We start from the raw sequence: 55,672 nt of genomic DNA, 5'->3' as shown, positions 1-55,672 counted from the left end.
CCAACAGGCTCGCCGACAAGCGTTTCGCCGAATTTACCAAGACCTTCAACTTCGCACGCTACGGCGAGACGACGACAGTCTTCTCCTCGACCCGCGAGGGCACTGTCGAGCGCTATGTCCGCCAGCAGCTCGAGGAGGAGGCGGGGGCACAGAACGAGGGCGTGCGCCTTGCGCTCTACTTCGCGCGCAAGGCGCCAGAGCTGAAATCCGTCTACGGCATCCTGGCCGACAGGGCTTTGCTAGCAGTGGTCCAGACCGCGCTCGGCATCCCCCAAGAGGCGGCGTCGGCCGACATCGAGGTTCAGGCCAAGATGATCGAGGCCAAGATCAACTTCGAGGACTTCAAGGATCCCGAGAAGCTTGACAAGTTCCTGCAGCGGTATGCGGCCGTCTACGACGCCGTCAACAGTCCGGTGACCGTTTCGGCGCCGGTGCTCACGCTGTTCGGTAACAGCGGGCAGACGGCGGGCATGGGCGTCGACCTTCTCATGAGCCTGCAGAAGATCAAGACGGGACTGTAACAATGCAAGCTGCGCTCTATGTCGGGCTTTCGGCGCAGGTCGCGCTGGAGCGTCGGCTCAATACCATCGCCCAGAACGTCGCCAACATGTCGACGGCGGGCTACCGTGCCGACGAGGTGAAGTTCGAGACCGTCCTGTCGCGCACGGCGCGGGACTCGGTCGCCTTTGCGACGAGCGGCGAGAACTTCATCTCGCGCCGCGCCGGCGGTATCACGAAGACTGACAATCCGCTCGACCTCGCCATTGACGGGGAGGCATGGTTCGCCATCACGACGCCGGTCGGCATCGTTCACAGCCGCGACGGCCGCCTGCAGATAGGCAACGACGGCCTGCTTCGGACCGTGACGGGCTATCCGGTCCTCGACGTCGCCGGAGCGCCGATCATGATCGACGCCGAAGCCGGTCCTCCGACCGTCGGCCGCGACGGCACGCTGAGCCAGAACGGTCAGCAGATCGGCGCCATCGGCCTCTTCACAATCGCGCCGGGGGCCGATCTCGAGCGCTTCGAGGCATCGGGCGTCATCGCGCGGACGGGTGTCGCACCTGTCCAGGATTTTGTCGCCAATGGCGTCGTGCAGGGCTATGTCGAGGAATCGAACGTCAATCCCATCATGGAGATGACGAAGCTCATCGCTGTCTCGCGCGCCTTCGACAACGCTTCGACAGCCGTGAACGATGGCGAATCCTCGCTGCGCGAGGCTATTCGCAGCCTCGGCCCGTCGAGCTGAGCCGCTTATGAACCCGCTCGAGCGGCTGGCCGCCGTCGTTTCGGCCGGTGCCCAGGAACTGCCGAGCGTGCGCGTCGGCGGTGTGGTGCGGGAGGTGACACCGACCTATTATCGTGTGGCTGGTCTCTCCCGTTTCCTCAAATTGGGCGATCGCGTCGCGCTGTGCGCCGGCGGGCGTGAGCACGCCGGCGAGGTCGTGCGCATCGACGACAGCGGTGCGACGGTCAAGCCTTTCGACGGCTATGTCGATATCGGCATCGGCGCGCGCGCCTATCGCCTCGGCACCATGGCCCTGCGCCCGCACGAGAGCTGGAAGGGACGCGTGATCAACGCCCTCGGCAAGGCGGTGGACGGGCTCGGGCCGCTGGGTGCCGGTGAGCGCGCCATGCCGGCCGACGCGCCGCCGCCCTCGGCCATGACCCGCGGGCGGGTGACGAAGCCGCTGCGCACGGGGGTGCGCGTCATTGATCTCTTCCTGCCCCTCTGCGAGGGTCAGCGCATCGGCATCTTCGCCGGTTCGGGTGTCGGCAAATCGACGCTCCTGTCCATGCTGGCCCGTGCCAGCGGCTTCGACACGGTGGTCGTCGCCCTTGTCGGCGAGCGCGGTCGCGAGGTGCGCGAGTTCCTGGAGGGGCCGCTCGCCGCGAGCCGCGAGCGCGCCATCACCGTCGTCTCTACCGGCGACGAGAGCCCGATGATGCGGCGCCTCGCGCCGCGCACGGCCCTCAGCATCGCCGAATATTTCCGGGACCGGGGCGAGTCCGTCCTGCTCATCGTCGATTCCGTCACGCGCTTCGCCCATGCGGCACGCGACGTTGCCCTTTCGGCCGGCGAGCCTGCCGTGGCGCGCGGCTATGCACCGAGCGTCTTCAGCGACCTGCCGAAGCTCCTGGAGCGGGCAGGACCGGGCGAAGAGGGCAGCGGTACCATCACGGGCGTCTTCTCCGTGCTCGTCGACGGCGACGACCACAATGACCCCGTCGCGGACAACATCCGCGGCACGCTCGACGGCCATATCGTGCTCGACCGGGCGATCGCCGATCAGGGCCGCTATCCGGCGGTCAACGTGCTCGCTTCCATCTCGCGCCTCGCCGACCAGATCTGGTCGGGCGACCAGAAAGAGCTGGCGCTGCGCCTCAAGGGCATGATCGCCCGCTTCGAGGACACCCGCGACCTGCGCCTGATGGGCGGTTACCAGACCGGCTCGGATGCGGCGCTCGACCAGGCGGTGACCCTGGTGCCGCGCATCTACGACGCCCTGCGGCAGGACCCCGGCATGCCGCCGAGCGTCGACGCATTCGGCGAGCTTGCGCAGGTTTTGCGCCAGTAGCGCCGGGCGGCTGCCGGCAAGCGGCAGCTTCACGCAAGCTTTTGCCCGTTTACTGGGGGCAACCACGGATAGCGAGGATAGGGTCCCATGAGCCTTTATGGTGTGCTGCGCACCGGCGTGTCCGGCATGAACGCCCAGTCGAACAAGCTTGGTACCGTTGCCGACAATATCGCCAACGCCAACACGGTCGGCTACAAGCGCGCCTCGGCGGAGTTCTCCTCGCTCGTGCTCTCCTCGGGCAAGGGCAGCTACAACTCGGGCAGCGTCGTCACCAACATCCGCTATTCCATCAGCCAACAGGGGCCGCTGGTCTTCACGACGTCCTCCGCCGACCTTGCGGTGCAGGGAAACGGCTTCTTCGTGGTGTCGGACGAAGGTGGCACACCCTATCTGACGCGTGCCGGCAGCTTCGTGCCCGACAGCGAGGGCAATCTCGTCAACACGGCCGGCTACTACCTGATGGGCTACCCGCTGACGAACGGCAACCCGAACGTCACGCTCAACAGCCTCGACGGTCTCGAGCGCGTCAACCTCGCCAACCTGGCGATGTCGGCGAACCCGACAACGCAGGGTTCGCTCGGCGGCAACCTGCCGATCGCCGCGGCAGCGGGGGACACGTTCCAGTCCTCGCTCATCGTCTATGACAACGTCGGCAACAAGGTGCAATTCAACGTCACTTTCGAGAAGACGACCAATTTCGACCCGCTCGCTCCCGCCAACCAGCAGTGGCAGGTCACCATCGACGGCGTCCAGCCTGCAGGCTGGACGGCCGGCCCGTTCACCCTCACGTTCGACACGTCCGGCCAGATCGTCGCCGGCGCCGCGCTAACGCCGATCAACATCCCCAACGGTCAGGCGATGACGCTCGACCTCTCGGGTATGCAGCAGCTCGCCTCCGACTATGCTCCGCTCGACCCGATCGTCAACGGCAATGCTCCGAGCCAGGTCGACAAGGTGGAGTTCGGCAAGGACGGCACGGTCTATGCCGTCTACGAGGACGGCACGCGCATCGCCACCTATCGCATCCCGCTCGCCAACGTACCGAGCCCCGACAAACTCACACCGGAGGCCGGCAACGTCTATTCGGCCAGTATCGAGTCCGGAAATGTGCAGGTTGGCTTTCCTGGTCAGGCAGGGCTCGGCTCCATCCTTTCAGGCGCGCTCGAGCAGTCCAACGTCGACATGGGCGAGGAGTTGACGGCCATGATCGAGGCGCAGCGCAACTACACGGCCAATTCCAAGGTGTTCCAGACGGGTTCCGAGCTGCTTGACGTTCTCATGAACCTCAAGCGCTGACGGGACCCAGCCAGTCTTGCCGGAGCCCTCGTCATGAGCCTTTCCGTCGCCCTCAACACGGCCCGCTCGTCATTGCTGACGACCTCGACGCAGATCGCCGTGTCGGGAGCCAATACCAGCGGGGCGCTCGATCCGAGCTACTCGCGCAAGATCGCGATGTCCGTCACGGCCGGCGACGGCAGCGTGCGCATCGTCTCCATCGGCCGAGCGGCCGACACTTCGCTCTACTACCGCATGCTCGATGCCACGTCGCGCACGGCCGCGAGCCAGGCGCGGCTCGAGGGGCTCGATAAGCTGCATCAGACGGTGGGCGACACGGAAGATGCGCGCTCGCCGGCGGCGCGCCTCGGCAAGCTGCTCGACGCGCTCAACCAATATGCCAACGCGCCGCAGGACAAGGTGCTGGCTGGCCAGATGCTGAGCCAGGCGAGTGCGCTCGTCACGACGCTCAACGAGGCCGCCAAGACCGTTACGACGACTCGCCAGGAGGCGGACGCCGAGATCGCCAAGTCGGTCACGCGCGTCAACGATCTGCTGGCGCAGTTCGAGGAGCTTAACCGCGCCGTCGTGAAAGGCACGGCGACGGGTGCCGACACAACTGACCTGCTCGACAAGCGCGATGCCGTGCTCGCCCAGATCTCGGAGGAGATCGGGGTTAACGTGGTCACCCGCGAGAACAACGACATGGTGCTCTATACGGACGGCGGCGTGACGCTGTTCGAGACGAGCGCCCGCAAAGTCGAGTTCACGCCGACGCTGGTCTATGGCGCGACGACTGTGGGCAACCAGGTCGTCATCGATGGCGTGCCCGTCACCGGCAACACCACGATGCCGCTACGCTCGGGCCGCATCGTCGGCCTGATGGAAGTGCGCGACGTGACGACGGTCGCCTACCAGAACCAGCTCGACGAGATTGCTCGCGCCGTCATCGAGATCTTCGACACCGGCACGGCAGCGGGCGGCCTCTTCACGCAGGTCGGCCTGCCCGCGGGCGGCGGACTGCGCCCGGGCCTTGCCGCCGACATTCGCATCAACGCGGCCTACGATCCCGACCAGGGCGGCTCGCTTGACGAATTGCGCGACGGCGACACCAACCCGACCGGCGATGCCAGCTATTCGGCCAGGCTTTTCGATCTTGTCGACCGGTTCAACGCGATCCGCGGTTTCGATCCTGCCGCGGGCATCCAGACAAGCGGCTCACTGGCCGATTTCTCAGCCTCCTCCGTCGGCTGGCTTGAGGCCCGGCGCTCGGGCGCAAAGACCGATGCCGCTTATCAGGAGACGGTGCTGGCCCGTGCCTCCGATGCACTGTCGACCGCAACCGGGGTCAATCTCGACGACGAACTCGCGCTGCAGCTCCAGCTCGAGCGCTCCTATTCGGCAGCCTCGCGCCTCATCGCGGTGATCGACGAGATGCTGCGCTCGCTCCTCGAGGCGGTGAGGTAAGCGCCATGAAGACGACGTTCATCTCCACGTATTCGCTGCTCAACTCGCCGCGCTCTTCGCTGGTGCGCATGCAGGCGGATGCGGCGCGCTACAACCAGGAGATCGCCACTGGCCGGCATGCGGACGTAGGTCTCACGCTCGGCGGCCGGACGAGCCAGGCCGTGTCGCTGCGGGCCGAATACGACAACCTGACGGCGATGATCGACGCCAACAGCCGCACCAAGACACGGCTCGACGTTACGGTCGAGGCGCTCGGCAACATCCGCGAGATGGCGGACGAGTTCCAGGCCGAGCTCCTATCGGTGCCGCATGCGCAGCGCGGCAGCGAGGTGATCCGCAATGCGGCCCGCGACAAGCTTGCGGCGCTGATCGGGAGTCTGAATTCCGCCGTCGACGGCCAGTTTCTTTTCGGCGGCACCAACAGCGGTGTCACTCCGATCAACGACTATGCCGCGGGCTCCGCCAGCAAGGTCGCAGTCGATGCGGCTTTCTTCGCCGAATTCGGCTTCGCGCAGGATGACCCGGCTGTCGCCAACATCTCGGCGGCCGCCATGGCGACTTTCCTCGACAACGCCTTCTCTGATCGCTTCTTCGTCGATGCGAACTGGCAGGCGGACTGGTCCAACGCCGCCGACAGCGTCCAGCGCAGTCGCATCTCGCAAAGCGAGACGCTCACCTCCTCCGTGTCGGCCAACGAGGCGGCCTTGCGCCAGCTGGCCGCCGCCTACACGATGGTCTTCGATCTCGGCAGTGACAAGCTCAACACGGATGCGCTGCAGGTGGTGATCGACAAGGCAACGGAACTGATGGGCGGTGCCATCGCCCAGATCATCGACATCGAGGCGCAGATGGGCGTGGCCCAGAACCGGATCGAGACGGCCAATACCAACATGGAGGCGCAGAAAAAGATCCTCGCCACCCGTGTCGGGAAGCTGGAGGATGTCGATCCTGCCGAGGCGAAGGTGCGGCTCGACGCTCTCCTGACGCAGATCGAGATGTCCTATTCCCTGACGGTTCGCCTGCAGAGCCTCAGCCTGCTCAGATATCTGTAAACCTGCTAGTGAGGCGGACGGATGTATCGGCATTCCTATGCGGAAATCCTCGATGACGCGGCTTCGGAGGGGCGGGCGCGCGAGCGCATGGCCTTCGATCACGCCATCGAGCTCATGCAGGCGGCCGAGGCGAAAGGCGTCGATTCGCGCGAGGCCGTGGAGGCGATCTTCTTCCTCAACCGCTTGTGGAGCCTGCTGATCGAGGACCTGGCGAGCGACGAGAACGGCTTGCCTAAAGAACTGCGCGCGAGCCTCATCTCGATCGGCCTTTGGGTTTTGCGCGAAGCGCAGCGCCTCAGGCAGGAGATGGCCGGCAGCTTCGCCGCTCTCATCGAAGTCAACTCCGCCATTCGGAACGGTCTTGCATGAAGCGTTCGATGCAACTGTCGCTGCGCGCCGGCGAGCGCCTCTACATCAACGGCGCGGTGCTGCGGGTTGATCGCAAGGTTTCGATCGAGCTGCTCAACGACGCGACCTTCCTCATGGAAAACCATGTCCTGCAGATCGAGGACGCGACGACGCCGCTGAAGCGCCTCTACTTCGTCCTGCAGACGATGTTGATGGACCCGGCGACGGCGCAGGAGACGTTGAAGCTGTTCCGTCAGCTCTTCGATCTCGTCCCCTGCAGCTACAGTCAGACGCCCGAAGCCTCCTTCCTCGCGACGCTCGAGAAGGTGCGAAGCCTTGCCGAGGAGGGCCGGCCCTTCGAGGCCATGCGCGTCCTGCGCGGTCTCTATGCCGACGAACTGCCGCTTCTCGACGAGCACGAGCGGGAGGCCGAGGAGCCGCGCTTGCGCAAGCGGGCTGGCTAGGCCCTCGGCCAGATACCGGGAGAAAACCCATGACCGTATCCTCCGTATACAACGTGACGAACACGACGCAGACCAGTCAGTCGGCGGGTACGTCGAAGACGTCGGTAGACTACGACACCTTCCTGAAGCTCCTCGTCGCCCAGCTGAAGAACCAGGATCCGACGGAGCCGATGGATTCGACCCAGTACATGGCGCAGCTCGCCACCTTCTCGCAGGTGGAGCAGAGCGTGATGATGAACAAGAAGCTCGATTCCCTGCTCGTCGCCAGCTCTCTGCAGCAGATCGACGGGATCATCGGACGTACGCTGACGACGGCCGACGAGAGCATCTCCGGCAAGGTCAAGTCGGTCTGGATCTACGACGAGGGCGCCGTCGCGGAGCTCGAGGACGGCACGCGCGTTCTGCTGGGCCCTGGCGTCAATATCAGTTGAAGCCATGAACGAGGCTGATGCACTCGATATCGTCCAGGCGGCCATCTGGACGATCATCATCGGGGCGGGGCCGGCCGTCGCCGCGGCGATGCTGGTCGGCATCGGCATTGCGCTCCTGCAGGCACTCACACAGGTGCAGGAGATGACGCTGACCTTCATTCCGAAGATCCTCGCCATCTTCGTGGTCATTGCGCTCACCGGCTCGTTCACCGGGGCGCAGATCTTCGCCTTCACCGAACAGGTCTACGGCCGCATCACCACCGGCTTCTGAGGCGGCGGGCCGGCGCGGCGAACGAGGGAACAGGCGATGTCGGACGTGACGGCGGGGCAGGCGACGGCTGGCGGGCGCAGGGGGCTCGATGTCGGTTTCGCCATCGGCATCATCGCCATCCTCACCATTCTCTTCCTGCCGGTTCCCACGATCCTCATCGACATGGGCCTTGCCCTGTCGATCGCCTTTTCCGTGCTCATCCTCATGGTGGCCTTGTGGATCCACAAGCCGCTCGAATTCTCCGCCTTTCCACAGGTGCTGCTCATCGCCACGATGCTGCGCCTGGCGCTGTCCATCGCCACCACCCGCCTCATCCTTGCCCATGGCGACCAGGGCGTGACGGCTGCCGGCCACATCATCAACGGCTTCTCGCAGTTCGTGATGAGCGGCGACTTCGTCATCGGCATCGTCGTCTTCCTCATCCTCATCACCGTCAATTTCCTCGTCATCACCAAGGGTGCGACGCGCATCGCGGAGGTGGGCGCCCGCTTCACCCTCGATGCCATCCCCGGCAAGCAGATGGCGATCGACGCCGACCTGTCGGCGGGCACCATCGACGAGAAGGAGGCGCAGCGCCGCCGGCGCGAGCTCGAGGAGGAGAGCGCCTTCTTCGGCTCCATGGACGGTGCCTCGAAGTTCGTGCGCGGCGAGGCGGTGGCCGGCCTGATCATCACCGCCGTCAACATCTTTGGCGGGATCATCATCGGCGTCACGCGGCACAACATGTCGCTGGCTCAGGCCGCCGACGTCTTCACCAAGCTCTCGGTCGGGGACGGCCTTGTCTCGCAGATTCCGGCCCTCATCGTCTCGCTGGCGGCCGGGCTCCTCGTCTCCAAGGGCGGCACGCGCGGCTCGGCAGAGCAGGCGGTGCTCGGCCAGCTCGGCACCTATCCCAAGGCGCTGTTCGTGGCAGCCGGCCTCATGTTCACGATGGCCCTCGTGCCGGGCCTGCCGTTCCTGCCGTTCGTCGCGCTCGGCGGCCTCATGGCCTTCGTGGGCTACGCCATCCCCCGCCGCATTGCCGAGCGGGAGGCCCAGGCCGCCGCCAAGGTGAAGGAGAAGGAGGAGCAGGCGAAGCGCGAAGCCCAGGATTCGGTCAAGGAATCGCTCAAGACGGCCGAGATCGAGCTGTGCCTCGGCAAGCAGCTGTCGATGAAGCTGCTCAACGCCCACGGCGAGCTTGCACACCGGGTCGGCAAGATGCGGCGCAAGTTCGCGCAGCAGTACGGCTTCGTCGTGCCCGACATCAAGTTGACCGACACGCTGTCGCTGCCCGGCAAGACCTATCAGGTCAAGATCCACGGCACGGTCGTCGCGACCCAGGAAATGCGCATCGGCGAGATGCTCGTCGTCACTGGCGACGGCCCGCAGCCGGACGTGCCGGGGGAAATGACGCGCGAGCCGGCCTTCGGCATCAAGGCCATGTGGGTGGCGGAGACCTATTCGAACGAAGTGCGCCGACAGGGCTTCACCACCGTCGACAATGTCTCGGTGCTCCTGACACACCTTAGCGAGATCATCCGCAACAACCTCTCGCAGCTCCTGTCCTATAAGGACATGCGCGGGCTGCTCGATCGCCTCGATCCGGAGTACAAGCGCCTGATCGACGATATCTGCCCGGCGCAGATTTCCTATTCCGGCCTGCAGGCGGTGCTGAAGCTGCTGCTGGCCGAAGGCGTCTCCATCCGCAACCTGCACCTCATCCTGGAGGCCGTCGCCGAGATCGTGCCGCATGCGCGCCGATCCGAGCAGGTGGCCGAGCACGTGCGCATGCGCATCGCGCCGCAGATCTGCGGTGATCTCGCGGAGAACGGCGTGCTCAGCGTGCTGCGCCTCGGCAACCGCTGGGACCTTGCCTTTCACCAGAGTCTCAAGCGCGACGCCCGCGGCGACGTCGTCGAGTTCGACATCGACCCGCGCCTCGTCGAGCAGTTCGGCAACGAGGCCTCGCAGGTCATCCGGCGGCACCTCAACGAGGGCGCCACCTTTGTCCTCGTCACGGCGCCCGATGCCCGGCCTTACGTGCGCATGATCGTCGAGCGGCTGTTCCCGACCCTGCCGGTGCTGTCGCACGTCGAGATCGCGCGGGGCATCGAGATCAAGTCGCTCGGAACCATCTCGTGAGCGCTCAGCTTTCGCAGTCGCTCCTTGCCGTCTTCCTGATCTTCTGCCGCATTGGCGGCTGCCTCATGGTGGCGCCCGGCTTTTCGAGCGCACGCGTGCCGACGCGCGTGCGCCTGTTCATCGCGCTCACCGTCTCGCTCGCGCTGACGCCGCTGCTGCTGGGGCCGGTCGGCGCGCGGGTGGGGGATGCGGCACCGGCCGACATGCTGCGCCTGATCGCTTTCGAGACCTTCACCGGCTTCGTCATCGGCTTCATGGCGCGCCTGTTCTTCATGGCGCTCGAGACGCTGGCCGTCGCCATCGCCATGGCCATCGGCATCGGCGGCATGCTCGGCACGCCGGTCGATGACGGCGAGAGCCTGCCGTCGCTCGCGACGCTGATCACCCTGACGGCGGTCGCGCTCGTCTTCTTCGCCGATCTGCACTGGGAGCTGCTGCGCGGCCTCGTCGCGTCCTACCAGCGGCTGCCGCCGGGCGAGACCTTCGGCACGCGCCTGGCGCTGACGGAGGTCGTCGACAAGCTGACGGACGCCTTTCTCATCGCCCTGCGCATCAGCAGCCCCTTCATCATCTATTCGCTTGTCATCAACTTCGCCATCGGCGTCGCCAACAAGCTGACGCCGCAGTTGCCGATCTACTTCATCATGATGCCGCTCGTGATCGGGCTCGGCCTGTTGATCTTCTACCTTCTCTTCCGCGAATACATGACCCTCTTCATGCTCGGCTTCGCCGAGTGGCTCCGGAACGGATAACCCATGGACGCCCGCCGCAGACTGGACAAGATGCGCCGCCTCATGGACGTGCAGGAGCGGCTTTGCCGCATGGCCGAGGCTAAGCTCGTCGAAATCGAGCGCCAGCAGGCCGAGCTCTCCCGCGCGCAGACGGACATCCTGGCGAGCCTCAACGAAGGCGAGCCGCTGCACGGCCTGTTCGTGGAAACGATGGCCCGTCATCTCCACCGGCTCGCGGGCCACGCCGGGGAGCTGGAGGCGGCGCGGCAGACGCAGGCGCAGCAGGTACTGCAGGAGGCGATGAAGCTCAAGCGCGTTGAGCGGCACGCGGCCAAGGTGGCGCGCTCCTCCCGTGAGGAGGAGGACAAGCGCAGCCTCGCCGAGATCCTCGACGCCCTGCAGGCACGCGCGACGCAAGCCTGACATAAGCCAGCGCGGGCAAATTACCCCACGGCGCACAGACTCTATCCGCTCTGCGCCGTGAAAAGGGTAAGCCATGGCCATTCAGCCGCCGTCGGATATCGTGCTCGAGGTGACGCGCGCCGTCGAGCCGTCACGCTATCAGGCCGCGCTCCAGCGCCTCAAGAGCATGCCGGCGAGCGCCGCCGGCGTCGATTTCGCCGATACCTTCGACGCCGTCCGCCCGCCGGTGCTTGGCTCGACGCACGACGTGGAAGGAGCACTCACGGCGATGCGCAGTCGCGCCGCCTCGGTGCGCAGGAGCGACGGCGACCCTTATCGGAAATTCGAGGCGTTCGTTCTCCAGAATTTCATCGAGGCCATGCTGCCGGAGAACGGCGAGGTCGTCTTCGGCACCGGGACGGCCGGCAAGATCTGGAAGTCGATGCTTGCGGAGAAGATGGGCGAGCAGGTGGCGGTATCGGGCGGCATCGGCATAGCCGAAATGCTGCGTACGGCCACCGAGCGGTCGCAGCAGGCCAAGCAGCAGTTTGCACACAACGACGGAAAGGGTGTCGCCAGTCCCCTTCCAACTGCCGGAAAAGGTGAGGAGAACAGAGCATGACGTTCGATGATGGCAAGGGGTCCGATGCCGGAAGCACGGTCGGCGACGTCGGCGAACGCCGCGACGAGGCCGGTATCCTTCCGCCTGGCGGTCCGCGGATTTCCGCTACGGGCACGGCGCTGTTGCGGGCTATGGACCGGCTTGAGTTCGTCGTTGACGTCGAGACTCGCGCACTCGAGACGCACCACGATATCGACCTCGACGAGACCAACCGTCGCAAGAGCCAGATCCTGCTCGAACTGAGCCGACTCATGAAGGTGGTCGACCAGGAGCCGATGGAGCGGCAGGTCATCGACCGCATGAGCGGAGTGCGCCAGAAGCTCGCTCGCAACCACGCGGTGCTCGAGCTCAACCTGCGCGCCATGAACGAGGTCGCCGAGATCGTTGCCGCCTCGATCCGCGCCGAGGATTCCGACGGCACCTACAATCCGGCCGGCCACCTCAAGGGTTCCGCTCGATGATGCGTCTGCTGCTGACCGGGTTCTGGGTGGCCGCCATCGCCTTGATGTCCAGCTACGCCACCGCCTATTGGGTCGCGGGCGGCAACCCGCTCGGCGCGCAGCAGACCTATCTCGAGGGCCTCGAATACAAGAAACTGGCGCCGATGACAGTGCCCGTCATCCTCGATGGCGAACTCCAGGGCTACATCGTCACACAGCTCATATTCACGGCGGACGCGGGCACATTGCGCGAGATGTCCGTCCCGCCAGACCCCTTCCTGATCGACGAAGCCTTCCGCCGCATCTATGCGGAAGACCGCATCGATTTCCGGAATCTCTCGCGTCAGAACCTGGCCGAACTGCTGCAAGTGATCAAGGATCGGACCAACGAAAGGATCGGTAGTCCGATCGTTCGTGACCTTCTCATAGAAGAAATCAACTACATCAAGAAAGACGAAATGAGGTCCTAAAACGGGATTTCTCATCAGTGATGCAATGAGTACGTTCCTTCCGGCGGGAAAGCGGGGCACATGAAGATCTCCGGCAAGATATACGCAATTGTCGCAATCATGGGTGGTGTGACGATCATGGTCGCGGCGATGGCGGTCCATGCGCTCCGGCAATACGACGAGCAAAGCACCCTGCTCAACCAGACGGCGCAGCGCGCCTATTACGCCGAGCACCTGAACCGCCTCATCACGGCCGTCGTCATGGATTCGCGCGGCGTCTACATGTCGGAGACGAGCGATTCGGCGGTCCAGTTTGCCGAAGGCATCCGCAGACATCTCGAGGAGATGGACAAGACGCTGGCGAACTGGCGCCCGCTCGTTCCCCCGGACCGGCTCGGCAGTTTCGATGAGATGGCGGCGCGCGCCGCGGAGTTCCGCACGTTCCGCCTCGAGACGGCGCGGCTCGGTGTCGACGTCTCGCCGTCGGCGGCGAGCGAGCAGGGCAACAACGAGACAAACCGCCGCAATCGCAAGGAATTCCAGGCATTGCTCGACCAGCAGGTCGTTGCCATCCTCGGTCAGCTCGATCAGATCCGCGGCGGCATGCGCGACTTCCAGTCGCGCATGATGGGCCTCGTCATTGGCACCGCAGCGATTGGCCTCCTGCTCGGTGCGGGCCTCGCCGCCTGGCTCGGTACATTTCTCCTCAGCCGACCGCTGCGCCGGGTCACGGGCGCGCTGCAGCAGATGGCCGGTGGCGACTACGATGTCGCCATCGAGACGCGCCGTTCGCGCGACGAGGTGGGGGCGATCTGGAGTGCCACGGAACATTTCCGCGCGGCGCTTCTCGAGGGCGAGCGGCTGAAGGCCGAGCAGGCGGAGGCCGATGCGCGTGCTGAGGAGCGCAAGCGCGCGATGCTGAACGGTCTTGCTGATGCCTTCGAGGCGCAGGTCATGGGCGTCGTACGGTCGGTCTCGGCGGCGGCGGCTCAGCTCGAGCAGAATGCGGCGGCGATGAACGCTGCGGCCGAGGAGACGAACCACAAGTCGCTCGCGGTCTCCTCGGCGTCGGACCAGGCGACCAACAACGTGCACACGGTTGCTTCGGCCGCCGAGCAGCTCTCCGCATCCATTCGCGAGATCGGCCACCAGGTCACGAATGCCGCTGCCATCGCCAGCGAGGGTGCGCAGCAGGCGGGCTCGACCGTATCGGTGGTGCGCGGCCTCGACGATAGTGCCCAGCGCATCGGCGAGGTCATCCGCCTCATCAACGACGTCGCGGCGCAGACGAACCTCCTTGCGCTCAACGCCACCATTGAGGCGGCTCGCGCGGGGGAGGCGGGGCGGGGTTTCGCGGTCGTCGCCATGGAGGTGAAGAACCTCGCGGCCCAGACGGCCAAGGCGACCGAGGAGATCTCGGCCCAGATCGGCGCGGTCCAGGGCGCGACCGGCGACGTCGTGCGGGCCATCGAGGGCATCTCCGAGACGATCGCGCGCATCGACGAGATTTCGGCAACGATCGCGTCCTCCGTCGAGGAACAGGGCGCGGCGACGGGTGAGATTGCCCGCAACGTCCAGCAGGCGGCGCATGGCACGCAGGAGGTCTCGGCGCATATCTCGGGTGTGACGCGTGCTGCGGCCGACACCGGGCGTGTTTCGTCGGAGATTGTCAGTGCAGCAAGCGAACTGACGGATCAGGCGGGGCGGTTGCGCGAGGAAGTGGAACGCTTCATCGCACGGGTACGGGCGGCCTGATCGGTATGGGTTGAGAGGCCGGAGCGATCGGGGCTCCGGTCGGGACGGAATGGAAAGGAGCGGATGCGCGGGCCGACCATGGCCGGCATTGCTCCGGCGCCGGGGCGGGCGGGCCGCACGGCGGGCTTTGGGGAGTTGGGCGCATGGACGATCTGCTTCGGGAGTTTCTGACCGAGACGAACGAGAACATCGATGTCGTTGATGTCGAGCTCGTGAAGTTCGAGCGGGACCCCAACAACGCTCAGGTTCTCGACAACATCTTTCGCCTCGTCCATACCATCAAAGGGACGTGCGGCTTCCTTGGCCTGCCACGTCTCGGCGCGCTGGCCCATGCCGCGGAAACGCTCATGGGCAAGTTCCGCGAGGGCGCGCCGGTGACGACGGAAGCGGTCGGGCTCATCCTGCGCACCATCGACCGCGTGAAGGAGCTGCTCGTCGAGCTTGAAAACAACGTCGGTCAGGAGCCGGCCGGCACCGACGACGACCTCATCGCCCCGCTCGAGGCACTGGCCTTCGGGCCGCCGGCTCCGCCGGAGCCTGCGCCAGCTCCCCAGCGCAAGGTCTCCGTCGGCACGCTGAGCGACCAGGTGCTGGAGCGCGAGCTGCTGCCTGGAGAGGATACGCTCGACGAGATCGAGCGCGCCTTCCGCGAGGCGGAGGCTGAAGTGCCGCGGCCAAAGCCCGTCACGAAGCCCGCAGCCCAGCCTGCCGCCAAGGCTCCGCCCGAGGCCGAGACGAAGGTCGAGGCGAAGCCCGCTCCCAAGGCCGAGGCCAAGGCGCCCGTCGCCGAGGGCGACGAGCAGGGCGGCTCCGGCAAGGGCTCGGTCTCCTCGCAGTCGCTGCGGGTCAATGTCGACACGCTCGAAAAGCTGATGACAATGGTCTCGGAGTTGGTGCTGACGCGCAACCAGCTCATGGAGATCGCCCGCCGCCAGGGCGACACCGAGTTCAAGGTGCCGCTGCAGCGCCTGTCCAACGTCACGGCCGAGCTGCAGGAAGGCGTCATGAAGACGCGCATGCAGCCCATCGGCAACGCCTGGCAGAAGCTGCCGCGCATCGTGCGCGACCTCGCCCAGGAACTCGGCAAGCAGATCGACCTCGAGATGGTCGGCGCCGAGACCGAGCTCGACCGGCAGATCCTCGACCTGATCAAGGATCCGCTGACGCACATGGTGCGCAATTCGGCGGACCACGGCCTCGAGACGTCGGAAGGCCGCCGCGCCGCCGGCAAGCCGGAGCGGGGCAAGATCCGCCTCTCCGCCTATCACGAGGGCGGACACATCATCATCGAGATCGCGGACGACGGGCGCGGGCTCGACGTGGCGCGCATCCGCGCCAAGGCGCTGGAGAACGGCCTCGCCACCGAGGCCGAGCTCGAGAAGATGAACGAGGCCCAGATCCACAAGTTCATCTTCCACGCCGGCTTCTCGACTGCCGCCAAGATCACGAGCGTGTCGGGCCGCGGCGTAGGCATGGACGTGGTGCGCAACAACATCGAGATCATCGGCGGCACCATCGACGTGCGCTCCGTGCTCGGCCGCGGCACCACCTTCGTGATCAAGATCCCGCTGACCCTCGCCATCGTCTCGGCGCTCATCGTCGAGGCCGCTGGGGACCGCTTCGCCATTCCGCAGTTGGCGGTGATGGAGCTGGTGCGGGTGCACCACAAGTCGGGCCACCGCATCGAGCGCATCAAGAACACACCGGTGCTCCGGCTGCGCAACAAGCTGCTGCCGGTCGTCCCGCTCGCCGAACTGCTCGGCACCGCCGAACCGGAGGGCGGTGCCCCCGGCGTGGAACAGGGCGAGCAGGGCTTCATTGTCGTCATGCAGGTCGGCAACCAGACCTTCGGCATCGTGGTGGACGCGGTCTTCCACACCGAGGAGATCGTGGTGAAGCCCATGTCGACGCTGCTCAGGCACCTGTCGATGTTCTCGGGCAACACGATCCTCGGTGACGGCAGCGTCATCATGATCATCGATCCGAACGGCATCGCGCAGGCGGTGGCGCATTCGGCGACGCTCGGCTCGGGCGAGGCGGCCGGCATCGACGCCGAGCGCGCCTCTGGCAAGGGCAATGCGGTGGCGCTGCTGCTCTTCCGTGCCGGTGGGGCCGAGCCGAAGGCGGTGCCGCTGTCGCTCGTGACGCGCCTCGAGGAGTTGCCGGTCGAGAAGATCGAGCGCGCGACGGGGCGGCAGGTCGTGCAGTACCGCGGCTCGCTCATGCCGCTCGTGCCCGTCAACGAGCGCATCGAGCAGCGCGAGGGCGGCACGCAACCGGTGCTCGTGTTCTCGGATTCCGGCCGCTCCGTCGGCCTCATGGTCGACGAGATCATCGATATCGTCGAAGAACAGTTCGAGGTCACGCTCGCCTCGGATGTGCCCGGCATCCTCGGCTCGGGCGTGGTGCGCGGCCAGACGACCGAGATCATCGACATCGCCCATTACCTGCCGATGGGGTTCAAGGACTGGTTCCATCGCCGCGGCGCGATGCAGGGCGCGCCGGAGCGGCGCAGCCTGCTGCTCGTCGACGACAGCGCCTTCTTCCGCAACATGCTCGGGCCGGCCCTCAAGGCCGCCGGCTATGACGTGACGCTGAGCGACTCGGCGATCGCCGCCCTGCAGCTCTTCGAGCGTGGCGCCATGTTCGACGTTGTCGTCACCGACATCGAGATGCCGCACATGGACGGCTTCGAGTTCGCGGGCCGTCTGCGCCGCGATCCGCGAATGGAGGGTCTGCCGATCATCGCGCTGTCCGGTCTGTGCACGCCGGAGGCAATCGAGCGCGGCCGCTCCGTGGGCTTCTCCGATTACATCGCCAAGTTCGACAAGCCTGGCCTCCTCGAGGCGCTCAAGGAGTTCGCCGGGATCCAGCAGGAGGTGGCCGCATGACCAAGCCGACCGAGGCGGCGGGCAAGCCCGCCGACACCATCCAGTATGTGACCGTGCGTATCGCCGGGCAGCTCTTCGGCCTGCCCATCCTGTCCGTGCACGACGTGTTCATGCCCGAGCGCACGACGCGCGTGCCGCGAGCGCCGCGGGCCGTGGAGGGTGTGCTGAACCTGCGCGGGCGCATCGTGACGACGATCAACATGCGCCGGCTGCTCGACTTTCCCGATGCGACCGACACCCTGCAGCCGATGGCCGTCGGTATCGACTACAAGGGCGAGTCCTACGGGCTCATCATCGACACGGTCGGCGAGGTGCTGGCGCTCGACAGCTCCACGCGCGAGCCCAACCCCATGAATCTCGATCCGCGCTGGGCGCAGGTGGCCGACGGCATCCACCGGCTGGAGAGCGAACTGATGGTCATTCTCGACGTCGAGCGCGTCCTGTCCCTGCGGCAGGGGGCGATGGCGGCCTGAGCCGCATTGGTCGAAGCCGATGAGTATAGAGGCGGCTGATGAAAACGTGTCTGGTGGTCGACGATTCCCCCTTCATCCGGAAGGTGGCGCGCAAGATCCTCGAGGAATTGTCCTTCGAGGTGAGCGAGGCGGGCAACGGGCAGGAGGCGCTCGACCATTGCGTCGTCACGATGCCGGACGCCATCCTGCTCGACTGGAACATGCCGGTGGTCGATGGGCCGCAGTTCCTGGAGGCGGTGCGCGCCCTTGAGGGTGGTACCAGGCCCAAGATCGTGTTCTGCACGACGGAGAACCATCCTGGCCATATCGCGCGGGCGCTCATCGCTGGGGCGGACGAGTACATCATGAAGCCCTTCGACCGGGAGATCCTGGCTTACAAGTTCCAAGAGGTCGGGCTCATCGATGCCGATGCCCTCGCTGACGCCGGAAAGCCGCTCGCATGACCAATGTCACGGGAGTTGCCGCGGCGGGTGATCAGATCCGGGTCATGATCGTCGACGATTCGGCCATCGTGCGCGGGCTCGTATCGCGTTGGCTGGAGGAAGAGCCGGATTTTGCGGTCGTCGCAACGCACCGGCACGGGCGCCTCGCGGCGCAGGACATGACGCAGTCGCAACCCGATGTGGTCATCCTCGACATCGAGATGCCTGAGATGGACGGGCTCACGGCCCTGCCGCTCCTCCTCAGGGCCAAGCCTGACACCGTCGTGCTCGTCGCCTCCACATTGTCGCAGCGGGGCGCGGAGACGAGCCTCAGGGCGCTCGCGCTCGGGGCCGCCGACTACGTGCCGAAGCCTGATCCGACGGGGCGGCTTGCTACCTCAGCAGACTTCCGCCGCGAACTCGTGGAGAAGGTGCGCCATCTCGGACAGCGGGTGCGCTCCGGCTCGGCGGCTGGCCTGCGCCTGCCGCTCGGGCCACCCGTCGCCAAGCCGGCTGCCCCGGCGCCGGCTCCTGCGACGTCGGCCTTCCAGCCTCGTCCGCAGCCGCTGCGGGCGACAGAGAAGCTCAGGCCTTATACCGGCATCCCCGCACGCGTCCTGTGCGTCGGCAGTTCCACCGGCGGGCCGCAAGCGCTCATGCAGTTCCTGCAGGGGGCAGGGCAGGCACTCGCGCGGTTGCCCGTCCTCATCGTCCAGCACATGCCGCCGACGTTCACGACCATCCTCGCCCAGCATCTCGGCCGCACCGCCAACCGTGAGGCGGCGGAAGGAGTCGACGGCGAGCCGCTGGCGGCGGGGCGCATCTATGTGGCGCCCGGCGGCCGGCACATGCTGGTCGAGAAAGTGGGCGAGAGGCCCGTCATCCGCCTGTCGGACGCGCCGCCCGTGCATTTCTGCCGGCCGGCTGTCGACCCGATGTTCGAGTCCGTCGCGCGGGTTTTTGGCTCGGCAGCGCTCGGGGTCATCCTGACCGGCATGGGCAGCGACGGTGCCCGGGGCGCGCTTGCCATCGCGGATGCGGGCGGCAATGTCATCGCGCAGAACGAGGCGACAAGCGTCGTGTGGGGCATGCCGGGCGCGGCGATTGCCGCCGGGGCTTGCGCAGGCGTGTTGCCAATTGAGGACATCGGCCCCAGGGTCAGCCAGCTGATCGTCGGAGGTAGAGCATGATTGCGGCCGGCGATTACGAATTCCTGCAGCAATTCCTCAAGCAGCGCTCGGGGCTCAACCTGTCGCAGGAGAAGCAGTATCTCATCGAGAGCCGGCTGGCGCCCGTGGCGCGCAAGGTGGGGCTCGCCGGCGTCGAGCAACTCGTGGCGCGTCTGCGCACCGCCCCATCGGGCGCGGTCGCCGATGCCGTCGTCGAGGCAATGACGACGAACGAATCATCCTTCTTCCGCGACAAGACACCGTTTGAGACCTTCGTGTCCTTTGTGGTGCCGAGCCTCATCGACCGGCGCGGCTCGCGGCGCATCCGCGTCTGGTGCGCGGCAGCATCGACGGGGCAGGAGCCCTATTCCCTAGCGATGACGCTGAAGGAAAATGCGCACCTCCTGCCGGGGGTCACGGTGGAGATCCTGGCGACGGACCTGGCCGGCCACGTGCTGGAGCGAGCCCGGGCGGGGCTCTATTCGGCCTTCGAAGTGCAACGCGGGCTGCCCATCCAGTACCTGCTCAAGTATTTCGAGCAGAAGGGCGACCAGTGGCAGATCCGGCCGGAGATCCGGGCGATGGTGCAGTTCCGGCAGTTCAATCTGCTGCAGTCCTTTGCTGGGCTCGGCACGTTCGACATCATCTTCTGCCGCAACGTGCTCATCTACTTCGACATTCCGACGAAAGCGGACGTGCTTTCGCGCATGGCGAAGGTGCTCGCACCCGACGGTTACCTGGTCCTCGGCGCCGCCGAGACGGTAATGGGCATCTCCGATGCCTTCCGGTCCGCTTCGGGGCGGCCCGGGCTTTATGTGGCCAACCGGCTGGCGGAGGCCACGGCATGATGGGTGCCGTCCGGCCGTCCCTCTCCCTTTTCCCGTTCCCGCCCACCGCCGCGAGGGGCAGCGCTGCGCGGGATGAGTTCGCATGGTAGGAATAATGTCCGAAACGGTTCTTTCCCTGAACGAGCGCTTGGCCTTCTACAAGATCGACGCTGCGGCGCGTGGCGAGCTTGAGACCGCGTGGAGCCTCATCGCGCCCCACATGCCGCGCATCATCAGCGACTTCTACCGGCATCTCGCCAAATTCCCGATGACGGCGCGGCTCGTCGACAAGCGGCAGGACCGGCTCGCCAAGCTGCAAGCCGAGCACTGGCGCCGGCTCTTCACCTCGGGCTTCGATGAAAGCTATCTCACGAGCGTGCGGGCCGTGGCCGTGGCCCATGTGCGCGTCGGCGTCGAGCCCGACTGGTACATCGGCGGCTACAGCGTCATCCTCGCCGAGCTGACGACCGTACTTGCGCAGGAGACGCGGCTGCGTTCGGGCCGGCTGGCGCGGCTCGCTAGCGCCGTCGGCAGCGCGGTGATGTTCGACATGGGCATCGCGGTCTCCGTCTATCACGAGACCTTGCTGACTGCGGGCGAGGAGCGCCGCACGCGGCTGACCGGCGAGATCGACATCTTCGATCGGACCTTTTCGCACAGCCTGTCGGCGCTCAATCAGGCCGCGCACGTCATGCGTGGCGCATCCGAGCAGCTTGGCGAGGCGACCGGCCGTACGAGCGAGCAGGCCGACAACATGACGATGACCGCCGAGGAGATGGCTGAGCGGGCGGCCCGCAGCGCGGCTGCGGCGGGCACGATGGCGAAGTCCATCGAGGCTGTCGAAAGCTACGCGCAGCGGGCTTACGAGATTGCCGGCAAGGCCGCGGAGCAGGCCAAGGCGGCCGATGCCGGCGTGCGGGGCCTTGCCGAGGTCACAGAGCGCATCGGCTCCATCGTCGAGCTCATCGGCGGCATCGCGCGGCAGACGAACCTGCTCGCCCTCAACGCCACCATCGAGGCGGCGCGCGCGGGCGAGGCAGGGCTCGGCTTTGCCGTCGTGGCGCGCGAGGTCAAGACGCTGTCGACGCAGACGGCGAAGGCCACCCAGGAGATTTCCGACCAGATCGCGGCGATCCAGCAGGCCACAAGGGCGACGGTCGGCGACCTCGACGGCATCGGCGCCGTCATTCGCGAGGTCGTGCAGTCGGCCGAGGCGATCGCCGCCGCGGTCGAAAACCAGGCTGCGGCGACCCATTCGATCCTGACCGCAGTCGAGGAAATGTCGCAGGATGCACAAGGCGTGGCGAGCGCCGTGGCGACCGTGCGGGCCGCCGCGCAGGACATCGGCGGTATCGTCAACACCGTGCAGACGCTCGCGTCCTCGCTCGACGAGCAGGCAGCGAACATGAACGGCGACGTGCGCCAGTTCTTCGACCGTGTGGCGGCGGCGTGAGCGGCGAAGACGAACAATCGGGAAAGAAGAAGGGAACGCAGCGCGTGCGGCCCGGTCTCGAGGCCCTGTTGCAGCCCGGTCTGGCGAAGGCGCCGGACCGGGTAAAGCCGTTTCAGCCGCCGCGCTTGCCCGGCCCCGTCAAGAAGCGGGCGCAGCCGCCGAAGGCCGCGCCCGTTCCGCCCTCCGCAAGCCCCGCCCGCGCCCCCGGGGCAGCGGAGGCCATGGGCGGGCGCGAACTGTTGCCGGCGGCGGTCCGATACGGCGCAGATTCGGTCGCCCGCGGCGACGGCCAAGGACATGTTGTGGAGGCGCGCAACCGCCGGGCGCGCGTGCAGTTCTCCTTCGGTGGGGTGCCGGCGGACCGGTGGTGCGAATTGTCTTTCGCGCTCACCTGGGCTGATAACGAGAAGACCGGCGGCATACCGGATGCCATCCGCCTTGGCTTCGACTTCCAGACGGGCGACGGCGTCAGCCTCGACCTGCCCGCCGTCGCCGGGTTGATGCGGGGGCGGATCGACCCCTTCTCGATCGACGTCGCCGGACCTGCCGCGCCTGGCGACAAGTTCGCGCAGGTGCGGGTGGCCTTCCGCCTGCCGGCCGATGCCGAGCGCGTGGAACTGACGGTGCGCAGCTGGCGCAACACGGCGCCGTTTGAAATCGCGACGCCCCGCCTGCGACCGCTGCCGCAGCCCCCCGCAGAGGCTGCGGTGCTGCCGGCAAGCCAGCTTCTCGACAGCGAGCCGCAATGGGAGACCTGGGGTGTCGTGCCGGGCGGCGGCCTCACGGTGCGCGGCCAGTTGTTCTGCGCGGCGCCAGCACCCGACATGGCCTTTGCGCGCATCGTCTATCGCGACGCACAGGGCCGGGCGTTGCCGCGTCCCTATGCGGGCACGCTCGAGGCGGAGGGCGTCGGCGCCTTCATCATGTTGCCGACAGACCGGCGCGTGCGCCGCTTCACACTGCGTCTCGATCCGCCCGCGGGAGCCAGCACGGTCGACATCGGCTTCCAGGCGCGGGGCCGCTCGGATATCCGCCGCATCCTGCCTTACGAAGTTTCGCTCGACGACGGGCTCCCGGCCGCAACCGAGGACGACGGGCTCGTGCTGCTCGGCCGGCTTGCCGAGCTGTCCGCGGCGTCCGCGAGCGACTCCCGCGGGCTTCTTGCGGCCTTTGTCGACGAAACGGCGCTGTCCGCGGCGCCGTTCGTCCAGACCGACCTCGCCGGTTGGCTCGCCGGCGGGCTGGGCACGGTCGCAGACGGGCGCCTTCGCCTGGCCGGGCATGAAGACTGGCCGCTGCCGGAGATGCTCGATTGGCAGGAGGATCCGTTCGGTTGCGGCCTGTGGCGCGCCCGCTATCACGCGCTCGGCTGGCTCCTCTCTCTGCCGGAGGATGGCGAGCGCAAGAGCCTTGCCCGGGCGGTTGCGCTCGCGCTGTCGTGGCAGGCGGCCACTCCACGGGCCGACGTCGACGACGAGGATCGCTACGGCGCGCGAACGACGGCCATCCGGCTCGAGGTGCTGCTGCAACTCCTCGCACGGGCGCTTAAGGCCGGTCTGCCGGCGGGCAAGAGCGCCGGGCTGCTTGCCGAAATCGTGCGGCACGCCCGGTTTGTCGCCGAGGCGCTCGGCGACAATCTCATCGGTGAGGCGCGAGAGCGGCTGCATGCGGCCGCCGCGCTCGCCGTCGTCGCCGCGGCGCTGCCGCGCCTGCCGCTCGCCGGACCGTGGCGCTGCATGGCGCTCAATCACATTGACTGGTCGATGATTCAGCTCTTTGCCGAGCCGGCGATGCCGAGCGAAGGCTCCTCGCACCTGCATTTCGAGGCGCTTGCGGTTGGCCTCGCGCTGCAGGGAGTGCTTGCTGCCCTGCCGGACACGGAGGGTTTGCGCCGGCGCATGGCCCTGCCGCTTGGTCGGGCTATCGCGACGGCCGTGGCGCTAACGGATCCTGACGGCTGCCTCGCGCCCTTCGGGGAAACTGCGGGCGGGGCGGAACATCTGCCTATCCTCAGGGACCTCATCGCCCGCTGCGGGCGGGACGTGATGGCCGAACCGGAGGTGGCAGAGATGCTGGCCGCCCGTGCCTCGGCGCCACGTGTGCTCGACCGGCAGGCGGGGCTCGTTACGGCGCGTCACAGGAACGGGCACGATTGGGCCTATTTCGCCGCCCGCTTCGGTGCGAGCGACGCCAAGGGTCACGAGGACTGCGGGTCCTTCGTTTATGCAGCCAAAGGCATCCGCTGGATCAGCGATCCGGGCGGCATTGACGTCAGGGGTGACGGCGCGCCGGGCAGCTACTTCCGCTCGGCGGCAGCCCACAACATCCTGCGGCCGCTCGGTGCGGCGGGCGTCTCCGGCTGTGGCTGGCTAGCGGCCGAGGTCGCCCTCGAGGGGGCGAGTGCCTTCCTCGTCGACAGCAACGTCCACGGGACGTTCCATTATCACCGGCGACTCTTCCTGCTGCTCGACGATCTGTCGGGAATTGCCGTGTTCGACCGACTGACGGGTATCGAGCCCGGAGTCGATATCGCCGCCGAGGGCTTCCTCCATCTCGGGCCGGGTGTTGCCGGGGTGCTCGTGGCGGCCAATGTCGGCCTTGCCCTTGCCGGCAATAGCCGGCTGCAGATCGTTCTGCAGGCCCGTAAGGGCGCGCTGAACGGGGTGTCCTTCATCTGCGGACAGGAGGCCGGGCCGGGCGGCGAGCAGGGCTTCCTGTCGGGCGCCTGCGGGGAAAAAGAGCCGGCAAATGTTCTTCGCTATTCGGTGTCGGGGAAGAGTGAAGTCACCGCCGGCGTGCTGATCGCCACGGGCGATGCCTTCCGCCGCCGGCTTGCCGAATGCCTCGGCGACCCCCGCCTGACGATGCAACTCGAGATGCCTTTTGGGGCCATGGCATGAAAGTGACGCGCGAACTCACGTCCTCGATCGGGGAAGACGGCCGGGATCATGCCCGGCCGCTCTTGCAGCTGCCGTGCCGCAGGACGTGGCCGCTCCTCAGCCTCATCGTCCTTGCGGGATGCAATGCGGGCGACTTCAACAGCTGCGAGCGGTATTACACCAGTCCTTGGAACCCTCCGATGCGGTGCTATCGGCCCCTGCCGCCCTCGCTCGAGGTGGAAGCGGTCGTCGTGGCGCCTGCCGCCGCTGCGCGTCCGCGTGGCGGGATCGCGCGCGAGGAGCCGATGCCGTCCGTTCCGGTACAGCCCCCGCCGGCGAAGCCGACGGTGTCCCCTGCGCCGACGGGCCAGACGGCTGCCGGCCCGCTGCCGGCGCCGAAGGTGGTCAAGGGCTACACCCCACCACAGGCAAGCCATGCAAAGCCCGTACCGCAGCGGTCCCAGGTCTCTGGCCGATGGCGCATGACGGAGGCGGGCGGGAAGGCTTGTGAACTGGTGCTCACCAATGCAGGCCTTCTCGACCAGTACCGCGCCTCGACGAACGGCTGCGCAAGCGAGGCACTGCGCAGCATCAACGGCTGGGATCTGAAGGGGGGCGAGGTGGTGCTCTATGCGCGCGGCGCGATGATCGCCCGCCTTGCCGAGGATCACGGCGGTTATCGCGGCGTCGTGCTCAGCTCAGGGGCGGGCCTTGCACTGGCGCGCTGAGGTTGTCCTCCAGCTTCGCGCAAGGCTGGCAGCCTAAGCTGACCATGGTGTTGGTGGGAGAATTGCGTTCTTCGGTCCTGCGCGGGTCTCCGCGGCCGGTCTGACCGGAGAAGCGCCGGCGGCTCATTCGCTCAGCGAACACCGCCGAGTTGCGTCTATTCCGAAATGCGATCGAGAAGGCTCTCCGGCCGACGGAGTGCCCCATCGGCGAGGCAACGCCGGCCACCGGCAAGGGTGGGCGGCACCAAACGAAGGGCGACCGGCTGGCAAGAGCCGGTCTGCGAATGCGGGGTGGCTGGCATGGAAACTGCCAAGGTTCGAAACGGATTGGGTCGCTTTCTGGGAAAGATCGGCCTCAGGACGATCGGCGCGCGGCTGGCGGCGGTCGTCGCACTCTTTGCGGTGAGCACGGCTGCGATCGTGGCCATCCTTGCATCCATGCAGGCCACCTCGATCCGCGATGCCCGCGTGGACATGCTGCAGTCAGTGACGGGTGTCGTCATCAAAGCCATCGACCAGCAGTTCCAGGAAACGGCGAAGGGCCTCATCGGCGAGGGCTGGGCGCAGCAGCGCGCTCGCGCTGTGGTCCGTGCCATGCGCTACAACGGCGAAGAATATTTCTTCATCATCGACGACGAGGGCAATTCCATCGTCAACGGCGGCCAGCCAGCGATGGAGGGCAAGAATATCCTGGACGCAAAGGACGCCAACGGCGTGGCTTACGTCAAGGAAATGATTGCCATCAGCAAGGACAAGGGATCCGGCTACGTCGCCTACGACTATCCGCGGGCAGGTGGGGACATGTCGCAGGCAGTGCCCAAGCTCGCCTATGTCGAGCGCTTCGGTCCCTGGGGCTGGACCGTCGGCACCGGCGTCTATACCGACGACGTGACGGCGCGCATCCAGCACGCCGCGCTCGTGGCGGCTGCGGTCGGCTTCGCCTTCTTTCTCGTCATCGGCGGCTTCGCCTTCATCTTCGCCCGTAACCTCACACGGCGCATGCGCAACCTGCGCGACGTTATGCTGCGCCTGGCCGATGGCGACAGCAACGTCGTGGTGCCACCGGTTGTCGGCCGCGACGAGATCGACGAGATGACGGGCGCGGTCGAGGTCTTCCGCGAGAATGCCATCGAGCGCGAGCGGCTCGCCGCCGAACAGGAGGCCGAACAACTCGCCAAGGAAGAGCGGGCGCGCAATATCGAGGCGCTGGTCAGCCAGTTCGAAGCCGAAGCGATGGGCGTTGCGCGCGCTGTCGCCGCCGCAGCTTCGCAACTGCAGCAGAATGCGGGCGCCATGAACTCCGCAGCCGAAGAGACCAGTCGCCAGTCGACGACGGTTGCCGCGGCCGCGGAACAGGCGACGAGCAATGTCAACACAGTCGCCTCGGCCGCCGAGCAGCTCACGGCCTCCATCCGCGAGATCGGCCAGCAGGTCACAACGGCCGCCCGTGTCGCAAGTGCCGCCAACGGCCAGACGAAGTCGGCAGCGGACGTGGTGCGCGGCCTCGCCTCCAGTGCCCAGCGCATCGGCGAGGTGGTGAGCCTGATCACCGATATCGCCTCGCAGACCAGCCTGCTCGCCCTCAACGCCACCATCGAGGCGGCGCGGGCGGGCGAAGCGGGCCGCGGCTTCGCCGTCGTTGCCACCGAGGTCAAGAATCTCGCCGAGCAGACGGCCAAGGCCACCGACGACATCTCGGCCCAGATCGCAGCGGTGCAGAACGCGACCAACGACGTGGTGGCGGCTATCGACAGCATTACCGAGACCATCCGTCAGATCGACGAGGTGTCGACGACGATCGCCTCGGCGGTGGACCAGCAGGGCGCGACGACCAACGAGATCGCCCGCAACGTCTCGCAGGCTGCCCAGGGGACGCAGGAAGTGTCGTCGAACATCACTGGCGTCAGCCGTGCGGCGGCCGAAACGGGTGTCGTCTCCAGTCAGATCGTCGAGGCGGCCAACGACCTCGTGCGTCAGTCCGACGCCCTGCGCCAGCAGGTCGACGGCTTCATCCGACAGGTGAAGGCAGCCTGACCAAGGCGACCTAAGCCATCCCTGCGAGGGTTCAACGAACATCCGCCGCGCGACGGGCGCGGCGGATTTTCTTGTTTGCAAGGGAGCGAGCGGGGCACGGAGCAGTGGCTGCCGGTCCAGCCTTAAGCCTCGCGCCGGAAGCCCTGGCTCGCCACCATCAGCTCGCGCGTATAGGCCGTTTCGATGCGCCGGGCGGCGAGGTCGGCGGAGGTGAGGAGCTCCACCGGCCGGCCGTGCTGCATGACCAGCAGGCGCTCGCACATGTGCGTGACGACGGCGAGATCGTGGCTGACGAGAACATAGGTGAGCCCGCGCTCGCGGCGGATGTCCTCAAGGAGGTTGAGCACCTCGGCCTGCACCGAGGCGTCGAGAGCCGAGGTCGGCTCATCGAGCAGCAGGATCGACGGCTCGAGGATCAGGGCGCGGGCGATGGCGACCCGCTGGCGCTGGCCGCCCGACAGCTGGTGCGGATAGCGGAAGCGGAAGCCCTTGCCAAGCCCCACCTCGTCGAGGGCCTTCAGGATGCGCCGCTCGGCATCGCCGATGCCGTGCACGGCAAGCGGCTCAGCGAGCGCCCGGTCGATGGTGTGGCGCGGATGCAGCGAGCCGTAGGGGTCCTGGAAGACCATCTGCACCCGGCGGTAGAAGCTCTTGCTGCGCGCGTGACTGATCGTCTCGCCGCCGATGGAGATGGTGCCATCGGCGATCGGTGCGAGGCCGGCAACGGCCCGGAGAACCGTGGATTTGCCCGAGCCCGATTCCCCGACGAGGCCGAAGGATTCGCCCTCCCGCACCGAGAAGCTGACGCCATCGACGGCGCGAAAATCGTCGAATACGACTGCAAGGCCCTTGATCGCGAGTGCGTCCGTCATGCCGCCCACTCCGGCTTGCGGTCGAGCACTGGCAGGGGATGGTGGCTCTGCCCGAGCTTCGGCAGGCAGTTCAGCAGCCCCTGGGTATAGGGATGCTGCGATTGGTGCAGCCTGTCAGCCGCGATTTCCTCCACCACGCGGCCGGCATACATGACGAGCACCCGGTCGCAGAAGGAGGAGACGAGCCTGAGATCGTGCGAGACGAAGATCAGGCCCATGCCGCGCTCGGCCACGAGCCTGTCGAGGATCGAGAGCACCTGCAGTTGCACGGTCACGTCGAGGGCCGAGGTCGGCTCGTCGGCGATGAGCATGTCCGGCTCAGCAACGAGCATCATGGCGATCATGGCGCGCTGGCCCATGCCGCCCGAGACCTCGTGCGGATAGAGGTTGAAGACGCGCTCAGGGTCCCGGATCTGCACCGCCTCCAGCATGGCGAGCGTGCGCCGGCGCGCCTCGGCGCCCGAGCCGCGGCCGTGGGCGGCGAGGGTTTCCATGATTTGCTCGCCGATGCGCATCACCGGGTTGAGCGAGAACTTGGGATCCTGCAGCACCATGGCGATGCGCTTGCCGCGCAGCGCCCGGCGTTCCTTCTCGCTTGCCGCGAGCAAGTCGATGCCGTCGAAGACGAGGCGGCCGGCGGTGACGTGTGCATGCGGCGGGGTGAGGCCAAGGATGGCGCGGCCGGTCTGCGATTTGCCCGAGCCCGATTCGCCGACGATGCCGAGGCGCTCGCGTCCGAGGGTGAAGGAGACACCGCGCACGGCCTCCACCATGCCCGAGCGCGTGGGAAAGCTGACTCGCAGGTTTTCGACATGGAGGAGCGCGCTCATTGGCCGGCCGCCTTGGGGTCGAGCGCGTCGCGCAGGCCATCGCCCAGCAGGTTGAAGCCGAGACTGACGACAAAGATCGCGACGCCGGGGGCTGCGGCGACCCACCATTGGTCGAGCACGAAGCGGCGTCCCGAGGCGATCATGGCGCCCCATTCGGGCGAGGGCGGCTGGGCGCCGAGGCCGAGGAAACCGAGGCCGGCCGCCGTCAGGATGATGCCGGCCATGTCGAGCGTCACGCGCACAATCACGGACGATACGCACAGCGGCATAATGTGACGGGCAATGATGCGCGCGGGCGAGGCCCCTATCAGCCGCACCGCATTGATGTAGTCCGCATGGCGCAGCGTCAGCGTCTCGGCGCGGGCGATGCGGGCATAGGGCGGCCACGAGGTGATGGCGATGGCGATCACGGCATTGACGATTCCGGGCCCCAGCGCCGCGACGAAGGCGAGCGCCAGCACGAGGCGTGGGAAGGCGAGAAAGATGTCGGTGATGCGCATCAGCACGGCATCGACCCAGCCGCCCGCATAGCCCGCGATGGTGCCGATGAGGAGGCCGACCGGCGCGGCTATGACCGCAACCAGGATGACGACGAAGAGGGTGATGCGCGAGCCGTGCACCACGCGGGCGAAGATGTCGCGCCCCTGGTCGTCGGTGCCGAACCAGTGCATAGCGCTCGGCGGCAGCAGGCGGGCGGTGCGCAGGTCACCGTCGGTCACGGCCGAATAGGGCGCGATCATGTCGGCGAAGACGGCGACGAGGAGGAGGGCCAGGATGATGAAGAGGCCCGCCATGGCGAGCCGGTTGTCGGCAAAGCGAGACCAGGCGGCATAGGCACGGCCGAGGCGGGCCTGTCGGCGCGAGGCCGGTCGCTCGCTCGTCAGCCATGCGCGCCAGGTTTGAGCATCGTTGGTCATCTTGCGCGGGTCCGCTATCGGGCTCGGGTTCTGGGGTCGAGGACGCGGTAGAGCAGGTCGGACAACAGGTTGAGGCCGATGAAGACGGAGCCGACGACGATGGTGCCGCCGAGGACGGCGTTCATGTCCGCGTTCTGCAGCGAATCGGTGATGTAGAGGCCGAGGCCCGGCCAGGAGAACACCGTCTCCGTCAGCACCGAGCCTTCGAGCAGGTTGGCGTAGGACAAAGCGATGACCGTGACGAGCGGCACCAGCGCATTGCGCAGCGCGTGGCGCCAGATGACCGTTCGCTCCGACAGACCCTTCGCCCTTGCCGCCACGACATATTCCTGCCCGAGCTCCGTCAGCATGAAGGAGCGCGTCATGCGGCTGATATAGGCCATCGAGAAATAGCCGAGCAGCGACGCCGGCAGGATGAGATGGCCGAAGACGTTGCGGAATGCCTCCCACTCGCCCTGCATGGCCGTGTCGAGCAGCAAGATGCCGGTGACGGGCGTCACGGTGTATTCGTAGACCACGTCGATGCGGCCCGGCCCCTCCACCCAGCCGAGGCGGGCGTAGAAGACGAGCAGCGCCATCAGACCCAGCCAGAAGATCGGCACCGAATAGCCGACGAGACCGATGACGCGCACAATCTGGTCGAGGAAGCTGCCGCGCCGCACCGCCGCAAGGACGCCGAGCGGCACGCCGAGAAGGGCGCCGATGAGCGTGCCGAGCGTAGCGAGTTCCAGCGTCGCGGGGAAGACGCGGCGGATGTCGGTCATCACCGGGTTCGACGTCAGCACCGAGATGCCGAAATCGCCCGTCAGCGCCTTGCCGACATAGATGACGAACTGCTGGTAGAGCGGCAGGTTGAGGCCGAGTTCCTCGCGCACGCGCTCGACGACGTGCGAGGGCGCCCGGTCGCCGACGATGGCGAGCACCGGATCGACGGGAATGACGCGGCCGATGAAGAAGGTGACGGCGAGGAGGCCGAGATAGGTCAGCGCGACGACGACGAGAAAGCGCGCGACGGCCATGGCCGTGGAACGCAGGCGGGCGCGTCTGCGCCCGCCCGCTCCGGCGGAACCCGCGAGTGCCATGCGGGCCTCAGTTCTTGGAAACCCTGAAGACGTAGGTCGAATCGGAGGTGGAGCCGAGGACGAAACCTTCGACATTCTTCCGCACGCCCGCGGTCTCGACCATCTGGTAGATGATGACGAAGGGGCTCGTCTTCAGCAGGTCGCGCTGCAACTCGGTGTACATCGCCACGCGCTTGGCCGGGTCACGCTCGAGCACGGCGGCATCAGCCTTCTTGGTCAGTTCCGGAATATCCCAGGCGTTGCGCCAGGCAAGCGGCTTGGAGGCCGCATTGTCGGAATTGTCCGGGTTGCGCGCGAAGGTGTCTGCGTTGGTGTGGGGGTCCCAGTAGTCGGCGCCCCACTGGCCGATGTAGATGTCGTGATTGCGGGCGCGGTACTTGGTCAGCGTCTGCTTGCCGTCGCCGGGGATGATCTCGAGTTTGATGCCGGCCTGGGCAAAGGTACGTTGGACGGCCTCGGCAATGCCGGCGACCGGCTGCGTCTGACGTACGTCCATGGTGACGGAGAAGCCGTCCTTCAGTCCCGCCTTCTCCAGCAATTCCTTGGCCTTGGCGATGTCGAGCTTGTAGGGCTTCTCGTCGATGGCGCCGAGCAGACCCATGGGCAGGAAGGTCTGATGGATGGTGCCGATGCCCTTGATCAGCGTCGCGCCTATGGCGTCGTAATCGACCAGCCACTTCATCGCCTCGCGTACCTCGGGCTTGGCGAGGGTCGGGTTCTTCTGGTTGAGGCTGAAGTAGTAGATCGTGCCCTTGGGCCGGTTGGTGATGGCGATGTCGGCGTTCTTCTCCACCGCCGCCAGATCTTCCGGGCTCAGGTTGCGGGCGATGTCCACGTCGCCCTTCTCCAGCAGGAGACGCTGGGTCGCGCTTTCCTTCACGTGGCGATAGATGACGCGCGGCAGCTTGGCCTTCTCGCCGTAGTAGTTGTCGTTGCGCTCGAGCGCCAGGATCTCGTTGGCGCGCCAGTCGCGGATCTTCATCGGGCCGGAGCCGGCATAGTTCGTCTTGAGCCAGGCGTAGCCGAGGTCGCCGTCCTTCTCGTGCTCGAGCACGAGCTTCTTGTCGACGATGGCGGCGACGTTGGCGGTGAGACAATTGAGGACGAAGGTTGGCGCATAGGCCTTGTCGGTCTCGATCACGACGGTGAGGTCGTCGATCTTCTTCACTTTTTCCGCGACATTGTCCTTCGTCAGGCCAAACTGGGTGAGGATGAAGGCCGGCGACAGGTCAAGCTTGACTGCGCGCTGCAGCGAGAAGGCGACGTCGTCTGCCGTCAGCGGGTTGCCGGAGGCGAACCTGAGGCCGGGCTTCAGCTTGAAGGTATAGGTCTTGCCGTCTTCCGAGACCGTCCAGCTTTCGGCGACGTCGCCGTAGAGCTTGGAGGGATCGGCCACATCGAAGCGCACCAGCCGGTCATAAGTGTTGCCCATGATCTCGCCGGCGCTGATCTCGAAGGATTCGGCGGGGTCGAGCGTGATGATGTCGTCGATCGCCCAGGCGAGGACGAGCGTATCCTTCGGGGTCGCTGCGAGGACGACAGGGCTCGTGGAGGCAATGAGGACAGCCGCGGTGGCGCCCAGAAGGCCACGGCGGGTGAAGCCGCGAGCGAAGAGATTTTTCACGGCGATCATGGGCGTGTGGATGGGCGTTCGGGTCATGGACATGGATTGTTCCCCCATTTTGCGCCATACGAGGGCATGACGAGGGACGGGCGTCAAGAGCGTGCGATGGGCAATCCCGGGTGGAGAAAGGGCACAGGTGCCCATGCGGGAGGCAGTCCTTGAGGGGCATGTCCGCGAGGCTGTGCAAAGGCCGCGCCAGCGGTTATGAAGCGCTGTCCGCCGCTGCGGCGGCGGACGAGCTGGACGGGCCAGGCACATGACCATTCTCGTCACCGGCGCTGCCGGCTTCATCGGATACCACACGGCCGAGGCGCTTCTGGCGCGCGGCGAATCCGTGGTCGGCCTCGACATTGTGAACGACTACTACGACCCGGCCCTGAAAGAGGCGCGCCTCGCGCGGCTCGCCAGCCGCGCCGGTTTCGCCGAGGTGCGGGTTGATGTCGCCGATCGGTCGGGGCTCGAGGCGGTCTTTGCCCGCCATCGGCCACGCGGGGTCATTCACCTCGCGGCGCAGGCGGGGGTGCGCTATTCGGTCGAGAACCCGCATGCCTATGCCGGCAGCAATCTCCTCGGCTTTCTCAACATCCTCGAATGCTCGCGGCAGGGGCGCATCGAGCACCTGGTCTATGCCTCGACGAGTTCCGTCTATGGCGCCAACGCCGCCCTGCCATTCTCGGAGCAGCACGGCGTCGGCCATCCGATGAGCCTCTATGCCGCCACCAAACGCGCCAACGAGGTGATGGCGCATTCCTATGCGCATCTCTACGGGCTGGCATGCACCGGGCTGCGCTTCTTCACGGTCTACGGCCCTTGGGGGCGGCCGGACATGGCGCTGTTCAAGTTCACGCGCGCCATCCTCTCGGGTGAGGCCATCGACGTCTATAACAACGGCGACATGCGCCGCGACTTCACTTTTGTCGACGACATTGTTGAGGGCGTGGTGCGCGTGTTCGACCGGCCGGCGCGGCCCGATTCCGCCTGGAACCCGGCGTCGGAACACCCCGATCCCGGCACGAGCGGCGTTGCCCCCTTCCGCATCTACAATATCGGCCGCGGCAGCCCCGTGCCGCTGATGGACTTCGTCCGCGTCCTCGAGGCCAAGCTCGGACGCAGGGCCGTCTGCAATATGCTGCCGATGCAGCCCGGCGACGTGGCTGCCACCTTCGCCGACACGAGCGCCCTCGCGCGCGACACCGGCTATGCGCCCTCGACCTCGGTCGAGACCGGTGTCGGCCGCTTCGTCGACTGGTACCGGGAGTATTATGGTGTCTGACAGGCCGGACCGGGTCATTTCGGTCGTCGGTCTCGGCTATGTCGGCCTGCCGGTGGCCTGCGCCTTCGCCGCGGGCGGCTATCGCGTCATCGCCTTCGACATCGACGCGGGCCGGATCGCGGAACTGAAGGATGGCATCGACCGGACGGGCGAGGTCGAGCCGCAGGAACTGGCGGCGCCGTTGCTCCACCTGACGGGCGATGCCCAGGCGCTGCGCGAGGCAGACTTCCACATCGTCACTGTGCCGACGCCGATCACCCGCCAGCGCCTGCCCGACCTCGGACCGCTCCTCGCCGCCTCGCGCACTGTGGGGCGCGTGCTGAAGCGGGGCGACATCGTCGTTTACGAATCGACCGTCTATCCCGGCGCGACGGAGGAGGACTGCGTGCCGGTGCTGGAGGCCGAGAGCGGCCTTATCTTCGGTCGCGACTTCACGGTCGGCTATTCGCCGGAGCGCATCAACCCCGGCGACCACGCCCATCGGTTCGCCACGATTACCAAGGTCGTCTCCGGCTCGGATCCGGCGACGCGGGCGACGGTCGCGGCCGTGTATGGCGCGGTGGTGCGGGCCGGCATCCACGAGGCGCCGTCCATCAAGGTGGCGGAGGCGGCAAAGGTCATCGAGAACACCCAGCGCGATCTCAATATCGCGCTGATGAACGAGCTTGCCCTTATCTTCGACCGGGTGGGCATCGCCACGAGCGACGTGCTCGACGCGGCCGCGACGAAATGGAACTTCCAGCGCTTCTCGCCGGGCCTCGTCGGCGGCCATTGCATCGGGGTCGATCCCTACTACCTCACCGCCAAGGCCGAGGCGCTCGGCTACCACCCGCAGATGATCCTCGCCGGGCGGCGCATCAACGATGCGATGGGGCATTTCATCGGCGAGAAGCTGGTGAAGCTGCTTCTGGCGCGCGGGCGCGACCTGCACACGGCGCGCGTCGCCATCCTCGGCCTCACCTTCAAGGAGAACGTGCCGGACCTGCGCAACAGCCGCGTGCCGGACATCATCGCCGAACTCGGCGAATACGGCATCCGCCCGCTGGTGCACGATGCCCTGGCGGAAGCGCGCGAGGCCGAGCGCGCCTATGGCGTCGCCCTCGCCGACTGGGGGGCCCTCGACGCGCTCGACGCGGTGGTGCTCGCCGTCCCGCACGGCGCCTATGTCGCGGATGAGGGCGCCCGCATCGCCTCGATGCTGGCGCCGGGCGCCGTCGTGATCGACGTGCGCTCAGCGATCAAGCCGGGGCGCCTGCCGAAGGACGTCCTGCACTGGCGTCTGTGAGGAGGGGCGCAGCCTCCATTCACGCGCGCTTGTCATATTCCAGCCCTATTGCCCTTTCCGTGGCGGGGCGGCAAGAACGACGCCGGCTGATGCCAGAACTCGGGGGGCGGGGATGAAGTGGGCAGCAATCGCGCTGACGCTCGCGGCAAGCGTCGTGGTCGCCGGATGCAAGACGACGGAAGAGACCAGCAAGGCACTGCGAGGCAAGTGGATCGGCCAGACCGCTGACGCCTTCTTCGTGGAAAACGGCCCGCCGCTGTCGCGCTACGAGCTTGACGGCGGCGGGGCCATCTACACCTGGCGCGGCGGCGAGACGAGCTACGTGCAGCCGGCGCGAGTGCAGACGCAAGGGCCTTCGCAGCCGCTCAACCGTTCCGAGCGCACGGTTACAACCGTGTCCAATCCGGCGCCGGGCACCACCGTCACGCGCACAAAGACCACGTCGACATCCTTCGGTGCCATGATGCCGACTGCCGTCATCGTCGAGTCGGCGCGGCGCGTCGACCTATTCTGCGAAGCGCAGATCGCGACCGATGCACAGGGCGTCATCACCTCGGTGCGCATCAACCGGGATACGGATGGGGCTGGCTTCTCCTTCTCGCGCTGCGCCGAGTTGTTCGGCGACGAATAGCGCCCGGGTCAGGCGGCGACGCCGTGGCGCATGCCGGCCTCGCCGGCGTGCCGCTAGAACGTCGACCAACGAGGAGACACCGGGCCCATGGTTACGATTGAAGCTGTCTTTGCCGGCAAGGCGGTACCCTATGCGCGCGAGGGCATTCTGAGCGCCATCGACAAGCGGCGCCTCGAGGCGCCGGTCGAGATCCTCGCGGAAGGGCTCACCGGCGACGAGCAAGGCGACCGCAAGAACCACGGCGGGCCGGACAAGGCGGTGCACCATTATCCGGCCGAACACTATGAAGCCTGGGCGAAAGAGGGCATCGATATGTCGTCGTTCCTGCCCGACCGGGCGGCCTTCGGCGAGAACTTCCGCACGCGGGGACTCGCCGAAGCGCATGTATGCATCGATGACATCTTCCGGGCCGGCACGGCGCTCGTCCAGGTCTCGCAGGCGCGGCAACCCTGCTGGAAGCTGAACCACCGCTTCGGCCGCAAGGACATGGCGCGGCGCGTGCAGGAGAGCGGCCGCACCGGGTGGTACTACCGGGTGCTGGAGCCGGGGATGGTCGCGTCGGGCGACCGGATGGTCCTCCTCGAGCGGCCGCAGCCGCAATGGCCGGTGTCGCGCGTGCTCCACGTCCTCTATGTCGACATGCTCGACCGCGAGGCTCTGGCGGAACTCGCCCGTCTGCCGCATCTGCCGGCCTCGTGGAAGGCACTGGCGGTGCGGCGGCTGGAGCGCGGGATCGTGGAGGACTGGTCGCGGCGGCTTGGCGAGGGCTGATCAAGCGGGGGCCGGCCCCGGCGCTGGCATGGCGAGTTCGATGCTGCGCTCGCTGGCGCAGGTGGTGTCGAGGGGCCGCGCGGCGAGTTGGCGCACATAAGCGCGTGTCAGGCGCTCGCGCAGCGGATTGAGCGAGCCGACCGCCTCGTCGTCGGCGAAGCGGCAGCTCAGCACGAGCCCGCTCTCCCGACGCACCGCCGTGAGTTCGACGGCCCTGTGGGCGCGCTGCGCCTCGTCCAGATAGGCCGGCAGCAGTGCTGCGAGATAGAGGCCGATGCCGATGGCACGGTCGAGATCAACCGTGACGTCGCGGGCGGCAACCTCGATTCTCACCTGCTCGGCAGGCAGCGCCGCGGAGCGGCGCAGGCCGTCCACCACGTCCTCCAGCAGCTCGGTGAGCGGGGCGTCGGTGATGTCACCGAGCGCGTAGCAGACGCGATAGGCGACGGCCATGGCCTGCACGTGATCCTCGATGAACCGGATGTCGTCGCGCCGCTCCGCGGGCAGCGCCTGCTTGTGCAGGCTGAGCAGGCTGACGATGACCTGGAAGTTGTTCTTGACCCGGTGATGAAGCTCGCGCAACAGCTGCGACTTCTCCTCGGCTACCGTCTCCAGCGCCTCGGCATGCTGGGCGATGTTCTCGGCCATGTTGTCGAAGGCCTCGCCGAGCTCGGCGAGCTCGCTCGGCGCGTGCACGAGCCGCACGGCCCGGACGGAGAAGCGGCCGCTGCCGTAGACCCGCGTCAGGCGCTTGAGGTAGTGCAGCCAGCGCAACACCAGCCGGTCGACGGCGAAGACGATGCCTATCGTCGCGCCCAACAGCATGATGACGGGCGGCATGATGGCGCCCCACAGCTGGCGCTGCTCGTTGCTGAAGAAGGCTGCCGACGGATACCCGGTGAGGACCGTCACTCCCGTCCGCGACGAGCGGGTTGCGAAATAGCGATAGCCATCGCCGCCGCGACTCTCGTCCATGAAGGCATGCGATCCGCTGCCGAACTGCTGGGCGGAGATCCCCCCACGCGGTAGCCAATCGGCCGGGATATTCTCGGTCCGGTACTCGGCGACGAGGCGGTCCGACGGTGAAAGGACGATCGAGCCGTGCTCCTGTGACACCCGCGCCGACCGCAGAGCAATCTCGAAGATGACGTGCGACACGGAGAAGATCGCGACCGTATCGCGGTTGCTTCTGGCGGTGATTGCACTTGCCAGCAGCACCGGGCCGCCGCTGACCGGGCTGTCGAGAACGGCGGTGAGCCCTTGCGCGAGTTGGGTGGACAGTCGCTCCCGGGTCGTCGTGCCGGCGCGGGCAACGAGGGCATCACGATCGAAGCCGTAGGCGCAGCGCAATGTGTCACCAGTAAAGACGGCAACCGCCGTCAGCTCCGGGTAGGAGCCGAGGACCGGGGCGGCGGCGGCGCTGCAACTGTCGGCTGCAGCGCCGGTCTTTGCGAGCTGCGATTCGAGCTCTGCCGCTGCAAGCTGTGCCTCCCGCAGCACCTCGTCGATCTGTGCTGCGACATAGGCGTTGGCCTGGGTGGCGGCATCGATCCGCTCCTGCCGCAGCTGGCGGTTCTGTGCCACCGTCCAGCCGAGAGCGATCAGCGCGGCCGGAAGAAGCACGAGCGCGAGTGCCGCCACGAGGCGGCCGCGCAGGCTGCGGCTGAGACTGTTGACGCCTTCTATCGCCTGGACCTTGCGGTCCTCGTTGGGACTGCCGGTGCCGGCATTGCGAAGGATCGTCATGGCTCGCCGGTCCACTGACCCATGGAGCGCGACCGGTGCACTGGGCGCATGCGCGATCCTAAGGGCACGGACGGCGACCGTTCATGCCAACACGCTTCCATCATCAGGGAAACCGCCAGCAAATCGATCGATCCTCATTGCTTTTCCTCGCCCTCGTCCGGTTCGTCCGCACGTGGGAGGGGGGCGCCCGTTCTGGCGTCGAGTTCCGCCAGCAGCTTCATGAAGCGATCAGGCACCTCCTGCCTCAAGACATCGTCGTAGACGGCACGCAACTGCTGGCCGATCTGAACCTGGACATCCTTGTCGAGGGCCGGACGACTGCGGGGGGCCCTGCCCCCAATTGGAGGCGCGCTCGACGCCGGTTCCTGCTGCCGTTGGGAGCGCCCACCGCTTGCGGCCTTGTCTTCGCCCATATGCCTGCTCGTGTTCCGTCTGCGACTTCCGCCTCTCCATCGATAATGGGCGGAGTTTTAAATTGTTCCTGACCCAACGGAACTTTTTTGAATGGACTCCGTTTGGTCATGATGGTGCTGTCGCCGCGCCAGTGGCGGGGCGGCCCCCACCGCGATGGCGGTGTGCAGACGACGACAACGAAACAGAGGTTGTTCATGTCCCTCGCTCAAGCGATTGCTCCCCATCTACCCTACCTGCGCCGTTTCGCGCGTGTGCTCGCGGGCAGCCAGAGCGGAGGCGATGCCTATGCCGTCGCGACATTGGAGGCGATTCTGGCCGATCCGGCGGCGCTCGACCGGCAGATCGACCTGCGTGTCGCGCTCTATCGCGTTTTCCTCACCGTTTGGCAGTCTGCCCAGCCTGACAAGGCGCCTGCCGCCACCGGTACGGAGGCGCAGGATGAAGGCTTCACGCGCCTTGAGCAGTTGACTCCGCGCCCGCGGGTCGCCTTTCTCCTCGCGGCGGTGGAGGGGTTCCCGACTGCGCATGTAGCCCAGGCCCTCAATTGCAGTGAGGACGAGGCGGCTGCGCTTCTCGCCGAGGCTGGCAAGGAACTCTCGGAACAGCTTGCGACCGACATTCTCATCATTGAGGATGAGCCCATCATCGCCATGGATCTCGAGACGCTGGTCGAAAGCCTCGGCCATCGGGTCATCGACGTGGCGCGGACGCATAGCGAGGCCCTCGAAGCCGTGAAGCGGCATCGGCCGGGCCTGGTGCTCGCCGATATCCAGCTTGCCGACGGTTCGTCCGGCCTCGATGCGGTCAACGACATCCTGGCCGAGGCCGAAATGCCGGTGATCTTCATCACGGCCTATCCGGAGCGACTGCTGACCGGCGCGCGGCCCGAGCCGACCTTCCTCGTCACAAAGCCTTTCAGCCCCGATGCCGTGAAGGCGGTCATCAGTCAGGCGCTGTTCTTCGAGCGGCGCTCGCATCAGGCAGGGCCGGTCGCAGCGGCGAGCTGATCGTGCCGCTGCCGCGCCTCCGCTGAGGGGCGCGGCAGGGGGCCTTCCTAACGGCTATTTCTTCTGAGCCGATCGTCCGGGAGGTTCCAGCAGGCGCCCAGAGACGAAGCCAGCGATCAGCGCGATGAGTATCAGCTGCTTGCCGTCGAGTGATCGGGCGAGTTCGCGCCCCGCCGCCAGGGCGGAGGCTTCGAGCGCCTCGTGCCGCGGCAAGCCCGTCGTCGCGGCCGTTCCGGCTGCGATAGCGCGCGGCCGAGCGCGGCCGGCACGCATCACCAGGAGAAGGATCGTGGCCGCGAGAACGAAGGCCCCGGCGATGATCAGCGGAGCGGCGATGGGCCCATAGAGCTGTTCAAGCCACCGATGTGCGGCGATCGCGGCGAAGACGAGTCCGATGCCGAGTGAGATGGCGGCCAGCAGGCCCAGAACGATGCCGCGCACGATGCGTGCCGCACCCTTCTGCACCTGCTGGCGGACCGCGCCGGTGACGAGCGAGAGCACCCCACCCATCACCGCCGGCTCATCATGCCGAGGATGAGACCGATGCCGCCGGCGATCAGCACCGCCGTGAGCGGATTGCGCTCGATGCTGCGCTCGATCTCAGAGCCGACGGACCGCACCCGTCGCTCGGCGTCGGCGGCCGCATCGCGCGTGGCCCGGGCGAGGTCCTCGGCCGTCGCCGTGAAGCGGTCCATCGTCTCGCCGGCTGCCGTGCGCACGCGCTCGCCGGTTTCCTCAAGTTCGCGCTGAAGGAGATTGGAGATCGCCTCGGTCAGACGGCCGATGTCGCCTTTGAGGGCATCGATCTCCCGTCGCAACTCACTCGCCTCGGCGGACCCGTCATCGGTCTTGGTGGCCATCCTCTCCTCCTCGCTTTTGACATGCGCGACGGCGTCTCAGTGCCGGTTCAGCCAGGTCTCGACCTCGCGCTCGGCCTGTTCCTTGGCATAACCGTAGCGCTCCTGGAGGCGGCCGACGAGTTCCGTCCGCTTGCCCTCGATGACGTCGAGGTCGTCATCGGTGAGCTTGCCCCACTGCTGCTGAGCCATGCCTTTGAACTTTTTCCAGTTACCTTCGATCTGATCCCAGTTCATCTCCATCTCCATTGCAAGGAATTCTGAAAGGTCGCATTGCCGTACCGGCTTTGCCTGGAAAGAACGTCCATGCAGCAGCGATGGTTCCGTCCGCACATCGTCGCCGATCGGTCGGAACTTCTCGTCCGGAGCCACGTTGGTGGATGGAGAAGCACAGGACTGTATGATGATCGTGACAGCGTTTATGGAGACCTTGTTATGTCCATGACGAGCGACGGAAGAGCCGGAGACGGCCGCAACCGACGCCGTGATGCTGCCGTCGGCGGCGGGCCAGCCGTTCGGATGCGCGAGACGGATGACGGATCCCTCATGGTCGGCGAAAAGAACGGTGCAGCTATTGCGCCGTTCCCGGCCGTGCAACTGGCTGCGCCGCTGCCGGAGCACCTGACGCGGTGCCTCAGAGCCATGTACGACGATGTTCTCGACGAGCCGGTGCCGGATCGCTTCCGTCAACTCCTCGAAGAGCTCGATCGTCAGCAGGGGGCAGCCGATGCAGCCGACTGAGAAGACCAAGCAGGATCTGCTGAAGGCCATCCCGAGCCTGCGAGCTTTCGCTATGTCGCTCGCCGGCAATCCGGATCGTGCAGATGATCTCGTTCAGGAAGCGCTCATCCGTGCCTGGGCCAATTTGGGTTCCTTCACTGAGGGTACCAACATGGTCGCCTGGCTCTATACGATCCTGCGCAACGCCTTCTATTCAGAATATCGCAAGCGCAGCCGCGAGGTCGAGGATGTCGACGGCCGTGCCGCCGCAGCACAGGCCATGCCGCCCTCGCAGCTCGACCACATGAACATGTGTGACTTCCGTACTGCCCTGATGACCCTGCCTGCCGACCAACGCGAGGCGCTCGTGCTCGTAGGGGCCGCGGGCATGTCCTACGAGGAAGCGGCGGAGATCTGCGGCTGCGCGCTCGGTACCATCAAGAGCCGCATCAACCGGGCGCGCACGCGCCTTGCCCAGATGCTCTCCGTCGAGAACGGCGCCGATTTCAGCGCCGATCCCGAATGGCAGGCGGTCCTGGAGCAGCCGGCTCCCGCGGCACGCGCCGGCTGAGCGCGCTCAGCCGGCCTTTTTGCCGAAGGTGGCCTTCAAGGCCCTGGCGAGGCGTCGGCTGTCGCCGTCGAACAGCCTGTCCGCGGCACGGGCGATCTTCTTCTCCAGCCGCCGCTGCTCGCTGCAGACGAGGGAGTCGATGGCGGCGAATTCCGCCCCATCGACGAGGCGGGCGCGCGCGATGGTCTGGCGGGCGTCATGGAGGTCGTGGTGGCGACCGAGGAGATCGCGCAGGTCCTGCATGCGCTTGCGCCGCGTCTCGGTGAGCCGGCCCGCGGCCGCGAGAAAACCGAGATGGTAGCGATGGCGCACGACCCAGCGCCGCGCGGCATGCAGTTCCTCCGCGTCGCCGCTGGCGAGGCCCTTCGCGAGGCGCTGCCGCGCGCGGCGCACGGTGCGCTTCGCGCCCTTGATGAGGTGCGGCCACGCGTCCGGCAGCGGCCAATTGTCGACGCCCGCGGCCAGTCGGAGCAAGATCTCGGCCACCTGTGCCGCGCGCCGGTGGCCGAGGGCCTCGGCTTCGGCGATGGTGGCATATTCGTCGGCCCACCGGCACAGTCGGGCCAGCAGGGCAGCGGCCGTGCCTCTGGCGCGGGGTACCAGGTCGCCGAGGGTTCCGGCAAGGACGCGCGCCTCACGTGCGCCCGCGAGCAGTGCTGCGCTGTCGCGCAGCTGCGTGTCGATATCGCCGAGTTGCCCGCATGCCGGGTCGGCGAGGCGCAAAAGCGCTCTCAGTGCCTTGATGCCTTTCCGCGTCTCATGGGCGGCCGGCGCCGGCATCGTGTCGAATGTGTCGAGCGCGCGGGACATGTCGGCGAGGAGGGCACGCGCGAGCTGTCGCAAGGCCTCGTCGGCGGGCAAAGAGGGGTCGAGCGCGTGTTCCGCGATGGTCGGCGGACGTGCATCCATGGCGTTATTCGCGGCATCATCAAGCCTGCTGTCAACGGCAAGGTGCGCCCGGGCGGCGAATAGGATCGTGGAGCACGTCGCGGGGCAGCTTTCAAATCCGCAGCTTCCTGATCTAAGCTCGTGAAAGCGCCGTCATCGGCGGCCGCGGGCGTGTGCCCGCATCTCGGAAGGCAATCGATCATGCAGAAACTGTTCTCGCGCCGCGATGTCGCGCGGCTCGGTCTGGGGCTCGGCGCGGCTGCGCTCATGGGGCGCGCAGCCTTCGCGCAGGGGCCGGCCTTCTTCCGCATCGGCACGGGCGGCACGGCGGGCACCTACTATCCCGTTGGCGGCCTCATCGCCAACGCGGTCTCCAATCCGCCCAATCTCATCGTGACGGCGCAGGCGGCCAACGGCTCCGTCGCCAATGTCAACGGCATCGCCTCCGGCGCCATCGAATCCGGCTTCAGCCAGGCGGACGTCGCCTACTGGGCCTATACGGGCACGGGCCTGTTCGAGGGCAAGGGCAAGGTCGACGTGCTGCGGCTCATCGCCAACCTCTATCCGGAGAGCATCCACCTCGTCGTCTCCAAGGCCGCCAACATCAAGTCGGTCGCCGACCTCAAAGGCAAGCGCGTGTCGCTTGACGAGCCTGGCTCGGGCACCCTCGTCGATGCCAAGATCATCCTCGGCGGCTGGGGCCTGACCGAGAAGGACGTGGCGGCGGACTATCTGAAGCCGAACCAGGCGGCCGAGAAGATGCGCGACGGCGGCATGGACGCTTTTTTCTTCGTCGGCGGCTATCCGACGAGCGCCATCGCGGAACTCGCGGCGACCAGTTCCACCGGCATCGACATCGTGCCGATCGACGGCGAAGGCGCGGCCAAGATCATGAACGAATACAAGTTCTTCGCGGCCGACGAGATTCCGGCCGACACCTACAAGGGCGTCGGTGCCGTCAAGACGCTCGCCGTCGGCGCCCAGTGGGTGACCTCCTCGAAGGTGCCGGATGATGTCGTCTACGAGATCGTCAAGGCGCTGTGGAGTGACAAGACCCGCCAGGCGCTCGACGCCGGCCACGCGAAGGGCAAGCTCATCCGCAAGGAGACGGCGCTCGCCGGCGCGGGCATCCCGGTCCATCCGGGCGCCGAGAAGTTCTACAAGGAAGCCGGCCTCTTGAAGTAAGAGCCTGGAGAGGCAGTAGGCAATCGGCCGTCGGCAGTCGGGATCCCGGCCGCCGAGGCGCGATTGCCTGCTGCCAAGCCTTTTGGGGCAGACAGCCCCGACGACTGCCGACTGCCCATTGCCGTGTCCCTGACAATGACCAATGCAAATCTTCACACGGTGACCGAGAGCCGGTCGCTCGAGGAGAAGTTCGATCCGGAGATGCGCTTCCGCCCGCTCCAGCCGGGCGTGGCGTGGCTGGTCGCGGGGCTGCTCTTCGCGCTGTCGTCATTCCATTACTACACGGCCGGCTTCGGCCTCCTGCGCGAGACGACGCATCGCGGCATCCACATGGCCTTCGTCGTCGGCCTCATCTTTCTCGTCTTTGCCGCCCGCAAGGTCGACCAGGACAGGCTCGCGCCCTCGCGCTGGTGGCGTCCCGGCGGCATCCCGCTTCTCGACTGGATCCTGGCCGTCGCCGCCGTCGCTGCCAGCCTCTACGTGCCGTGGATCTTCAGCGAACTCGCCTTCCGAGTCGGCAACCCGACGCCGACCGACGTCCTCATGGGCACGCTGATGATCGTCACGCTGATCGAGGCGACCCGGCGTGGCGTTGGCTGGCCCCTGCCGATCATCGCGACGGGCCTCATGGTCTATGCCTATTTCGGCCCCTCCATGCCGGGCATCTTCCAGCATCCGGGTGCCTCCTGGTCCAACATCGTCAACCACCTCTACCTGACGAGCCAAGGCATCTACGGCATCCCGCTCGGCGTCGTGGCGACCTATGTCTTCCACTACGTCCTGTTCGGGGTGCTGGCGACGCGCATCGGCCTCGGCAAGCTGTTCATCGATCTCGCCTCCTGCGTCGCCGGGCGCTTTGCCGGCGGGCCGGCGAAGATCTCGATCTTCGGATCGGCGCTCTTCGGCATGATCTCCGGCTCGTCTATCGCCAACACGGTGACGGTGGGCTCGCTCACCATTCCGGCCATGATCCGGCTCGGCTATCCGCGCCACTTCGCGGCGGCGGTGGAATCGACTGCGTCGACCGGCGGGCAGATCACGCCGCCGATCATGGGGGCTGCGGCCTTCCTCATGGTCGAGTTCCTCGGCATCGCCTATACCAGCGTCATCCTCGCCGCCGCCGTGCCTGCCTTCATGCATTTCTACGGCGTCTTCGCGCAGGTGCATTTCGAGGCGAAGAAGGCCGGCCTGCGCGGCCTGACCGCGGCCGAACTGCCGAATCCGCTCAAGGTGCTGCGCGAGGGTTGGCAGACGCTGATGCCGCTCGCCGCGCTGCTCACGATCCTCTTCTCGGGCTATACACCCTATCTCGCCGCGTTCTGGGGCATCACCGCCTGCATGATCGTCGGCCTCGCGCGCGTGCCGGCGATCACCGTCGGCTATTTCGTGGCGCTCGCGATGGCGGTGGCCTTCGGCGTCGTCACGCAGCTCTGGTTCTCGGTGCCGATGGTGCTCTTCGCCATCGGACTCGGCGTCGCTGGCTGGCTGCGCGACGATCGGCACAAGGCGCTCGTCATCGACGTCGCCGACGGCTTCGTGGTGGGCGCCAAATATGCCATATCGGTGGGAGCCGCTGCCGCGACCGTCGGCATCATCATCGGCATCGTCACGCTGACGGGTGTCGGCTTCAAGATCTCTTACATCGTCACGAGCCTTGCGGCGCAGATAGGCCAAGGGGTACTCTCGGTCGTACCAGGCGAACTCCTGAGCGACAAGGGGCTCACGCTCTTCTTCACCCTCGTGCTGACCGCCATCGTCTGCATCCTGCTCGGCTGCGGCGTGCCGACGACGGCCAACTACATCATCATGGTGACGGTGGCGGCACCGACGCTCGCGCTCTTCGGCATCGAACCCGTGGTGGCCCACTTCTTCGTCTTCTACTACGGGGTACTGGCGGATGTGACGCCGCCCGTTGCCCTTGCGGCCTATGCTGGCGCCAGCATGGCGGGCGCCGACCCGTTCCGCACGGGCAACACGGCCTTTCGGCTCGCACTCGGCAAGGTGCTGGTGCCCTTCGTCTTTGTCTATGGCCCGGCTATGCTCATCGTTACACAGGGCTTCAACTGGCCGGACTTCCTGACGACGACGGCGGGCTGCCTCATCGGCATCACGCTGCTCTCAGCGGCCTTCGCCGGCTATGGCCTTGCCCCGCTCGCCGGCTGGGAGCGGTGGCTCATCGGCATCGCGGCGCTGCCCACCGTGGCGCCGGGGCTGACGAGCTCGCTCGCCGGCGTCGCCCTCGCGAGCCCGGTCGTCCTGCGCCAGATCCTTGCCATGCGGCGCGCGGCGGCGCCCGGCCTCGGCTGAGGCCGGCAGGTCAGGCCTTGACGTAGACCCAGGCCTCGCGGCCGGAGGCGAGGCGCACGAGGATGCGCCGGTAGTCCGCCACCTCGTAGGCGTCGGCGGCCGCCAGCTCGGCCTCGGTGATGGCGAAGACCTTGCCGGGGACTCGGTCGGCCGGGTCACCGGTGGGCACGACGATGGGGTGGAAGCGGCTGCCGCTGGTGCGGACGACCTCCGGATCGGTGATCTCGACGAAGGATTGCCGGTATCCCGGCATGGCATCGTCGCTGCCGTCGAGCAGCCGACCGAAGGAGGCGAGCTGCACGTTCTCCTGCTGCAGGGTGCCGTAGGAGAACAGGAGAACGGTGCGGCTGTCGCTCATCGGGTCGCCCTTCAGTCGAAAAATCGCGGGGCCGATACGTTAGCGCCTCGCGCCCCGCCGGCCAGTGGGTGTCGCCGCGGCAGGCTGCGACATCGTCGCGCGGGTCCCTGCGGCGCATCTCGCCCTTCGCCGCGGAACGAAGGTGGCCGCGCTTCGTTCGAAGACTGTCCCCGACAACGAAAGGGAGAAGACAGATGCAGGATATTTCCGGCAAGCGCGTCGCAATTCTCGCAACGAACGGCTTCGAGCAGTCGGAGCTCGAGGTGCCGCGCGACAAGCTGCGCCAGGCGGGTGCCGAGGTTCACGTGGTTTCGCTTAAGGCCGGCGAGATCAAGGGGTGGGACAAGAGCGACTGGGGCCGCCCGGTGCCGGTCGACAAGACCCTCGAGGAGGTCCGGCCGCAGGACTACGACGCGCTGGTGCTGCCCGGCGGGCAGATCAACCCCGACCTGCTGCGCGTCGAAACGAAGGCGCTCGCCTTCATCAGGAGCTTCTGGACCGACAAGAAGGTGATCGGTGCCATCTGCCATGCGCCGTGGCTGCTGATCGAGGCCGGCGTCATCCGCGATCGTCGCGTCACATCCTACAAGTCCATCAAGACCGACGTGATCAATGCCGGCGGCAAGTGGGAGGACAGCGAAGTGGTCACGGACCAGGGCCTCGTCACCAGCCGCAATCCCGGCGACCTCGACGCCTTCTGCGGCAAGCTCGCGGAGGAGATCCGCGAGGGCCGGCACGAGCGCCGCGCTGCGTGACCGCCGTGACCCGGACCGCACACGGGAAAGCGCCCCTCAGAGGGCGCTTTTTCCATTTCGGAGCGGACAACGTGCCGCCGCTACCATCCCGGAAGCGTCCATCAGCTTGACAGGGGCCCGGTCCCGATTCATAGGAGAATGAATGTTCATTCTCATCGGGTGAGTGTTGGGTAGCGACCTATGGGAGCGTTCGGCCGAGGGCGAGGGCAGCGCTGACAGGCGCTCGCGTATCCTCGATGCGGCCGAGCGGTGTTTCGTCCGCAGCGGCTTTCATCGCACGACGATGCAGGACGTTGCCGCCGAGGCAGGCATGAGTGCGGGCAATCTCTACCGGTACTTCCGCTCAAAGGGCGCGATCGTCGCGGGCCTGACGGAGCGGGACCGGGCGGAGATGGCCTCCGACCTGTCCGTCATCGGTGCGGGGGACGATTTCATCGCCGCCTTCCGTGAACTGGGGCGCAAGCACTTCGAGGACGAGCCGCGCGAAAGGGCGGTTCTGTGCCTCGAGATCTGGGCGGAGGCCACCCGCAACCACGAGGTGGCCGCAACGGCGCGGGAGTTCGAGCACGACCTCATCACGCGCCTGACCGACCTGATCGCCGCGGCGCAGGCAAATGGCTCGGTCTCGACGCAAAGCGAGGCGCGTGACATTGCGGTGCTGATCGCAACGCTTGCCGATGGGCTGTTCGTACGCCGGGCTCTCCTGCCGGATTTCGACGCCGAGCGGGAGGTCCGTCATGTTCTCACAATCCTTGGTGCCTTGTTGAAGGGATACATTTGTCTGTCACAAGGCGGTTGCGGCGCGGAGGCGTCCCCATGAAGGCCAGTCGAGTTCTTGCCGGCGTCATCCTGATCAGCGCCGTCGCGTGGATCGGATCGGGCGTGTTCGGCCGCGACGGCGAGCAGACCGCGGCGCTTGCACCGCAGGTCGAGAAGCAGGCGTCGGCGCTCTTTCGCGTCGCGGTGCTGCCGGCGACGGTGGAGGACCATGCGCGGCGCGTCGTCCTGTCCGGCCGGACCGAGGCGGACCGGCGCGTCAATGTGACGGCCCGCGCCGATGGCACCATCGATCAGCTCAACGTGCGACGCGGCGCGCGCGTCAAGACCGGCGACGTCCTCGCCGTCATTTCCGACGAGGCACGCGAGGCTCTAGTGGCGCAAGCCAAGGCCAAGCTCGAGCAGCGTCGCGTCGAGCTTAGGGCGCGGCTTACTTTGATCGAGCAGGGCAATCTCGCCCCGTTGCAGAAGCCGCAACTCGAGGCAGAGCTGCGTGCGGCCGAGGCCTCGCTTGCCCAGGCCGAGACGGAGCTGAGCAAGAACCAGGTGCGTGCCCCCATCGACGGCATCGTCATCGAGGTGCCGGTGGAGGCCGGCCAGCCGCTGCAGGTCGGCGCCAAGGTGGCCGAGATCATCAGCCTCGATCCCATGCTTGCCGTGGTCGAGATTGCCGAGCGCCAGCTCGGCGGCATCACAGTTGGCGATACGGCGAAGGTCAAGACGGTGAACGGCGTCGAGGCCACCGGGCGCGTGCGCTTCATCTCGGCGGCAGCAAGTCAGCAGACCCGGACCTACCGCGTCGACATCGAGCTTGCCAATGCCGATGGGCGGCTGCCCGACGGCGTGACCTGCGAGGTGGTGCTGGAGCTCGCGCCCCAGCCGGCCGCGCATGTGCCGCGCTCGGCGCTGACCTTCTCGGCCGAGGGACGGCTTGGGGTGCGCGTCGTCGGCGCTGGCGATGAGGTGGCCTTCGTGCCCGTCACGATCATCGAGGACGGGCTTGAGAAGGTGTGGCTCGGCGGCCTTCAGACCGGCCAGCGCGTCATTGTCCAGGGGCAGGATTTCGTCAAGGAAGGCCAGCGCGTGGCGCCCGTCGAGGCGCCAGCGGCAATGGTCAGCAAGGGCTGAGGCCCGCGCGACTGCCTGTATCCGGCCCGCCGGCTGGCGTTTCGGGGCCATCATGCATCTTCAATGGCCGGACGGCGCGAGCGGCCGTTCCGCCTGTAACGTTCGGGGACCGGGTCCATGGCCAATCCTGTCGATTATGCCATCTCCCACGCCAGGCTGACGCTTGCGACGCTGGCGTTCCTGCTCATCGCCGGCTTTTCAGCCTATCTGTCCATCCCGAAGGAGGCGGAGCCGGACGTCAAGGTCCCGATCATCTATGTCAGCGTCACCCAGCGCGGCATCAGCCCGCAGGATGCGGAGCGGCTCATCCTGCGGCCGCTCGAGACGCAGCTCAAGTCGGTGTCGCACGTCAAGGAGATGCGGGCGGCGTCCTACGAGGGCGGCGGCTACGTGCTGGTCGAGTTCGAGGCGGGTTTCGATTCCAATGCGGCGCTCGCCGACGTGCGTGCCAAGGTAGACGACGCCAAGAGCGACCTGCCGCGTGAGGCGGACGAGCCGAAGGTGCAGGAGGTCAATCTCTCGCTCTTTCCGGTGCTCGTGGTGGCGCTCGGAGGCAATGTGCCGGAGCGGACACTGCTGCAGCTCGCACGTCAGGCCGAGACAGCGATCGAGCAACTGCCGGGCGTGCTCTCGGCCGACCTGCGCGGCGCGCGGGACGAAGTGGTTGAAATCATCGCCGAGCCGATGCTGATGAAGAGCTACGGCATCTCGCTCGACGCGCTGGTACAATCGTTTTCCGCCGGCAATAGCCTCGTTGCTGCGGGCGCCATCGAGAGCGCGTCGGGGCGCTTCGCGGTGAAGGTGCCTTCGCTCATTGAACGGCCGGAGGATGTGCTGAAGTTCCCGGTGGCGGCGACGCCATCTGCCGTCGTCACGCTCGGCGACGTCGCCGAGGTGCGGCCGACTTTCAAGGATGCGACATCGATCACGCGCATCAACGGCAAGCCGGCCATGACGCTCGAGATCGTCAAGCGCACCGGCGCCAACCTCATCGAGACGGTGGATGCCGTCAAGCAGACGATGGCGAATCTGCAGAAGACCTGGCCGTCGACCGTGGAAGTGGCGTTCACGCAGGACAAGTCGAAAGACATCCGTACGATGCTGCACGAGCTGCAGAACAGTGTCATCACGGCCGTGCTGCTCGTCGTCATCATCATGCTCTTTGTGCTCGGCGGCCGTGCGTCGATCTTCATCGGCATCGCCATTCCGGCTTCGTTCCTCGCCGGCATCCTCGGCCTGCAGCTCGCGGGGCTGACGGTCAATATCGTCGTCCTGTTCTCGCTCATCCTCGCCGTCGGCATGCTGGTCGACGATGCGATCATCGTCTCGGAATTCGCAGAGCGGCGCATGGCCGAAGGGATGCCGGCGAAGGCGGCCTATTCGCTCGCCGCCAAGCGCATGGCCGGGCCGGTGATCGCCGCCACGGCGACGCGCGTCGCCGCCTTCTCGCCGCTGATGTTCTGGCCCGGCATCGTCGGGGAGTTCATGAAATTCCTGCCACTGACGCTGATCGCCACGCTCTCGGCGTCGCTTGCGGTCGCCCTGTTCTTCACCCCGACTCTCGGCGCCATCATGGGCCGGGCCACCGAGATCAAGGACGAGCGTGCGGCGGAAAGGGGCTTCTACATGCGCACCGTGCGCGTTGCCCTGAAACATCCCCTCGCGACGCTCGGGCTCGCGGTGCTGCTGCTGGTCGGCGTCATCCAGGCCTATGGGCGCTTCGGCAACGGCGTGGAGTTCTTCCCGGAGGTGGAGCCGGACTATGCTCTGGTGCAGGTGCGCGCGCGGGGCAATCTCTCCATCGCCGAGAAGGACAGGCTCGTGCGGCAGGTGGAGGAGACGCTGCTCGGCATGAAGGAGCTGGAGACCGTCTATGCGCGCGCCGGCGAAGGCCAGCGCGGCTCCGACGAGGTGACCGAGGACACGGTCGGTACCATCCAGTTCGAATTCGTAGATTGGCGCGAGCGGCGGCCGGCTTCCGTCATCATGGAGGAGATCCGCCAGAAGACCGCGGACATTCCGGGCGTTATCATCGAGGTGACGAAGCCCGCAGCCGGTCCGCCGACGGGCAAGCCCATCACGCTGCAGATCACCTCTCTCGATCCCGAGAAGCTGTTCCCCACGGCCGTGCGGGTGGCCGACATGCTGCGTGCCATGCCGGACACGCGCGACGTGGACGACGGGCTGCCGCTGCCGGGCATCGACTGGCGGCTCGACGTGGACAAGGCCGAAGCCGCCAAGTACGGCGCCAATCCCTCCTCCGTCGGTACGGCCGTGCAGCTTGTCACGAACGGCGTGAAGATCGCGGAATACCGGCCCGACAACACCGACAAGTCGGTCGACATCCTCGTGCGCTTTCCGGAAGACCGACGCAGCATCGACCAGCTCGACGACCTCCGGATGAACACGCCTTCGGGCTATGTCCCGATCGGCAATTTCGTCACGCGCACGCCGGACCAGAAGGTCGGCCTCATCAATCGCGTCAATGCCCAGCGCGTCGTGACGGTGACGGCCAACGTCGCCGAGGGAGTGCAGACCGCCCAGGTTCAGCAGGCGGTGATGGAGGCGCTCGCCAGGGAGAATTTCGGCGACGGCATCTCCTTCAAGATGAAGGGTGAGGACGAGGAGCGCGAGAAGGCCGGCGCCTTCCTGATGAAGGCCTTCGGCGCGGCGTTGTTCCTGATCTTCGCCATCCTGCTCGCGCAGTTCAACAAGTTCACCAGCGTCCTCCTGGTGCTGACGGCCGTCATCCTGTCGACCATCGGGGTGCTCGTCGGCCTCATGATTATGGGCCAGGCCTTCGGCGTGGTGATGACCGGCATCGGCGTCATTGCCAATGCAGGCGTCATCGTGAACAACAACATCGTGCTGATCGACACCTACGACCGGTTGAGGCGCGAAGGCTGGACGGCCTATGACGCCATCATCGAGACCTGCCGCGAGCGTGCCCGGCCGGTGGTGCTGACAGCGGTGACGGCGGTGCTCGGTGTTGCGGCGATCGCCTTCGGGGTCAACATCGACTTCGTGACGCGCGACGTCTTTGTCGGGGCGCCGTCGACGCAGTGGTGGGTGCACCTGTCGACGGCCATTGTCTTCGGCCTCGGCTTTGCAACGATCCTGACGCTCATCGTCACGCCGGCCGCCCTCATGGCCATCGCCAATCTCGCCGCCTGGCGCGACGCGCGCCGCGCCCGCCGGCGCGAGCGTAAGGCCGGACCGGCCGGTGGCGGCTCTGCGGCGGGTGCGACGCCGGCGGAATAGCCGAGACGGAGCGCGGGGCCGATCGGGCAAGGCGATGGCCGACAGGACCCCTCTCGTGTCGACGGTCTTGAGTCACAGCGTCATGCCCGCGCTCGTCGCGGGCATCCACGCCTGCGAGGTCGTGCAGCTTCAAGAGCGTGGATGGCCGGGACAAGCCCGGCCATGACGCTGGAAGCGTGGTTTTCGATATTATTCCGCCGCGTCCGGCACCTTCAGTACGCCGCGGCGGATCTGGTCTTCCTCGATCGATTCGAAGAGGGCGCGGAAGTTGCCCTCGCCGAAGCCTTCGTCGCCCTTGCGCTCGATGAACTCGAAGAAGATCGGCCCGAGCACTGTGCCGGAGAAGATCTGCAGGAGCACGCGCGTCATGCTGCCACCGCGCGCGCCAACCTTCACCGCGCCCTCGCCGTCGATGAGGATGCCGTCCTTCTTCAGCCGCTCCACGTCCTCGCCGTGGCCAGGCACACGCGCGTCCACCTTCTCATAATAGGTGGCGGGCGGTGAGGGCATGAAGGGCAGGCCGTTTGCCCTCAGGCGCTCGACGCTCTCGTAGATGTCGCGGCAGCCGCACGCGATGTGCTGGATGCCCTCGCCCTTGTAATCCTTCAAATATTCCTCGATCTGACTCTTGTCATCGACGGATTCGTTGATCGGGATGCGGATCTTGCCGCATGGGCTGGTGATGGCACGGCTGATGAGGCCGGTCAGCTTGCCCTCGATGTTGAAGAAGCGAATCTCCTTGAAGTTGAAAAGCTTCTCGTAGAAGCTCGCCCACACGTCCATGCGCCCGCGGTGCACGTTGTGGGTGAGATGGTCGATGTAATAGAGCCCGACGCCCGCGGGCTTCTTTTCGGAACTTGGCAACCGCTCGAAATCGGCCATCCAGTCGTCGCCCTTGTTGGAGACGAAATAGATGACCGAGCCGCCGATGCCTTCGATCGCCGGTGCATCGAGCGCGAGCGGTCCGCGGTCCTCGCGTACGGGCTTGGCATTGAGCGAGAGCGCGCGGTCGCGTGCAAAGGCGGGATCGACCATGCGCCAGCCCATGCCGACAGCGCAGGGGCCGTGCTCGGCTTTGAAGGCCGCAGCATAGCTTGCCGGTTCGTCATTGGCGAGATAGCAGACGTCGCCCTGGCGCCATAGCGTCACCGCCCGGCTCTTGTGCCGGGCGACAGGGGCAAAGCCCATCTTCTTGAAGAGATCGGCGAGCCTCTCAGGCTCGGGATGGGCAAACTCGACGAAGGCGAAGCCGTCGGTGCCCATGGGATTGGAAGCATCGATGACGGCCGGTCCGGCGTCATGCGGGAAGGGTCCCATGCTGTTGTCTCCTCTCTGGTTATGGAAGACAGAATGAAGCATGATCGGCGCAAGGTGCTTGCAAACGGCGGCATCTAGGCCGGCAATGATGCTAGTTTGGTGCATGAAATGGAGGATAGATGCAGGAAGCGATCGCGCTCGACGGGTTTGACTGGCGTCTCCTCCACGCCTTGCAGGGCGATGCCTCGCTGACCAATGCGGGGCTTGCCGAGCGCGTCGGCCTGTCGGCCTCGCAGGTATCGCGGCGGCGCCAGAAGCTGGAGGAGGCCGGGATCATCCGCGGCTACCGGGTCGATCTCGACGGGCGCCGGCTCGGCCTCGGCGTCACCGTTTTCGTCCACGTGACGCTCAATACCCATTCGCGCGACAATGCGCGGCGCTTCCGGGACCTGGTGCGCCGGACACCAAGCGTGCTCGAGGGCCATGCCCTGACCGGCGAGGCTGATTATCTCATCAAGCTCGCAGTCGCGGACCTTGGCGAGCTGTCGCTCGTCATCAACGACGTCCTGTTGCCGGATCCGAGCGTCGCCCGTGTGCGCTCGGAAATCGTGCTCGAGACACTGAAGGAGGCGGCCGGACTGCCGCTCCCGGGCCCGCCGACGTGAGGCGGCGGAAGCCGGCTGTCCCGCCGGCGGGATTTGTCGCCCTTCGAAGCGGTACCCATCTGGCATTCGTCGCCGGGCGATCCTACCTGCCGGAAGGAGAGGGCGGCGAGCAGCGCCCGCAACAGGGAGAGAGGAATGTTCGACGCCAAGAAGCTTCTCGATGCGCTGGTTGGTTCGGCGGCTGCCGGCGGCAATACCGCCAGGCAGGGGGATGCCGGCCTCGGTAACATGCTGGGCGACGTACTCGGGCAGTTCACGGGCGGTGCAGGCGCAGCCGGACGCCCCGGAGCACCGGGGGCGGACGGCAACATCGCCGAGAAGGCGATGGGCTATCTCAACACGCCGCAGGGCAACATGGCGGCGAGCGCCGTCATCGGCGGCCTCGCGGGCCTGCTGATGGGCTCGAAATCCGGCCGCAAGCTCGCCGGCTCGGCCGCGAAGATCGGCGGCCTCGCCCTGATCGGGGGCCTCGCCTATACCGCCTACCGCAACTGGAAGGCCGGGCAGCAGCCGGCCGCCTCGGCCGGTGCGCAAAACGGCGGAGTGCAGATGCTGCCGCCGCCGTCGCAGTCGCCCTTCAGCGTCGAGGGCGCCTCGCAGGACACGGCGCTCGTGCTGCTGAGGGCGATGATCGCCGCGGCGGCTGCGGACGGGCACGTCGATACGGTCGAGCGCGGCCGCATCATCGGCGGGCTGAAGCAGGCGGGCTTCGACATCGAGGCGACGCAGTTCCTCGACAACGAATTCGCCAATCCCGCCCCGATCACGACGCTCGCTGCCGCCGCGCGGACGCCGGAACTGGCGAGCGAGATCTACACGGCGGCGCGCCTCACGATCGAGCCGGACACCTTCGAGGAAAAGACGTTCCTGACCCAGCTCGGCGACGCGCTCGGCCTCGACAAGGCGCTTATCGCCCATATCGACGCGGCGGCGACGGCGGCGAAGGCGTAATCCGCGGGCAGAACACGGGGTGCTGACGCACTCGTCGAGGGGATGACGGCGTGACGCTCGCCCGGGATTGAAGGGCGTGGATGGCCGGGACAAGCCCGGCCATGACGGGCGGAGAGGTTCTGCCTCATTCCTCCTGTTCCATCTGCGTAACTGTCTCGGCCGTCATGCCCGCGCTTGTCGCGGGCATCCACGCCGTCCGTGCTCGCGCAAGGCTGAAAGGCGTGGATGGCCGGGACGAGCCCGGCCATGACGAA

Annotated in this window: 54 protein-coding genes (1 of these 54 cut by a window edge); 41 read left to right on the top strand and 13 right to left on the bottom strand. The window is 66.9% G+C overall.

Annotated features, from left to right (window positions below):
• The 26 genes from ASC46_RS03415 to ASC46_RS03290 all read left to right on the top strand — a co-directional run.
• Window positions 1-521, top strand: the 3' portion of a protein-coding gene (locus ASC46_RS03415) for a DUF1217 domain-containing protein (RefSeq protein ID WP_055457842.1). It extends 265 nt beyond the left edge of the window; only the last 521 of its 786 coding nucleotides appear in the window; the start codon falls outside the window, past its left edge; the stop codon is at window positions 519-521.
• A 2-nt stretch (window positions 522-523) separates the two neighbouring features.
• A complete protein-coding gene (gene flgF / locus ASC46_RS03410; RefSeq protein ID WP_055457841.1) occupies window positions 524-1,249 on the top strand; it encodes a flagellar basal-body rod protein FlgF in 726 nt (241 codons plus the stop codon).
• A gap of 7 nt (window positions 1,250-1,256) precedes the next feature.
• Window positions 1,257-2,579, top strand: a complete 1,323-nt coding sequence (fliI, locus tag ASC46_RS03405; protein ID WP_055457840.1) for a flagellar protein export ATPase FliI — start codon at window positions 1,257-1,259, stop codon at window positions 2,577-2,579.
• A gap of 87 nt (window positions 2,580-2,666) precedes the next feature.
• A complete protein-coding gene (locus tag ASC46_RS03400) occupies window positions 2,667-3,875 on the top strand; it encodes a flagellar hook protein FlgE (RefSeq protein ID WP_055457839.1) in 1,209 nt (402 codons plus the stop codon).
• A gap of 33 nt (window positions 3,876-3,908) precedes the next feature.
• Window positions 3,909-5,321: a flagellar hook-associated protein FlgK gene (gene flgK, locus ASC46_RS03395; RefSeq protein WP_055457838.1), complete on the top strand. Its 1,413-nt coding sequence runs from the start codon at window positions 3,909-3,911 to the stop codon at window positions 5,319-5,321.
• Window positions 5,322-5,326: 5 nt separating this feature from the next.
• Window positions 5,327-6,373 (top strand): flagellar hook-associated family protein, encoded by a 1,047-nt coding sequence (locus ASC46_RS03390; RefSeq protein ID WP_055457837.1) that lies wholly within the window; start codon window positions 5,327-5,329, stop codon window positions 6,371-6,373.
• Window positions 6,374-6,394: 21 nt separating this feature from the next.
• Window positions 6,395-6,742, top strand: coding sequence for a flagellar biosynthesis regulator FlaF (gene flaF, locus ASC46_RS03385; RefSeq protein ID WP_055457836.1), 348 nt, complete (start codon window positions 6,395-6,397; stop codon window positions 6,740-6,742).
• On the top strand, window positions 6,739-7,185 hold the full coding sequence (gene flbT / locus ASC46_RS03380) for a flagellar biosynthesis repressor FlbT (RefSeq protein ID WP_071924194.1): 447 nt from the start codon (window positions 6,739-6,741) through the stop codon (window positions 7,183-7,185). Before flaF ends, flbT begins: the two co-directional genes overlap by 4 nt.
• A gap of 29 nt (window positions 7,186-7,214) precedes the next feature.
• Window positions 7,215-7,616: a flagellar hook assembly protein FlgD gene (gene flgD / locus ASC46_RS03375; protein ID WP_055457835.1), complete on the top strand. Its 402-nt coding sequence runs from the start codon at window positions 7,215-7,217 to the stop codon at window positions 7,614-7,616.
• A gap of 4 nt (window positions 7,617-7,620) precedes the next feature.
• The gene (fliQ, locus tag ASC46_RS03370; RefSeq protein ID WP_055457834.1) at window positions 7,621-7,887 is read left to right on the top strand and encodes a flagellar biosynthesis protein FliQ; all 267 of its coding nucleotides are present in this window, start codon (window positions 7,621-7,623) and stop codon (window positions 7,885-7,887) included.
• A 36-nt stretch (window positions 7,888-7,923) separates the two neighbouring features.
• A complete protein-coding gene (flhA, locus tag ASC46_RS03365; RefSeq protein WP_055457833.1) occupies window positions 7,924-10,011 on the top strand; it encodes a flagellar biosynthesis protein FlhA in 2,088 nt (695 codons plus the stop codon).
• Window positions 10,008-10,763 (top strand): flagellar biosynthesis protein FliR, encoded by a 756-nt coding sequence (fliR, locus tag ASC46_RS03360; protein ID WP_055457832.1) that lies wholly within the window; start codon window positions 10,008-10,010, stop codon window positions 10,761-10,763. The genes flhA and fliR overlap by 4 nt, the downstream gene beginning before the upstream one ends.
• 3 nt (window positions 10,764-10,766) lie before the next feature.
• Window positions 10,767-11,165 (top strand): hypothetical protein, encoded by a 399-nt coding sequence (locus ASC46_RS03355; protein WP_019402911.1) that lies wholly within the window; start codon window positions 10,767-10,769, stop codon window positions 11,163-11,165.
• A gap of 73 nt (window positions 11,166-11,238) precedes the next feature.
• Window positions 11,239-11,766 carry a rod-binding protein gene (locus ASC46_RS03350; RefSeq protein WP_055457831.1) on the top strand — a complete coding sequence of 176 codons (528 nt, stop codon included), beginning with the start codon at window positions 11,239-11,241 and terminating at the stop codon, window positions 11,764-11,766.
• Window positions 11,763-12,227: a hypothetical protein gene (locus tag ASC46_RS03345; protein ID WP_245280447.1), complete on the top strand. Its 465-nt coding sequence runs from the start codon at window positions 11,763-11,765 to the stop codon at window positions 12,225-12,227. Before ASC46_RS03350 ends, ASC46_RS03345 begins: the two co-directional genes overlap by 4 nt.
• On the top strand, window positions 12,224-12,676 hold the full coding sequence (locus ASC46_RS03340) for a hypothetical protein (protein WP_071924192.1): 453 nt from the start codon (window positions 12,224-12,226) through the stop codon (window positions 12,674-12,676). The genes ASC46_RS03345 and ASC46_RS03340 overlap by 4 nt, the downstream gene beginning before the upstream one ends.
• A gap of 60 nt (window positions 12,677-12,736) precedes the next feature.
• Window positions 12,737-14,410, top strand: coding sequence for a methyl-accepting chemotaxis protein (locus ASC46_RS03335; protein ID WP_055457830.1), 1,674 nt, complete (start codon window positions 12,737-12,739; stop codon window positions 14,408-14,410).
• A gap of 143 nt (window positions 14,411-14,553) precedes the next feature.
• On the top strand, window positions 14,554-17,301 hold the full coding sequence (locus ASC46_RS03330; protein WP_055457829.1) for a hybrid sensor histidine kinase/response regulator: 2,748 nt from the start codon (window positions 14,554-14,556) through the stop codon (window positions 17,299-17,301).
• Window positions 17,298-17,774, top strand: coding sequence for a chemotaxis protein CheW (locus ASC46_RS03325; RefSeq protein WP_055457828.1), 477 nt, complete (start codon window positions 17,298-17,300; stop codon window positions 17,772-17,774). Before ASC46_RS03330 ends, ASC46_RS03325 begins: the two co-directional genes overlap by 4 nt.
• A 38-nt stretch (window positions 17,775-17,812) precedes the next feature.
• Entirely contained in the window at window positions 17,813-18,217 is a 405-nt protein-coding gene (locus tag ASC46_RS03320; protein WP_055457827.1) for a response regulator, read from the top strand.
• Window positions 18,214-19,386 (top strand): protein-glutamate methylesterase/protein-glutamine glutaminase, encoded by a 1,173-nt coding sequence (locus tag ASC46_RS03315; RefSeq protein ID WP_055457826.1) that lies wholly within the window; start codon window positions 18,214-18,216, stop codon window positions 19,384-19,386. Before ASC46_RS03320 ends, ASC46_RS03315 begins: the two co-directional genes overlap by 4 nt.
• Window positions 19,383-20,213, top strand: coding sequence for a CheR family methyltransferase (locus ASC46_RS03310; protein ID WP_055457825.1), 831 nt, complete (start codon window positions 19,383-19,385; stop codon window positions 20,211-20,213). The genes ASC46_RS03315 and ASC46_RS03310 overlap by 4 nt, the downstream gene beginning before the upstream one ends.
• Before the next feature lie 94 nt (window positions 20,214-20,307).
• On the top strand, window positions 20,308-21,645 hold the full coding sequence (locus ASC46_RS03305; RefSeq protein WP_055457824.1) for a globin-coupled sensor protein: 1,338 nt from the start codon (window positions 20,308-20,310) through the stop codon (window positions 21,643-21,645).
• The gene (locus tag ASC46_RS03300) at window positions 21,642-24,545 is read left to right on the top strand and encodes a heparinase II/III domain-containing protein (RefSeq protein ID WP_169790079.1); all 2,904 of its coding nucleotides are present in this window, start codon (window positions 21,642-21,644) and stop codon (window positions 24,543-24,545) included. Before ASC46_RS03305 ends, ASC46_RS03300 begins: the two co-directional genes overlap by 4 nt.
• Before the next feature lie 179 nt (window positions 24,546-24,724).
• The gene (locus tag ASC46_RS03295) at window positions 24,725-25,252 is read left to right on the top strand and encodes an AprI/Inh family metalloprotease inhibitor (protein WP_157672313.1); all 528 of its coding nucleotides are present in this window, start codon (window positions 24,725-24,727) and stop codon (window positions 25,250-25,252) included.
• Between the two features lie 327 nt (window positions 25,253-25,579).
• Complete coding sequence (locus ASC46_RS03290) at window positions 25,580-27,286, top strand: methyl-accepting chemotaxis protein (protein WP_055457821.1); 1,707 nt, start codon at window positions 25,580-25,582, stop codon at window positions 27,284-27,286.
• Window positions 27,287-27,408: 122 nt separating this feature from the next.
• Here the strand turns inward: ASC46_RS03290 and ASC46_RS03285 are convergent, their stop codons facing one another.
• The 5 genes from ASC46_RS03285 to ASC46_RS03265 are packed head-to-tail and all read right to left on the bottom strand — an operon-like array spanning window position 27,409 to window position 32,620.
• Window positions 27,409-28,158: an ABC transporter ATP-binding protein gene (locus tag ASC46_RS03285; RefSeq protein WP_055457942.1), complete on the bottom strand. Its 750-nt coding sequence runs from the start codon at window positions 28,156-28,158 to the stop codon at window positions 27,409-27,411.
• On the bottom strand, window positions 28,155-28,988 hold the full coding sequence (locus tag ASC46_RS03280) for an ABC transporter ATP-binding protein (protein WP_055457820.1): 834 nt from the start codon (window positions 28,986-28,988) through the stop codon (window positions 28,155-28,157). The genes ASC46_RS03285 and ASC46_RS03280 overlap by 4 nt, the downstream gene beginning before the upstream one ends.
• Window positions 28,985-29,905: a nickel transporter permease gene (gene nikC, locus ASC46_RS03275; RefSeq protein ID WP_055457819.1), complete on the bottom strand. Its 921-nt coding sequence runs from the start codon at window positions 29,903-29,905 to the stop codon at window positions 28,985-28,987. Before nikC ends, ASC46_RS03280 begins: the two co-directional genes overlap by 4 nt.
• A gap of 14 nt (window positions 29,906-29,919) precedes the next feature.
• Complete coding sequence (locus tag ASC46_RS03270; RefSeq protein WP_055457818.1) at window positions 29,920-30,987, bottom strand: ABC transporter permease; 1,068 nt, start codon at window positions 30,985-30,987, stop codon at window positions 29,920-29,922.
• Between the two features lie 7 nt (window positions 30,988-30,994).
• The gene (locus tag ASC46_RS03265; RefSeq protein ID WP_055457941.1) at window positions 30,995-32,620 is read right to left on the bottom strand and encodes an ABC transporter substrate-binding protein; all 1,626 of its coding nucleotides are present in this window, start codon (window positions 32,618-32,620) and stop codon (window positions 30,995-30,997) included.
• Window positions 32,621-32,867: 247 nt separating this feature from the next.
• Between ASC46_RS03265 and ASC46_RS03260 the strand changes: the two genes are divergently transcribed.
• The 4 genes from ASC46_RS03260 to ASC46_RS03245 all read left to right on the top strand — a co-directional run bounded on the left by ASC46_RS03260 (window position 32,868) and on the right by ASC46_RS03245 (window position 36,571).
• Complete coding sequence (locus ASC46_RS03260; RefSeq protein ID WP_055457817.1) at window positions 32,868-33,884, top strand: NAD-dependent epimerase; 1,017 nt, start codon at window positions 32,868-32,870, stop codon at window positions 33,882-33,884.
• A complete protein-coding gene (locus ASC46_RS03255) occupies window positions 33,874-35,169 on the top strand; it encodes a nucleotide sugar dehydrogenase (RefSeq protein ID WP_055457816.1) in 1,296 nt (431 codons plus the stop codon). The genes ASC46_RS03260 and ASC46_RS03255 overlap by 11 nt, the downstream gene beginning before the upstream one ends.
• 112 nt (window positions 35,170-35,281) lie before the next feature.
• The gene (locus ASC46_RS03250; protein ID WP_055457815.1) at window positions 35,282-35,800 is read left to right on the top strand and encodes a hypothetical protein; all 519 of its coding nucleotides are present in this window, start codon (window positions 35,282-35,284) and stop codon (window positions 35,798-35,800) included.
• Window positions 35,801-35,887: 87 nt separating this feature from the next.
• A complete protein-coding gene (locus ASC46_RS03245; RefSeq protein WP_055457814.1) occupies window positions 35,888-36,571 on the top strand; it encodes an MOSC domain-containing protein in 684 nt (227 codons plus the stop codon).
• Here the strand turns inward: ASC46_RS03245 and ASC46_RS03240 are convergent, their stop codons facing one another.
• Together ASC46_RS03240 and ASC46_RS03235 are read right to left on the bottom strand one after the other, a co-directional pair.
• A complete protein-coding gene (locus tag ASC46_RS03240; protein WP_055457813.1) occupies window positions 36,572-38,317 on the bottom strand; it encodes a histidine kinase dimerization/phosphoacceptor domain -containing protein in 1,746 nt (581 codons plus the stop codon).
• Window positions 38,318-38,451: 134 nt separating this feature from the next.
• Entirely contained in the window at window positions 38,452-38,730 is a 279-nt protein-coding gene (locus tag ASC46_RS03235; protein WP_169790078.1) for a NepR family anti-sigma factor, read from the bottom strand.
• Between the two features lie 195 nt (window positions 38,731-38,925).
• On the opposite strand from ASC46_RS03235, the gene ASC46_RS03230 reads away from it, so the two are divergent.
• On the top strand, window positions 38,926-39,738 hold the full coding sequence (locus tag ASC46_RS03230; RefSeq protein WP_055457939.1) for a response regulator: 813 nt from the start codon (window positions 38,926-38,928) through the stop codon (window positions 39,736-39,738).
• 54 nt (window positions 39,739-39,792) lie between these two features.
• Here the strand turns inward: ASC46_RS03230 and ASC46_RS03225 are convergent, their stop codons facing one another.
• From ASC46_RS03225 to ASC46_RS03215, 3 genes are read right to left on the bottom strand one after another with little or no spacing between them, the layout of a single operon-like run.
• The gene (locus ASC46_RS03225) at window positions 39,793-40,248 is read right to left on the bottom strand and encodes a hypothetical protein (protein ID WP_055457812.1); all 456 of its coding nucleotides are present in this window, start codon (window positions 40,246-40,248) and stop codon (window positions 39,793-39,795) included.
• The gene (locus ASC46_RS03220; protein ID WP_055457811.1) at window positions 40,248-40,598 is read right to left on the bottom strand and encodes an ElaB/YgaM/YqjD family protein; all 351 of its coding nucleotides are present in this window, start codon (window positions 40,596-40,598) and stop codon (window positions 40,248-40,250) included. The genes ASC46_RS03225 and ASC46_RS03220 overlap by 1 nt, the downstream gene beginning before the upstream one ends.
• 36 nt (window positions 40,599-40,634) lie before the next feature.
• On the bottom strand, window positions 40,635-40,832 hold the full coding sequence (locus ASC46_RS03215) for a CsbD family protein (protein ID WP_055457938.1): 198 nt from the start codon (window positions 40,830-40,832) through the stop codon (window positions 40,635-40,637).
• Window positions 40,833-40,901: 69 nt separating this feature from the next.
• On the opposite strand from ASC46_RS03215, the gene ASC46_RS21930 reads away from it, so the two are divergent.
• Entirely contained in the window at window positions 40,902-41,336 is a 435-nt protein-coding gene (locus ASC46_RS21930) for a NepR family anti-sigma factor (RefSeq protein ID WP_141659647.1), read from the top strand.
• The gene (locus ASC46_RS03210) at window positions 41,323-41,886 is read left to right on the top strand and encodes a sigma-70 family RNA polymerase sigma factor (RefSeq protein WP_055457810.1); all 564 of its coding nucleotides are present in this window, start codon (window positions 41,323-41,325) and stop codon (window positions 41,884-41,886) included. The genes ASC46_RS21930 and ASC46_RS03210 overlap by 14 nt, the downstream gene beginning before the upstream one ends.
• 6 nt (window positions 41,887-41,892) lie before the next feature.
• Here ASC46_RS03210 and ASC46_RS03205 read toward each other — a convergent pair whose 3' ends face one another.
• Window positions 41,893-42,795: a CHAD domain-containing protein gene (locus ASC46_RS03205; protein WP_055457809.1), complete on the bottom strand. Its 903-nt coding sequence runs from the start codon at window positions 42,793-42,795 to the stop codon at window positions 41,893-41,895.
• Window positions 42,796-42,975: 180 nt separating this feature from the next.
• Between ASC46_RS03205 and ASC46_RS03200 the strand changes: the two genes are divergently transcribed.
• Both ASC46_RS03200 and ASC46_RS03195 read left to right on the top strand, forming a co-directional pair.
• A complete protein-coding gene (locus ASC46_RS03200) occupies window positions 42,976-43,959 on the top strand; it encodes a TAXI family TRAP transporter solute-binding subunit (RefSeq protein ID WP_055457808.1) in 984 nt (327 codons plus the stop codon).
• Between the two features lie 135 nt (window positions 43,960-44,094).
• Window positions 44,095-46,266, top strand: coding sequence for a TRAP transporter permease (locus tag ASC46_RS03195; protein ID WP_055457807.1), 2,172 nt, complete (start codon window positions 44,095-44,097; stop codon window positions 46,264-46,266).
• A 10-nt stretch (window positions 46,267-46,276) separates the two neighbouring features.
• Here ASC46_RS03195 and ASC46_RS03190 read toward each other — a convergent pair whose 3' ends face one another.
• A complete protein-coding gene (locus ASC46_RS03190) occupies window positions 46,277-46,624 on the bottom strand; it encodes a gamma-glutamylcyclotransferase family protein (RefSeq protein WP_055457806.1) in 348 nt (115 codons plus the stop codon).
• Between the two features lie 194 nt (window positions 46,625-46,818).
• On the opposite strand from ASC46_RS03190, the gene ASC46_RS03185 reads away from it, so the two are divergent.
• From ASC46_RS03185 to ASC46_RS03170, 4 genes are all read left to right on the top strand, one after another.
• Window positions 46,819-47,379, top strand: coding sequence for a type 1 glutamine amidotransferase domain-containing protein (locus ASC46_RS03185; RefSeq protein ID WP_055457805.1), 561 nt, complete (start codon window positions 46,819-46,821; stop codon window positions 47,377-47,379).
• Between the two features lie 163 nt (window positions 47,380-47,542).
• The gene (locus ASC46_RS03180) at window positions 47,543-48,199 is read left to right on the top strand and encodes a TetR/AcrR family transcriptional regulator (RefSeq protein WP_425349084.1); all 657 of its coding nucleotides are present in this window, start codon (window positions 47,543-47,545) and stop codon (window positions 48,197-48,199) included.
• On the top strand, window positions 48,196-49,284 hold the full coding sequence (locus ASC46_RS03175) for an efflux RND transporter periplasmic adaptor subunit (RefSeq protein ID WP_055457803.1): 1,089 nt from the start codon (window positions 48,196-48,198) through the stop codon (window positions 49,282-49,284). Before ASC46_RS03180 ends, ASC46_RS03175 begins: the two co-directional genes overlap by 4 nt.
• Window positions 49,285-49,401: 117 nt before the next feature.
• On the top strand, window positions 49,402-52,545 hold the full coding sequence (locus ASC46_RS03170; RefSeq protein ID WP_055457802.1) for an efflux RND transporter permease subunit: 3,144 nt from the start codon (window positions 49,402-49,404) through the stop codon (window positions 52,543-52,545).
• A gap of 189 nt (window positions 52,546-52,734) precedes the next feature.
• On the opposite strand, the gene hppD is transcribed toward ASC46_RS03170, so the two are convergent.
• Window positions 52,735-53,862 (bottom strand): 4-hydroxyphenylpyruvate dioxygenase, encoded by a 1,128-nt coding sequence (gene hppD / locus ASC46_RS03165; protein WP_055457801.1) that lies wholly within the window; start codon window positions 53,860-53,862, stop codon window positions 52,735-52,737.
• 119 nt (window positions 53,863-53,981) lie between these two features.
• Here hppD and ASC46_RS03160 point away from each other — a divergent pair, with 119 nt between their 5' ends.
• Together ASC46_RS03160 and ASC46_RS03155 are read left to right on the top strand one after the other, a co-directional pair.
• Complete coding sequence (locus tag ASC46_RS03160; protein WP_055457800.1) at window positions 53,982-54,467, top strand: Lrp/AsnC family transcriptional regulator; 486 nt, start codon at window positions 53,982-53,984, stop codon at window positions 54,465-54,467.
• Between the two features lie 135 nt (window positions 54,468-54,602).
• On the top strand, window positions 54,603-55,418 hold the full coding sequence (locus ASC46_RS03155) for a tellurite resistance TerB family protein (protein WP_055457799.1): 816 nt from the start codon (window positions 54,603-54,605) through the stop codon (window positions 55,416-55,418).
• The last annotated feature ends 254 nt before the right edge of the window (window positions 55,419-55,672 follow it).

The organism is Chelatococcus sambhunathii, from assembly GCF_001418005.1.
GTDB classification, from domain to species: domain Bacteria; phylum Pseudomonadota; class Alphaproteobacteria; order Rhizobiales; family Beijerinckiaceae; genus Chelatococcus_A; species Chelatococcus_A sambhunathii.
Note: the sequence above shows the minus strand (reverse complement) of the source record. Positions and strands in the feature narration are given on the sequence as shown.

What these genes read in the sequence shown, in the direction of transcription:
- flgF (WP_055457841.1), top strand. Translation starts at nt 524, where the DNA reads ATGCAAGCTGCGCTCTATGTCGGGCTTTCGGCGCAGGTCGCGCTGGAG.
- fliI (WP_055457840.1), top strand. Translation starts at nt 1,257, where the DNA reads ATGAACCCGCTCGAGCGGCTGGCCGCCGTCGTTTCGGCCGGTGCCCAG.
- ASC46_RS03400 (WP_055457839.1), top strand. Translation starts at nt 2,667, where the DNA reads ATGAGCCTTTATGGTGTGCTGCGCACCGGCGTGTCCGGCATGAACGCC.
- flgK (WP_055457838.1), top strand. Translation starts at nt 3,909, where the DNA reads ATGAGCCTTTCCGTCGCCCTCAACACGGCCCGCTCGTCATTGCTGACG.
- ASC46_RS03390 (WP_055457837.1), top strand. Translation starts at nt 5,327, where the DNA reads ATGAAGACGACGTTCATCTCCACGTATTCGCTGCTCAACTCGCCGCGC.
- flaF (WP_055457836.1), top strand. Translation starts at nt 6,395, where the DNA reads ATGTATCGGCATTCCTATGCGGAAATCCTCGATGACGCGGCTTCGGAG.
- flbT (WP_071924194.1), top strand. Translation starts at nt 6,739, where the DNA reads ATGAAGCGTTCGATGCAACTGTCGCTGCGCGCCGGCGAGCGCCTCTAC.
- flgD (WP_055457835.1), top strand. Translation starts at nt 7,215, where the DNA reads ATGACCGTATCCTCCGTATACAACGTGACGAACACGACGCAGACCAGT.
- fliQ (WP_055457834.1), top strand. Translation starts at nt 7,621, where the DNA reads ATGAACGAGGCTGATGCACTCGATATCGTCCAGGCGGCCATCTGGACG.
- flhA (WP_055457833.1), top strand. Translation starts at nt 7,924, where the DNA reads ATGTCGGACGTGACGGCGGGGCAGGCGACGGCTGGCGGGCGCAGGGGG.
- ASC46_RS03355 (WP_019402911.1), top strand. Translation starts at nt 10,767, where the DNA reads ATGGACGCCCGCCGCAGACTGGACAAGATGCGCCGCCTCATGGACGTG.
- ASC46_RS03350 (WP_055457831.1), top strand. Translation starts at nt 11,239, where the DNA reads ATGGCCATTCAGCCGCCGTCGGATATCGTGCTCGAGGTGACGCGCGCC.
- ASC46_RS03345 (WP_245280447.1), top strand. Translation starts at nt 11,763, where the DNA reads ATGACGTTCGATGATGGCAAGGGGTCCGATGCCGGAAGCACGGTCGGC.
- ASC46_RS03340 (WP_071924192.1), top strand. Translation starts at nt 12,224, where the DNA reads ATGATGCGTCTGCTGCTGACCGGGTTCTGGGTGGCCGCCATCGCCTTG.
- ASC46_RS03335 (WP_055457830.1), top strand. Translation starts at nt 12,737, where the DNA reads ATGAAGATCTCCGGCAAGATATACGCAATTGTCGCAATCATGGGTGGT.
- ASC46_RS03330 (WP_055457829.1), top strand. Translation starts at nt 14,554, where the DNA reads ATGGACGATCTGCTTCGGGAGTTTCTGACCGAGACGAACGAGAACATC.
- ASC46_RS03325 (WP_055457828.1), top strand. Translation starts at nt 17,298, where the DNA reads ATGACCAAGCCGACCGAGGCGGCGGGCAAGCCCGCCGACACCATCCAG.
- ASC46_RS03320 (WP_055457827.1), top strand. Translation starts at nt 17,813, where the DNA reads ATGAAAACGTGTCTGGTGGTCGACGATTCCCCCTTCATCCGGAAGGTG.
- ASC46_RS03315 (WP_055457826.1), top strand. Translation starts at nt 18,214, where the DNA reads ATGACCAATGTCACGGGAGTTGCCGCGGCGGGTGATCAGATCCGGGTC.
- ASC46_RS03310 (WP_055457825.1), top strand. Translation starts at nt 19,383, where the DNA reads ATGATTGCGGCCGGCGATTACGAATTCCTGCAGCAATTCCTCAAGCAG.
- ASC46_RS03305 (WP_055457824.1), top strand. Translation starts at nt 20,308, where the DNA reads ATGTCCGAAACGGTTCTTTCCCTGAACGAGCGCTTGGCCTTCTACAAG.
- ASC46_RS03295 (WP_157672313.1), top strand. Translation starts at nt 24,725, where the DNA reads ATGCGGTGCTATCGGCCCCTGCCGCCCTCGCTCGAGGTGGAAGCGGTC.
- ASC46_RS03285 (WP_055457942.1), bottom strand. Translation starts at nt 28,158, where the DNA reads ATGACGGACGCACTCGCGATCAAGGGCCTTGCAGTCGTATTCGACGAT.
- ASC46_RS03280 (WP_055457820.1), bottom strand. Translation starts at nt 28,988, where the DNA reads ATGAGCGCGCTCCTCCATGTCGAAAACCTGCGAGTCAGCTTTCCCACG.
- nikC (WP_055457819.1), bottom strand. Translation starts at nt 29,905, where the DNA reads ATGACCAACGATGCTCAAACCTGGCGCGCATGGCTGACGAGCGAGCGA.
- ASC46_RS03270 (WP_055457818.1), bottom strand. Translation starts at nt 30,987, where the DNA reads ATGGCACTCGCGGGTTCCGCCGGAGCGGGCGGGCGCAGACGCGCCCGC.
- ASC46_RS03265 (WP_055457941.1), bottom strand. Translation starts at nt 32,620, where the DNA reads ATGATCGCCGTGAAAAATCTCTTCGCTCGCGGCTTCACCCGCCGTGGC.
- ASC46_RS03260 (WP_055457817.1), top strand. Translation starts at nt 32,868, where the DNA reads ATGACCATTCTCGTCACCGGCGCTGCCGGCTTCATCGGATACCACACG.
- ASC46_RS03255 (WP_055457816.1), top strand. Translation starts at nt 33,874, where the DNA reads ATGGTGTCTGACAGGCCGGACCGGGTCATTTCGGTCGTCGGTCTCGGC.
- ASC46_RS03250 (WP_055457815.1), top strand. Translation starts at nt 35,282, where the DNA reads ATGAAGTGGGCAGCAATCGCGCTGACGCTCGCGGCAAGCGTCGTGGTC.
- ASC46_RS03245 (WP_055457814.1), top strand. Translation starts at nt 35,888, where the DNA reads ATGGTTACGATTGAAGCTGTCTTTGCCGGCAAGGCGGTACCCTATGCG.
- ASC46_RS03240 (WP_055457813.1), bottom strand. Translation starts at nt 38,317, where the DNA reads ATGACGATCCTTCGCAATGCCGGCACCGGCAGTCCCAACGAGGACCGC.
- ASC46_RS03235 (WP_169790078.1), bottom strand. Translation starts at nt 38,730, where the DNA reads ATGGGCGAAGACAAGGCCGCAAGCGGTGGGCGCTCCCAACGGCAGCAG.
- ASC46_RS03230 (WP_055457939.1), top strand. Translation starts at nt 38,926, where the DNA reads ATGTCCCTCGCTCAAGCGATTGCTCCCCATCTACCCTACCTGCGCCGT.
- ASC46_RS03225 (WP_055457812.1), bottom strand. Translation starts at nt 40,248, where the DNA reads ATGGGTGGGGTGCTCTCGCTCGTCACCGGCGCGGTCCGCCAGCAGGTG.
- ASC46_RS03220 (WP_055457811.1), bottom strand. Translation starts at nt 40,598, where the DNA reads ATGGCCACCAAGACCGATGACGGGTCCGCCGAGGCGAGTGAGTTGCGA.
- ASC46_RS03215 (WP_055457938.1), bottom strand. Translation starts at nt 40,832, where the DNA reads ATGAACTGGGATCAGATCGAAGGTAACTGGAAAAAGTTCAAAGGCATG.
- ASC46_RS21930 (WP_141659647.1), top strand. Translation starts at nt 40,902, where the DNA reads ATGCAGCAGCGATGGTTCCGTCCGCACATCGTCGCCGATCGGTCGGAA.
- ASC46_RS03210 (WP_055457810.1), top strand. Translation starts at nt 41,323, where the DNA reads ATGCAGCCGACTGAGAAGACCAAGCAGGATCTGCTGAAGGCCATCCCG.
- ASC46_RS03205 (WP_055457809.1), bottom strand. Translation starts at nt 42,795, where the DNA reads ATGGATGCACGTCCGCCGACCATCGCGGAACACGCGCTCGACCCCTCT.
- ASC46_RS03200 (WP_055457808.1), top strand. Translation starts at nt 42,976, where the DNA reads ATGCAGAAACTGTTCTCGCGCCGCGATGTCGCGCGGCTCGGTCTGGGG.
- ASC46_RS03195 (WP_055457807.1), top strand. Translation starts at nt 44,095, where the DNA reads ATGACCAATGCAAATCTTCACACGGTGACCGAGAGCCGGTCGCTCGAG.
- ASC46_RS03190 (WP_055457806.1), bottom strand. Translation starts at nt 46,624, where the DNA reads ATGAGCGACAGCCGCACCGTTCTCCTGTTCTCCTACGGCACCCTGCAG.
- ASC46_RS03185 (WP_055457805.1), top strand. Translation starts at nt 46,819, where the DNA reads ATGCAGGATATTTCCGGCAAGCGCGTCGCAATTCTCGCAACGAACGGC.
- ASC46_RS03175 (WP_055457803.1), top strand. Translation starts at nt 48,196, where the DNA reads ATGAAGGCCAGTCGAGTTCTTGCCGGCGTCATCCTGATCAGCGCCGTC.
- ASC46_RS03170 (WP_055457802.1), top strand. Translation starts at nt 49,402, where the DNA reads ATGGCCAATCCTGTCGATTATGCCATCTCCCACGCCAGGCTGACGCTT.
- hppD (WP_055457801.1), bottom strand. Translation starts at nt 53,862, where the DNA reads ATGGGACCCTTCCCGCATGACGCCGGACCGGCCGTCATCGATGCTTCC.
- ASC46_RS03160 (WP_055457800.1), top strand. Translation starts at nt 53,982, where the DNA reads ATGCAGGAAGCGATCGCGCTCGACGGGTTTGACTGGCGTCTCCTCCAC.
- ASC46_RS03155 (WP_055457799.1), top strand. Translation starts at nt 54,603, where the DNA reads ATGTTCGACGCCAAGAAGCTTCTCGATGCGCTGGTTGGTTCGGCGGCT.